53 protein-coding genes and 9 pseudogenes (1 of these 62 cut by a window edge) are annotated in these 54898 nt (G+C 70.3%); 30 read left to right on the top strand and 32 right to left on the bottom strand.

Annotated elements, in window-relative coordinates:
- The coding region (locus AC067U_RS35580) for a helix-turn-helix domain-containing protein (protein ID WP_478833988.1) at window positions 1-662 on the bottom strand (662 nt) is incomplete at its 3' end.
- A gap of 58 nt (window positions 663-720) precedes the next feature.
- On the bottom strand, window positions 721-1554 hold the full coding sequence (locus AC067U_RS35575; RefSeq protein ID WP_478833987.1) for a YcxB family protein: 834 nt from the start codon (window positions 1552-1554) through the stop codon (window positions 721-723).
- Window positions 1555-1678: 124 nt separating this feature from the next.
- Here AC067U_RS35575 and AC067U_RS35570 point away from each other — a divergent pair, with 124 nt between their 5' ends.
- Complete coding sequence (locus AC067U_RS35570) at window positions 1679-2206, top strand: sulfatase-like hydrolase/transferase (RefSeq protein WP_478833986.1); 528 nt, start codon at window positions 1679-1681, stop codon at window positions 2204-2206.
- 1482 nt (window positions 2207-3688) lie between these two features.
- Window positions 3689-5452 (top strand): FG-GAP repeat domain-containing protein, encoded by a 1764-nt coding sequence (locus AC067U_RS35565; protein WP_478833985.1) that lies wholly within the window; start codon window positions 3689-3691, stop codon window positions 5450-5452.
- A gap of 276 nt (window positions 5453-5728) precedes the next feature.
- Here the strand turns inward: AC067U_RS35565 and AC067U_RS35560 are convergent, their stop codons facing one another.
- Window positions 5729-6133, bottom strand: coding sequence for a type II toxin-antitoxin system PemK/MazF family toxin (locus tag AC067U_RS35560; protein ID WP_478833984.1), 405 nt, complete (start codon window positions 6131-6133; stop codon window positions 5729-5731).
- 98 nt (window positions 6134-6231) lie between these two features.
- Window positions 6232-6915, bottom strand: coding sequence for a maleylpyruvate isomerase N-terminal domain-containing protein (locus tag AC067U_RS35555; RefSeq protein WP_478833983.1), 684 nt, complete (start codon window positions 6913-6915; stop codon window positions 6232-6234).
- Window positions 6916-7534: 619 nt separating this feature from the next.
- Between AC067U_RS35555 and AC067U_RS35550 the strand changes: the two genes are divergently transcribed.
- Window positions 7535-8380, top strand: a complete 846-nt coding sequence (locus AC067U_RS35550) for an SDR family oxidoreductase (RefSeq protein ID WP_478833982.1) — start codon at window positions 7535-7537, stop codon at window positions 8378-8380.
- 397 nt (window positions 8381-8777) lie between these two features.
- Here AC067U_RS35550 and AC067U_RS35545 read toward each other — a convergent pair.
- Both AC067U_RS35545 and AC067U_RS35540 read right to left on the bottom strand, forming a co-directional pair.
- Window positions 8778-9123 (bottom strand): annotated as a pseudogene (locus tag AC067U_RS35545) (type 1 glutamine amidotransferase family protein); the annotation flags it as partial.
- Window positions 9124-9452: 329 nt separating this feature from the next.
- The gene (locus AC067U_RS35540) at window positions 9453-9719 is read right to left on the bottom strand and encodes a protealysin inhibitor emfourin (protein ID WP_478833981.1); all 267 of its coding nucleotides are present in this window, start codon (window positions 9717-9719) and stop codon (window positions 9453-9455) included.
- A 1208-nt stretch (window positions 9720-10927) separates the two neighbouring features.
- On the opposite strand from AC067U_RS35540, the gene AC067U_RS35535 reads away from it, so the two are divergent.
- Window positions 10928-11413: a lamin tail domain-containing protein gene (locus AC067U_RS35535; protein WP_478833980.1), complete on the top strand. Its 486-nt coding sequence runs from the start codon at window positions 10928-10930 to the stop codon at window positions 11411-11413.
- 495 nt (window positions 11414-11908) lie between these two features.
- Here AC067U_RS35535 and AC067U_RS35530 read toward each other — a convergent pair whose 3' ends face one another.
- The gene (locus AC067U_RS35530) at window positions 11909-12271 is read right to left on the bottom strand and encodes a DUF6193 family natural product biosynthesis protein (protein WP_478833979.1); all 363 of its coding nucleotides are present in this window, start codon (window positions 12269-12271) and stop codon (window positions 11909-11911) included.
- Window positions 12272-12482: 211 nt separating this feature from the next.
- Entirely contained in the window at window positions 12483-12626 is a 144-nt protein-coding gene (locus tag AC067U_RS35525) for a hypothetical protein (RefSeq protein WP_478833978.1), read from the bottom strand.
- Window positions 12627-12818: 192 nt separating this feature from the next.
- Here AC067U_RS35525 and AC067U_RS35520 point away from each other — a divergent pair, with 192 nt between their 5' ends.
- Window positions 12819-13379 (top strand): hypothetical protein, encoded by a 561-nt coding sequence (locus AC067U_RS35520; RefSeq protein ID WP_478833977.1) that lies wholly within the window; start codon window positions 12819-12821, stop codon window positions 13377-13379.
- A gap of 201 nt (window positions 13380-13580) precedes the next feature.
- On the opposite strand, the gene AC067U_RS35515 is transcribed toward AC067U_RS35520, so the two are convergent.
- From AC067U_RS35515 to AC067U_RS35500, 4 genes are all read right to left on the bottom strand, one after another.
- Complete coding sequence (locus AC067U_RS35515; protein WP_478833976.1) at window positions 13581-16073, bottom strand: DUF6185 family protein; 2493 nt, start codon at window positions 16071-16073, stop codon at window positions 13581-13583.
- A gap of 303 nt (window positions 16074-16376) precedes the next feature.
- Window positions 16377-17513, bottom strand: coding sequence for a signal peptidase I (lepB, locus tag AC067U_RS35510; RefSeq protein ID WP_478833975.1), 1137 nt, complete (start codon window positions 17511-17513; stop codon window positions 16377-16379).
- Between the two features lie 520 nt (window positions 17514-18033).
- Window positions 18034-18504: a hypothetical protein gene (locus AC067U_RS35505; RefSeq protein ID WP_478833974.1), complete on the bottom strand. Its 471-nt coding sequence runs from the start codon at window positions 18502-18504 to the stop codon at window positions 18034-18036.
- Between the two features lie 76 nt (window positions 18505-18580).
- A complete protein-coding gene (locus AC067U_RS35500; protein WP_478833973.1) occupies window positions 18581-19336 on the bottom strand; it encodes an AraC family transcriptional regulator in 756 nt (251 codons plus the stop codon).
- A gap of 54 nt (window positions 19337-19390) precedes the next feature.
- On the opposite strand from AC067U_RS35500, the gene AC067U_RS35495 reads away from it, so the two are divergent.
- From AC067U_RS35495 to AC067U_RS35485, 3 genes are all read left to right on the top strand, one after another.
- The gene (locus AC067U_RS35495; protein ID WP_478833972.1) at window positions 19391-20584 is read left to right on the top strand and encodes an MFS transporter; all 1194 of its coding nucleotides are present in this window, start codon (window positions 19391-19393) and stop codon (window positions 20582-20584) included.
- Between the two features lie 330 nt (window positions 20585-20914).
- Complete coding sequence (locus AC067U_RS35490; RefSeq protein ID WP_478833971.1) at window positions 20915-21886, top strand: quinone oxidoreductase family protein; 972 nt, start codon at window positions 20915-20917, stop codon at window positions 21884-21886.
- 548 nt (window positions 21887-22434) lie between these two features.
- A complete protein-coding gene (locus AC067U_RS35485; RefSeq protein ID WP_478833970.1) occupies window positions 22435-23352 on the top strand; it encodes a recombinase family protein in 918 nt (305 codons plus the stop codon).
- A gap of 12 nt (window positions 23353-23364) precedes the next feature.
- Here AC067U_RS35485 and AC067U_RS35480 read toward each other — a convergent pair whose 3' ends face one another.
- From AC067U_RS35480 to AC067U_RS35465, 4 genes and pseudogenes are all read right to left on the bottom strand, one after another.
- Window positions 23365-23691 carry a transposase gene (locus tag AC067U_RS35480; protein ID WP_478833969.1) on the bottom strand — a complete coding sequence of 109 codons (327 nt, stop codon included), beginning with the start codon at window positions 23689-23691 and terminating at the stop codon, window positions 23365-23367.
- Window positions 23692-23738: 47 nt separating this feature from the next.
- Window positions 23739-23960: pseudogene (locus AC067U_RS35475) on the bottom strand (IS630 family transposase); the annotation flags it as partial.
- 91 nt (window positions 23961-24051) lie between these two features.
- Window positions 24052-24417 (bottom strand): S24/S26 family peptidase, encoded by a 366-nt coding sequence (locus tag AC067U_RS35470; protein WP_478833968.1) that lies wholly within the window; start codon window positions 24415-24417, stop codon window positions 24052-24054.
- A gap of 523 nt (window positions 24418-24940) precedes the next feature.
- Window positions 24941-25381 (bottom strand): hypothetical protein, encoded by a 441-nt coding sequence (locus tag AC067U_RS35465; protein WP_478833967.1) that lies wholly within the window; start codon window positions 25379-25381, stop codon window positions 24941-24943.
- A gap of 590 nt (window positions 25382-25971) precedes the next feature.
- Here AC067U_RS35465 and AC067U_RS35460 point away from each other — a divergent pair.
- A complete protein-coding gene (locus AC067U_RS35460) occupies window positions 25972-26340 on the top strand; it encodes a hypothetical protein (protein ID WP_478833966.1) in 369 nt (122 codons plus the stop codon).
- 97 nt (window positions 26341-26437) lie between these two features.
- Here the strand turns inward: AC067U_RS35460 and AC067U_RS35455 are convergent, their stop codons facing one another.
- Window positions 26438-26860 carry a hypothetical protein gene (locus tag AC067U_RS35455; protein ID WP_478833965.1) on the bottom strand — a complete coding sequence of 141 codons (423 nt, stop codon included), beginning with the start codon at window positions 26858-26860 and terminating at the stop codon, window positions 26438-26440.
- A 419-nt stretch (window positions 26861-27279) separates the two neighbouring features.
- Between AC067U_RS35455 and AC067U_RS35450 the strand changes: the two genes are divergently transcribed.
- The 3 genes from AC067U_RS35450 (at window position 27280) to AC067U_RS35440 (ending at window position 29356) form a co-directional block, all read left to right on the top strand.
- On the top strand, window positions 27280-27456 hold the full coding sequence (locus tag AC067U_RS35450) for a hypothetical protein (RefSeq protein ID WP_478833964.1): 177 nt from the start codon (window positions 27280-27282) through the stop codon (window positions 27454-27456).
- Window positions 27457-27656: 200 nt separating this feature from the next.
- Window positions 27657-28127 (top strand): hypothetical protein, encoded by a 471-nt coding sequence (locus AC067U_RS35445; RefSeq protein WP_478833963.1) that lies wholly within the window; start codon window positions 27657-27659, stop codon window positions 28125-28127.
- 914 nt (window positions 28128-29041) lie between these two features.
- Window positions 29042-29356, top strand: coding sequence for a hypothetical protein (locus AC067U_RS35440; RefSeq protein WP_478833962.1), 315 nt, complete (start codon window positions 29042-29044; stop codon window positions 29354-29356).
- Between the two features lie 570 nt (window positions 29357-29926).
- Here the strand turns inward: AC067U_RS35440 and AC067U_RS35435 are convergent.
- The 3 genes from AC067U_RS35435 to AC067U_RS35425 form a co-directional block, all read right to left on the bottom strand.
- Complete coding sequence (locus tag AC067U_RS35435) at window positions 29927-30841, bottom strand: hypothetical protein (RefSeq protein ID WP_478833961.1); 915 nt, start codon at window positions 30839-30841, stop codon at window positions 29927-29929.
- A gap of 301 nt (window positions 30842-31142) precedes the next feature.
- On the bottom strand, window positions 31143-31748 hold the full coding sequence (locus AC067U_RS35430; RefSeq protein ID WP_478833960.1) for a dihydrofolate reductase family protein: 606 nt from the start codon (window positions 31746-31748) through the stop codon (window positions 31143-31145).
- A gap of 576 nt (window positions 31749-32324) precedes the next feature.
- Window positions 32325-32486, bottom strand: coding sequence for a hydrophobic protein (locus AC067U_RS35425; RefSeq protein ID WP_478833959.1), 162 nt, complete (start codon window positions 32484-32486; stop codon window positions 32325-32327).
- A 221-nt stretch (window positions 32487-32707) separates the two neighbouring features.
- Here AC067U_RS35425 and AC067U_RS35420 point away from each other — a divergent pair, with 221 nt between their 5' ends.
- Window positions 32708-33115: a VOC family protein gene (locus AC067U_RS35420; RefSeq protein WP_478833958.1), complete on the top strand. Its 408-nt coding sequence runs from the start codon at window positions 32708-32710 to the stop codon at window positions 33113-33115.
- Window positions 33116-33257: 142 nt separating this feature from the next.
- Window positions 33258-33452 carry a hypothetical protein gene (locus tag AC067U_RS35415; protein WP_478833957.1) on the top strand — a complete coding sequence of 65 codons (195 nt, stop codon included), beginning with the start codon at window positions 33258-33260 and terminating at the stop codon, window positions 33450-33452.
- Window positions 33453-33604: 152 nt separating this feature from the next.
- Here AC067U_RS35415 and AC067U_RS35410 read toward each other — a convergent pair whose 3' ends face one another.
- Together AC067U_RS35410 and AC067U_RS35405 are read right to left on the bottom strand one after the other, a co-directional pair.
- A complete protein-coding gene (locus AC067U_RS35410; RefSeq protein ID WP_478833956.1) occupies window positions 33605-34006 on the bottom strand; it encodes a PPOX class F420-dependent oxidoreductase in 402 nt (133 codons plus the stop codon).
- 891 nt (window positions 34007-34897) lie between these two features.
- The gene (locus AC067U_RS35405) at window positions 34898-35254 is read right to left on the bottom strand and encodes a DUF2231 domain-containing protein (RefSeq protein ID WP_478833955.1); all 357 of its coding nucleotides are present in this window, start codon (window positions 35252-35254) and stop codon (window positions 34898-34900) included.
- Window positions 35255-36003: 749 nt separating this feature from the next.
- On the opposite strand from AC067U_RS35405, the gene AC067U_RS35400 reads away from it, so the two are divergent.
- The 4 genes and pseudogenes from AC067U_RS35400 to AC067U_RS35385 all read left to right on the top strand — a co-directional run.
- Complete coding sequence (locus AC067U_RS35400; protein ID WP_478833954.1) at window positions 36004-36450, top strand: phage tail protein; 447 nt, start codon at window positions 36004-36006, stop codon at window positions 36448-36450.
- 434 nt (window positions 36451-36884) lie between these two features.
- The gene (locus AC067U_RS35395) at window positions 36885-37229 is read left to right on the top strand and encodes a hypothetical protein (protein ID WP_478833953.1); all 345 of its coding nucleotides are present in this window, start codon (window positions 36885-36887) and stop codon (window positions 37227-37229) included.
- Between the two features lie 426 nt (window positions 37230-37655).
- Window positions 37656-37841 (top strand): annotated as a pseudogene (locus AC067U_RS35390) (hypothetical protein); the annotation flags it as partial.
- Between the two features lie 4 nt (window positions 37842-37845).
- Window positions 37846-38335: pseudogene (locus tag AC067U_RS35385) on the top strand (alcohol dehydrogenase catalytic domain-containing protein); the annotation flags it as partial.
- Between the two features lie 180 nt (window positions 38336-38515).
- On the opposite strand, the gene AC067U_RS35380 reads toward AC067U_RS35385, so the two are convergent.
- Entirely contained in the window at window positions 38516-39022 is a 507-nt protein-coding gene (locus tag AC067U_RS35380; RefSeq protein WP_478833952.1) for a hypothetical protein, read from the bottom strand.
- Window positions 39023-39426: 404 nt separating this feature from the next.
- On the opposite strand from AC067U_RS35380, the gene AC067U_RS35375 reads away from it, so the two are divergent.
- On the top strand, window positions 39427-39993 hold the full coding sequence (locus AC067U_RS35375) for a cysteine hydrolase family protein (RefSeq protein WP_478833951.1): 567 nt from the start codon (window positions 39427-39429) through the stop codon (window positions 39991-39993).
- Here the strand turns inward: AC067U_RS35375 and AC067U_RS35370 are convergent.
- Window positions 39972-40816: pseudogene (locus AC067U_RS35370) on the bottom strand (HAMP domain-containing protein); the annotation flags it as partial. The gene AC067U_RS35375 and the pseudogene AC067U_RS35370 sit on opposite strands and share 22 nt — an antisense overlap.
- Before the next feature lie 371 nt (window positions 40817-41187).
- Entirely contained in the window at window positions 41188-41442 is a 255-nt protein-coding gene (locus AC067U_RS35365; protein WP_478833950.1) for a hypothetical protein, read from the bottom strand.
- 477 nt (window positions 41443-41919) lie between these two features.
- On the opposite strand from AC067U_RS35365, the gene AC067U_RS35360 reads away from it, so the two are divergent.
- Window positions 41920-42300: a hypothetical protein gene (locus AC067U_RS35360; RefSeq protein ID WP_478833949.1), complete on the top strand. Its 381-nt coding sequence runs from the start codon at window positions 41920-41922 to the stop codon at window positions 42298-42300.
- 167 nt (window positions 42301-42467) lie between these two features.
- Here the strand turns inward: AC067U_RS35360 and AC067U_RS35355 are convergent, their stop codons facing one another.
- The 3 genes from AC067U_RS35355 to AC067U_RS35345 are packed head-to-tail and all read right to left on the bottom strand — an operon-like array spanning window position 42468 to window position 44175.
- Complete coding sequence (locus AC067U_RS35355) at window positions 42468-42833, bottom strand: Asp23/Gls24 family envelope stress response protein (protein ID WP_478833948.1); 366 nt, start codon at window positions 42831-42833, stop codon at window positions 42468-42470.
- A complete protein-coding gene (locus AC067U_RS35350; RefSeq protein ID WP_478833947.1) occupies window positions 42830-43510 on the bottom strand; it encodes a hypothetical protein in 681 nt (226 codons plus the stop codon). Before AC067U_RS35350 ends, AC067U_RS35355 begins: the two co-directional genes overlap by 4 nt.
- Entirely contained in the window at window positions 43501-44175 is a 675-nt protein-coding gene (locus AC067U_RS35345) for an RNA polymerase sigma factor (protein WP_478833946.1), read from the bottom strand. Before AC067U_RS35345 ends, AC067U_RS35350 begins: the two co-directional genes overlap by 10 nt.
- A gap of 126 nt (window positions 44176-44301) precedes the next feature.
- On the opposite strand from AC067U_RS35345, the gene AC067U_RS35340 reads away from it, so the two are divergent.
- From AC067U_RS35340 to AC067U_RS35315, 6 genes are all read left to right on the top strand, one after another.
- Window positions 44302-44778: an Asp23/Gls24 family envelope stress response protein gene (locus AC067U_RS35340; RefSeq protein WP_478833945.1), complete on the top strand. Its 477-nt coding sequence runs from the start codon at window positions 44302-44304 to the stop codon at window positions 44776-44778.
- A 63-nt stretch (window positions 44779-44841) separates the two neighbouring features.
- Window positions 44842-45021, top strand: a complete 180-nt coding sequence (locus tag AC067U_RS35335) for a hypothetical protein (RefSeq protein ID WP_478833944.1) — start codon at window positions 44842-44844, stop codon at window positions 45019-45021.
- Between the two features lie 83 nt (window positions 45022-45104).
- Window positions 45105-45422: an Asp23/Gls24 family envelope stress response protein gene (locus tag AC067U_RS35330; RefSeq protein ID WP_478833943.1), complete on the top strand. Its 318-nt coding sequence runs from the start codon at window positions 45105-45107 to the stop codon at window positions 45420-45422.
- 35 nt (window positions 45423-45457) lie between these two features.
- Window positions 45458-46117: a DUF6286 domain-containing protein gene (locus AC067U_RS35325; RefSeq protein WP_478833942.1), complete on the top strand. Its 660-nt coding sequence runs from the start codon at window positions 45458-45460 to the stop codon at window positions 46115-46117.
- 49 nt (window positions 46118-46166) lie between these two features.
- Complete coding sequence (locus AC067U_RS35320) at window positions 46167-46772, top strand: Asp23/Gls24 family envelope stress response protein (protein ID WP_478833941.1); 606 nt, start codon at window positions 46167-46169, stop codon at window positions 46770-46772.
- 399 nt (window positions 46773-47171) lie between these two features.
- A complete protein-coding gene (locus tag AC067U_RS35315) occupies window positions 47172-47336 on the top strand; it encodes an early set domain-containing protein (RefSeq protein WP_478833940.1) in 165 nt (54 codons plus the stop codon).
- Between the two features lie 19 nt (window positions 47337-47355).
- On the opposite strand, the gene AC067U_RS35310 is transcribed toward AC067U_RS35315, so the two are convergent.
- The gene (locus AC067U_RS35310; protein WP_478833939.1) at window positions 47356-47679 is read right to left on the bottom strand and encodes a plasmid stabilization protein; all 324 of its coding nucleotides are present in this window, start codon (window positions 47677-47679) and stop codon (window positions 47356-47358) included.
- A 550-nt stretch (window positions 47680-48229) separates the two neighbouring features.
- On the opposite strand from AC067U_RS35310, the pseudogene AC067U_RS35305 reads away from it, so the two are divergent.
- Both AC067U_RS35305 and AC067U_RS35300 read left to right on the top strand, forming a co-directional pair.
- Window positions 48230-48656, top strand: a pseudogene (locus AC067U_RS35305) (SRPBCC family protein).
- Between the two features lie 256 nt (window positions 48657-48912).
- On the top strand, window positions 48913-49914 hold the full coding sequence (locus tag AC067U_RS35300; protein WP_478833992.1) for a YihY/virulence factor BrkB family protein: 1002 nt from the start codon (window positions 48913-48915) through the stop codon (window positions 49912-49914).
- Between the two features lie 507 nt (window positions 49915-50421).
- On the opposite strand, the gene AC067U_RS35295 is transcribed toward AC067U_RS35300, so the two are convergent.
- Window positions 50422-50718, bottom strand: a complete 297-nt coding sequence (locus AC067U_RS35295; protein WP_478833938.1) for a hypothetical protein — start codon at window positions 50716-50718, stop codon at window positions 50422-50424.
- Window positions 50719-51068: 350 nt separating this feature from the next.
- Window positions 51069-51518 (bottom strand): SRPBCC family protein, encoded by a 450-nt coding sequence (locus tag AC067U_RS35290; RefSeq protein WP_478833937.1) that lies wholly within the window; start codon window positions 51516-51518, stop codon window positions 51069-51071.
- 648 nt (window positions 51519-52166) lie between these two features.
- Here AC067U_RS35290 and AC067U_RS35285 point away from each other — a divergent pair.
- Both AC067U_RS35285 and AC067U_RS35280 read left to right on the top strand, forming a co-directional pair.
- Window positions 52167-52327, top strand: a pseudogene (locus AC067U_RS35285) (DUF5914 domain-containing protein); the annotation flags it as partial.
- A gap of 362 nt (window positions 52328-52689) precedes the next feature.
- Window positions 52690-53876: pseudogene (locus AC067U_RS35280) on the top strand (thiamine pyrophosphate-dependent enzyme); the annotation flags it as partial.
- Window positions 53877-54838: 962 nt separating this feature from the next.
- On the opposite strand, the pseudogene AC067U_RS35275 reads toward AC067U_RS35280, so the two are convergent.
- Window positions 54839-54898 (bottom strand): annotated as a pseudogene (locus AC067U_RS35275) (oxygenase MpaB family protein) (its annotated part continues 138 nt past the right edge of the window); the annotation flags it as partial.

The following is a 54898-nucleotide window of genomic DNA, read 5'->3' as shown; positions in this document are numbered from 1 at the left end:
CGCTCGAGGACGTAGTCGAGGAACTGGACGGCGGTCTTCTGGTCGCAGCGCGGGTAGATCCGCAGGATCCGCAGACGGGTGCAGTCGTCGATCGCGGTGAACTGGTAGTACTTGGCCCGGCGACGTGTCTTGGGGGCTTCGCCGGTGACCGGGGCCGGGGTCTTGCGCGCCGTGGCCGGGGCACCGACGGGCTCGATGAACTTGACGTCGATCTGAACCCGGTTGCCGGGCAACTGCTTCTCGTAGCGTGTGTGGCGCCGGTCGTGGCGCTTGTAGCGCTGAGAGGCAGGCAGCCGGTTCAGGTCCAGTCGTTTGAGGATGCGGTATACGGCCGAACAGGCGATGTCGATGTCGTGGTACCGCTTGAGGTACATCTTGATCTTCATCAGGCCGAAGTGGTAGTTCCGCCGCAGGTAGACGATCTTGTTGACGACGTCTGCCTCGGTGGCGTTCGGGCTGTGGTGCGGCGCGCTGGAGCGGTCGCGCAGCCCTTCGATGCCTTCGTCCTGGTAGCGCCGCTGCCACTTGTAGAAGCAGTTTCGGCTGATGCCGTAGTACCGGCAGGTCAGCGAGACATTCCCGGTGACCTCCTCGGCGTGCCGCAGGACCGCCAGGCGTCGCTGGGCCTGTCGGTCCTGCTGCTGTTGCTGTGAAGGGGGCATGGCAGATCTCCGTCACGATCGGAGACCCATGTGTAACCAACGTCCGGCAGTTTTATAACTAGGCACCGTCGCCGGCCCGGCTGTGGGCGAGGGCGCCGAACCGGTCGCTCTCGCCCGGCGCGGTGAACAGGCGCTTGGGCAGCACCAGGAGGCAGGTCCGGCGGCCCCGGCGACCCACCAGCACGTGCAGCCGGGGCGTCTCGTGATACCAGCGGACGTCGTCCCACGCGAGCCGCATCGACTCCTCGCCTCGGAACGCCGTGATGCCCTCCTGGTCCGCCACGGCCCGCTTCTCCTCGGCCGCCCGGCCGGTGCGGAAGCCGCGGGCGACCGCCCACCGCGGCAGGACCAGCAGCACGACGAGGCCGTACACCACCGCGATGCCGAGGGAAACGGGGCGCACGGTCAGGCCGTCCGGGGACAGTGACGTGCTCGCCGCGGCGAGCCAGACCGTGCCGAGAGCGGCCACTGCCCGCCCCCGCCGGAACAGGCCGGCGGCCTTGGCGGCCTCGACGTACTCCTCCCAGGTCACGTGGCCGGTGACGCTGAAGGATGCCTTGTGTATGTCGCTCACGAGGGCGGAGCCTATCCCTCCGCCTCCGGGGCGCTGTCCGGGACCGGAGTGCGGCGGGGAGAAGGGCCGGGACTCAAGCCGAGGACTTCTCCGCCAGGCCGCTGCCCCGGTGCGGCGTCGGGCGCGAACCGGATGTCTCCACCAGTTGGTCAGGTCCACGAGGAGATCGCAGTGCGGGTCGTCGAAGGACAGCTGTTGGTACTGCTCCTCCTCGATCAGGGCCGGGAAGGAGGCGATCAGCGCGGTGGGCGTTCCGGTGAAGCGGATCTCGACGCCGATGGTCCCGGGGTGGTCGGGCCGATGCACGTAGAGGCGCAACAGGCCGTGCCCCAGCAGGCGGACGCATGGGAAGGCACGGCTCCGCCCTGCGTCGGAGACTGGTCACCAGTCGCCCGCCTCCCGCCGTGACGTGGGCATGCGCTCTGCCCGGGGTGGGATGGCCGTGACCGATACGTTCCGCGGAGTGATCAACCTCGACATCCGGGACTCGGTGCCCGACTGGGCCCCGTACGAGCAGTCCAAGGCACCGGAGGGCTCGCCCAACGTTGTGTACGTCGTGCTGGACGGCGTCGGCTTTGGTGCCATGAGCTGCTACGGCGGGCCGATCGAGACGCCGAACACCGACCGGATTGCCGCCGGCGGGCTGCGCTACGCCCAGTGGCACACCACCGCGCTGTGCTCGCCGACCGGCTCGGCGCTGCTCACCGGTGGCAACCACACCACGAACGGCATGGCCTGCATCAGCGAGGCCTCCGTCGGTTTCCCCAATGCCAACGGTCATGTTCCGCAGCAGTGCGCCACCCTTGCACAGATCCTCGTCGAGCGGGGCTACAGCACGGGCATCGTCGGCAAGTGGCACCTGTGCCCGGAGGGCGAAATGAACCTCGCCTCCACCAAGCGCAACTGGCCCTCCTGGCCCGGCAGAAGGAGCTGGGTCTGGTTCCTGCCGACACGGAGCTGCCCCCGCTGAACCCGATCGGCACGCCCGAGACCCGTACCGCCCCGGGGGTGCTTCGGCGTTGTCACGAGTGTGGATCACGACACCTCCCGCCGGGACCGTCGAATGACCATTCGCCAAGTCCGGGACGTCCGCACTTACCGGCAGCTCATCCGCTGACCCGCACACGCGGACTCCACCTCAGGCCGCCGGTCTCGGCGCGGCAGCGACCCGGTCTTTGGCCGCCGGCCCGGTACGCCACTGGATCCAGAGAAGTGCCCCCGCTCCGCTGCCGGCCAGGACGAAGGTGGGCCGTTGGCCCGAGGGTGTGCCGGCCCTGCTGGTGGCTCCGGGCGGCCGGGCCTGCCGGGCGGGCCCGTCATTGCGACGAGCTGCTCCCAGGTTCACGCTCGCACCGGCACTCGGCAGTGGCTCGCGTTGCGCAGCCGAACGGGGACGGGCACGGCTGGCAGCAACAACGGGCCGATCTCGGTTCCGGTGTGGCGACTCGGGCCGTCCGTGCTGGTCAGCAGACCCACTGACCTGGCCGCGGGCCGCGTCCAGGGCCCGCGAGCGCCGGAACGGCTCAGGTCGTGAACGGGGCGGCCAGCGCGGCGAGGAGGGGGTGCGGGAGGTCCGGGCCGTCGGGCGGTCCCGGAGCACCTCGCAGGGGCCGACACCGCGTGCTGCGAGAGCCGGCCGCCGAGGTGGTGGTGGCGGGCAGTAGATCAGCGGCGGGCCCGGGAGCAGTTACCGGCCCCGCTGCAGCGGATGGAGCCGCCCGCCGGGCAGCCCGTATCTGGCCGTCAGTCGTCGGCGTGCCTCCCGGTGTTGGCGAGCATGGCGGCCAGGAGACGGATCGCATTGACCCGGACCCTCAGGCGTCCCGTTCGCGGCCGTGTTCGGCTGCCACGGAAGGCCCGCGTCCACGTTGAGGCACCCGGACCACGGTCAAGAGCCTTCAGGCAGAGCCCGCGAGCCGCGTCGCCGTGTCCGGACCGTTGTGGGAGGTGGTCAACGCCGTCCGGCACACCCTCGGCCCCTGCACTCTCGATGCGGCCTGGGCCGCCGACGGGACCGACATCGACGCCACGGACGCCAGCCCCCGCCCGCCGCGCCAGCGCCGGCCACCCGTACCCCCGCCCGCCCGCGGCACCGCCGGCGGGGAGGTACGGCTGGCCGCAGATCAACCGGCTGGCCGACGCGGTGGAGGTCCGGCCGGTCCCCGAGGGCGGCAAGACCGTCCACGTATACCTGACCGCCGGTCCCCTGAGCAGGCGACGCGCCGGCACGTCGTGCCCACTCGCCCGGTGCAGCAAACCCAACTGATGTGCCGGGAACGGGAACCGGAGTGATCGTGCCGACGTGAATGTCCGTGACTGGGCTTAGCGTGCACGGACAGAAGCAGGGGGCCGTTCACGCACCGACGCGTGATCCCGGACACACGCATGACGTGTGCCCGGTCAGGGCCCCACGGCTCGATCCTCAGGGGGGATCTTGACTACATCGCACCGCATGTCACCGCAGCGCAGACGGCTGCGCGCTCTGGCCGCCGGGAGCGTTCTCGCCCTGGCCGCCGGCGCCCTTGCCGCCGCGCCGAGCCTGGCCGCGCCGAGCCTGGCCGCGCCGGGCTCGGCCGTGCCGGGCTTGGCCGCGCCGGGCTCGGCCGTGCCGGCGCCGGCAGCGTCCGCCGTGACCGGAACGGCCCGCGGCCACGAGCTCCCGACCGTCGTCATGCCGGCCCGGGTCCCGGGCCGGGTGGCCGCTGCCGCCAAGCCGCGGCACGACGTCGACGGCGACGGCGTCAGCGACATGATCGTCATGGAGTACGACCAGGTCACGGCCGTCTACCTGTCGTCGATCAAGGCCTGGAGCGAATACACGATCTACAAGACCGACCCCGACCCCGAGGCCTCGTTCAAGGACCTGCTGCCGGTGGGCGACGTCGGCGGCACAACCAAGCCCGAACTCCTCTCGCTCACCTTCGACGGCGTGCTCACGCTCTACGAGGCGGGCGTGAAGAGCACCTCGGCGCCCCTGTGGTCGGGCCGCGGCTGGCAGATCTACAACCGCCTCATCGCCACCGGCGATCTGACCGGCGACCGCCGCCCCGATCTGCTGGCCCGGGACCCCGCCGGTGACCTGTGGCTGTACACCGGGACCGGGACGGTCAGCAAGCCCTTCAACTCCCGGGTCAAGGTCGCCTCCGGCTGGGGGATCTACGACCAGGTCGTGGGCGCCAACGACGTCGACGGTGATGGCATCGGCGACGTCCTCACCCGCACCCTGAGCGGCGAACTGTGGTTCCACAAGGGAGCCGGCAGCGCTACCGCCCCGCTCAAGCCCCGCGTCAAGGTCGGCACCGGCTGGAACACGTACAACGTGATCACCGGTTCGGACGACGGCGACGGTGACGGCAAGAGCGACCTGCTCGCGCGCAACCACGACGGCGTGGAGTACTGGTTCAAGTCGATCGGCGGCGGCAAGTTCGCCGCACCCGCCTACTTCGGCAGCGGCTATGAACTCAACAAGTTCATCGTCGGTGCGGGCACCACGTCGCTGTTCGGCAAGGGCCAGAACGTGATGACCCAGTCCGACAACGTCCTGGTCAAGTACCACGCCCTGGCCAACAGCACCTACTACTCACCGCCGTACCAGGCGGGCAAGGAGGTACCCGGCTCCCGCAACACGTACGCCACGGGCCTCAACAGCCACAACCACGCCAGCTACGTGCAGAACATCGGCACCGACCTCTACGTCCGCGGCGTGAAGGTCAGCACGTCGTGGAACTACACCATGACGGCCGGCCCCGGTGACCTCACCGGCGACGGCAAGGGCGACCTGGTCAGCCGCGACTCCGCAGGCGTCCTGTGGTTGCACCCCGGCGACGGGCTGCCGTACACGAAGTTCGGTACCCGCATCAAGGTCGGCACCGGCTGGAACGGCTACAACACCCTCGTCGGCGCAGGCGACTACTCCGGCGACGGGCGGCCCGACCTGCTCGCCCGGGACGCCGCCGGCGGCCTCTTCCTCTTCAAGGGCACCGGCACGGCCAGCGCGCCGTTCGCTGCCCGGGAGCAGGTCGGCAGCGGCTTCAACCAGTACGACACGCTGTTCGTCCCGGGTGACATCAACGGCGACAGCAAGGGCGACCTGATGGCCCGGCTCCCGGGAGGTGACGTGTACACGTACACCTCGACGGGCAAGACCGGCACCGCGACCTTCGCCCCCCGGGTGAAGTTCGGCACCGGGTGGAACATCTACAAGAACATGCTCTGACCCCTGCGGCCCCGGGCCGCCGAGAGCGACGGCGCGGGCCCGCCCGCCGGCCCCGGCCGGCGACCGGGCCCGCGCCCGCAGGCTGAGGCCACCGGCGCGGCAGTGATGCACATCGTCGAGACCCACCAGGGACTTACTGAACTGGAGCGCGGTGTCATGGGAGCCACGCCGGACGGGTATGGACGAGATCGACATGCTGGAGATCTGGGGCCTGACAGGACCGTCGCTTCGACGAGGCGCCGACGACGCCATCGCGGGCGTCCGTTCCCGCTCCGCCTACCCGAGGCCGCTGAGACGGAGAGCGTCCCTTATCCGGCCGAGCTTCGCGGTCGTCTCGGGGGTACGCTCCTGTGTCTGTTCGGCGAGTTGGATGGCATCCTCGATCTCGCTGAGCTTCGCGGCGGGCAGGACACCCACCGGCTCGATCAGGTCGCCGCGGGACACGGTGGTCAGCCACGTACAGGGGATGAATCCCGGGCGCGGGAACGCGATCCGCAGCACACCTTCGAAGGGCAGTCCTTCCATGCCACCCACAGCCACTTCGACGCCCAGACTACTGATGTCGACGCCCGCCGGGGCGACGATCTGCATCACCCGGATCCCGGACGCGGTGTCTCCCGACAGAAGTACGGCCAGCCGCCGCTCGTCGAACTCGACCCACCAGACTTCACCACGTCGCACAAGTCCTCCTGATACAAGACGGCGGGTGGACGCACACACCCTGCGCTCGGGTACCGGGCGATTCCCGCTTTGTTGAGGTTGCGGGCGAGCGCCGAGGGTCAGCCCAGGGAGAGCCAGCGGATGCCGAGTTGTTCGACCTCTATGGCCTCCGCTTCGTTCAGCGGCTCCCGCCCGGTGGCCTTGCGCAGGAAGCGTGTCCGGCTCCACCCCAGTTCGTCGGTGGCCACGGCGTGTTCCGTGCCGAGGAGCAACTCCGTCACGACGTCGCCGGCGGCCGAGGTCAGCCAGGGCTTGCCACCAAGTGCGTCGGCGAGGTCGAGACCGTGGACGGCGACCTCCACCACGCGGGTGAGGAGGAACTCCGACAGGAGCATGGCGTCGCCATGACGTGTTCGTACGGTCCGGCCATCCTGCTGGACTCGGCACAGCCTGTCGACCCGCTGCCAGGTGGCGGCGAAGTCCTTGGCGAAGGCGGCGCCATCGGCCGACCGGGCCGCACGGTCCTGGGCCAGTGCGATCCGGCTGTCGTTGGTCCGGGGGGAGAAGCGCTCGTCCGGGCGGTAGTACTCCGCTGCCGAGATCTCCGGCTCATGGGGTGCCGGCGCGTCCAGCATGTCCGGTAGCCAGTCGATCACGACGCATACGTGCCCCAACAGGTCGAGCACGGTCCAGGGGGAACAGCGTGTCGGAAGGTCCCACTCGGCCTGGGAAAGCCCTGACACGGCATCGGTCAGGGCCCCGGCTTCCTGACGGAAGGCTTCGAGCACTCGGTCTTGATTCACGCTGGTGATGTTACTGATCACCATCGGACAGGCTCCTGTCGGTCATGCGATCGTGGCTCGATGCACGTGGTTCTTCACGGCGGGGACCGGTGAGCTGGCATCGGTCGTTCCGCCGGGGCCAGCGCTTCCGTCCTGGAGGGCGGCGCCGTCCCCGTCAGGGGATCCGCGGTGGAGAGTTCGACGACATCGTGTCAGCGGGTGGGGCAGTTCGAGCGGCGGGTGATGCGGTGCGACAACCTCTACCCGCTGCGCTTCCGCGTAGGCTGAGGCGACCGCGACGAGTGGTCGATCGCGATCCGGCCGCGAGCGTGGTGCGCGAGCTCGGCGAGGCGGCCATGGGCCGGGGCTCCGGGGTGCTGCTTCAAAGTCCATCCCCCCAAGGCTCCCGCCCAGGAGAAGCGCGCCGTTTCTGGCGCCGCATCACCAGGTTCTCAGGGGTGTTCGCGAAGTCATGGGAGCCATGGCCGCAGGCAGGCGATGGGCTCCCATGGCCCGGTAGTCGCGGGCGTGCGACGTCCACGCGGCGTCAAAGGCGGGCCGCACCTGAATCGGACCGACCGGGGTAGTGGGATGCTCGTCCTCTTGTCCGGCGGAACCTCATTCCCTACGCTGCGGGACCATGACTCGCCAGGCGCGCCCCGCGCTCGCTTCGGCCCATGCCATCATCACCGGCGGATCCAGCGGGATAGGCCTTGCCACGGCGCGCCTGCTGGTGAGCCGTGGATCGGCGGTGTCCCTTGTCGCGCGAGGCCGCGACCGACTGGAGGCTGCGGCGGCCGAACTGCGGTCCGTTGGTGGCACGGTGGCTTTCCGTACGGCCGACGTCAGTGACAAGGAGGCTGTGGAGGCCGCGTTCGCGGACCTGGAACACGAGCAGGGAAGGCCGTGTGACGTGCTGGTCACTTCGGCGGGCGTGGCCCGCCCCGGGCACTTCCTCGACCTGCCGGACGACGTGTTCCACGAGATGATGACGGTCGACTACTTCGGAACTCTGCACTGCCTACGGGCAGTTCTGCCGGGCATGAAGCAACGCCGTCACGGAAGCGTCGTTGCGGTCTGCTCAGCAGCCGGGCTGATGGGCGTCTTCGGATACAGCGCCTACGGACCGGCGAAGTTCGCGGTCCGCGGTCTCATGGAATCCCTGCGAGCGGAGATGGCTCCGTACGGAGTGCACGCGGCAATCGTGTTCCCGCCCGACGTGAACACACCTCAGCTCGTGGAGGAGAACCGCTGGAAGCCGGAGGAGACGAAGGAGATCGCGGGCACCATTCGGCCGCTATCCCCCGAGAGAGTGGCAGCGGCGATCGTGGCGGGCGTGGAACGCCGTCGCTTCGTCATCTGTCCGGACGTCGGAACACGGGTACTGGCCCGCTTCGGGGGCGTGCTTGCCCCCGTACTCAACGCCGAGTTCGACCGACGGGTGAGAAGGGTCAGGCGCCAGGGGGGCCGGACCCGCAGCGACTGAACCGCGTGCGGGTGATCCGGGCGCGCCGCCCCGCCGTGCGCGGCTCCACCTTCTCCCCTTGGTCACCCAACGTGTTTATCCGGAGCCGATTCGGTAACAACATGTAGTGACAGGCAGTCAATACCCGACGAAAGGCAGGAAGATGAATCTCGCTACCGTGCTCATCCTCGTCGCGGTCTTCGTACTCGTCGGCCTTCTGGCCGCGGCCCCCAGCGCCCCCGTGCGACGCAACCCCTCCCCGGGCCGTCGGCGGAGAACGGGCCACCGCCGGTCGGCCGGTCCCCGGCCGACCGGGCTCCCCCGTCAGCGGGGAATCACACACCAGGCGCGCTGAGGGCCGGCGCGGACGGCGGTCGCGCGCTCGCGGACGCGGATGAGCAGCGCGACGGGACGCCCCCGGTCCCTGACCTCCCGGATCGAAGACGGCGTCGTAGTCGTCCGGCTCCACGTCCTCGAGAGCGATCGGGTGCCGCAGCTCGCTGATGCCCTGAAGAGCTGCGGCTACCTTCTCGGCACCTTCCTGACCCTGTTGAACTCGGGCGCCAGGCTGGCCTTGTCCACGGTCGGGACGACACCGTCCGGGGTCGCGACGGTGATCCGGTGCCCCGCCGCGGTGAGCGAGTCGTAGGTGAGTGTGTCGTACGGGCGACCGCTTCCTCGGCCCAGAAGCCGGTGGGTTGGCGGGTACCGTCCGCCAGCGTCCAGTAGGTCGCGCCGGTGACGACGAAGTGGATGTTCGACAGGGTGAGGGCTCTCCGCTCTCTCCGCAGGCGGGCCGCACTGGGACCTCGAGGGTGGGACTCGACTACGGACGCCCCCACCACCGGCAGCAGTCGCGAAAACGCACCCCCGCGCCTTCCTCATCCCACGGCGAGGCCCGACAGCGCACTCACCATCATGAACCGGCGCCGGCGCCGGCGGCGCGGGCCGCCGGCCCGGCCGCGCGAATCGACCCGGGCACGGCCGACAGTCCTGGTGCCGCCGCCCGGCAGCCTGGCCTCGGGTCACCGCCCGGGCACGGGAGCGCCACGGCGACCGAGGCGTTCCGTGCCGGGGCTCGCCGACTGGTCCGTCAAGCACCTTCCTCCAGCACGGCGCTGATCAACTGCCGCTGGTTATCGGTGAGGTGCGGCTCGTGCAGGTCGATGACCTTGCCGTCGACCTGCACGACGTAGTGGTAGCCATCGGCCGACGGTCGCTGCTCGGTTGTGCGGTCCTCGCCGAGCGCCTGTTCGGCCAGCAGCTCCAAGTCCGCCCGATCGGGTCGGCATTCCGTGTCGACGGCCGCCTGGCGCTCGCGACCCGCGAACCCACCCGTACGTGCCACGGTGATCAGCATGCTGGAACCTCCTTGTCGGTGCCTGCCACTGGCCCACCACCGGTCGTGCGACTCGGCGGCAGCGGCGGCTGTGTAGGTCATCTACGCGTTTGCCCCGCCATCCCCGGCCCGGACACCCCGCCCGGCTCTCCCGTGCCAAGTCGGCCGAAAACGTGCCCACGCGAGGGCGCAGGGGTCGGCTTCGCCCCACCGTCCAGCGCGTCTGGGTGCCCGTGCGGTACGGGCCCTGGGCCGCACCTGCGGTCCGTTCCGCAAGTGGTGGCGCTCTGCCGGCGCGTGGAGGAGGCTGATCCCAGTGGCCTGGCCGCCAAGATCCACCTTGCGGTCGACCAGGCAAGCCTTAAGCCGATGTCGCTTGTATTCAAGGCCGGGCACGAGCGGGAGCCGCTCACCCCGTCCGCCCGTCATCTTCAAGGGGGTTGGGTTGCCACAGACCCGACACCCCTTTCGCTCTTCACCCCCGAGGTCCGAAGAGATCCATGGTCGACACCGTCACCTCACTGGCCACCCGTCATCACGAAGTGCTGGTGGAGCTCCTGACCAAGGGACCCGCCGTCGCGGGTACCAGGGCCTCCACGACGTCATCGCGCGTGCCACGGCGCTCGGCCCTGACGTGCGTGGCTCGCGGCTGCGGGCCACGCGGACCTCGGTGGTCTGACATGCGCCCAGGGGCAGACGGAAGTGGCTTGCCTTCGCCGGCACCGCCCAGGCGGACACCGTGCCCAGCGGCAGACTGCCGCCCCTCCGTCCGCCGCTGTGGCGGACTACTGCAACTGGGACCCCGACCGGTCCGCCGGCAACGTGAGCATGCGCACCACCAAGGAGACCCGACTGAGGTATGGGCCGGCTGCGTCCTGCGGCTTCACCGGGTGGACCGACGGGGAGGTGGCCAAGAAACTGTGTGCCGTGTGCAAGGCCCGTAACAGCTCGGGCAACCTCTGGGACTACGTCGCTCCGGAGGAGTCTTCCTGGCGGCCGGCTGGATCTACTCGGGCAACTCAACGTTGGGTCGGGAACGATTCCCAACTGCTGAACAGGTTCGGGCAGCGGTGCATGAACCTCCCTGACCGGCCCGGTGCTCCTCGCGGTGCGGGCAGAACGCCGCCACCCTTGGCGGCCCCGTCTCACCCTTCGTGCGACACGCTTTGTCGTCAGGGCATTCCGTGTATCTTCACCTGGTTCAACATCCAACCAGGGGAGGACCCTACGTGAAGAAGACCTTTGCCGTCGTGGCCGGCGCTGCGGCCGTGGCTGCCCTCTCGGCTGTCCCGGCGCAGGCGGCCGAGTACTCCTCGGCGCTGAAGATCAGCGGTATCCAGTACGACGCCCCTGGCCGTGACTCCAACAGCTGCACCACCGGGAACACCGCCGCAGAGTACGTCGTCATCAAGAACTACTCACGCGGCACCGTCAATCTCAAGGGGCACACCGTCAAGGACGCCGTTGGTAACGCCTACACGTTCAAGATCAACCACTACCTGGAGCCCGGGGACTTCGTGCGCCTGCGCGGGGGCCGCGGTACCGAGTCCGACGCCGGGAACGTCGCCTACCGGGGCAGCTGCAACTTCATGTGGAACAACGACAAGGACACCGTGAAGCTGTACAAGCCCGGTGGCGCCTACGGCGACACCCACGCCTACAGCAAGGCTGCCAACGACCGTGACGGCAACGGCTACATAACCTTCCACGGCTGAGCGGCAGAAAGGAAGCCCCGCTGCCGGCTCCGAGCCGGCAGCGGGGACTGCGTCAGAGGGCGTTGATCGCGCCGCTGCCCAGGCGGGGTGGTGCCCGAAGGCCGGCGGCAGACAGGCGGACCCCACCCCTGGTCAGGTAGCGGGCTCGCCCCGGCCGCTGTACCCGCCCGCTCCGCGCCCCCGGATCATCTGCCGCCGCCTCGGTAGCCGCGGACCACCAACGGCCGAGGCATCGACCAGTTCGAAGTCCAGCTGGACCTCCCGCCCTGCCCGTCGGGCTCGCCTGGTACCCCCGCCACGACGCCGACCCGGCACACGTCTGGCTGCGCGCCTGCGCCCGCGAGCTGCTGCCCGCCTGAGCTCACCTCCGCTCGTGCGAGGTGATGCGCGCATCCGTGCCGGGCTTTGGAGGGCCCCCCGACCCCATTCGGTCAAGCCCTCCGCTCTGGTTCGCCGCCCCAGATGGGATGCTCCGTCCCTTCGTTTCGCTGTGTCTCAGGGAGAGTCCGACCCAGGCCAGGGTCCCTCCACGGCGGCCCCGCAGTCGCTCGGAAGGTGTGCGACGACGAGCGCGGCAGCCTCCTGGGGTGTGGCAACCTCGCCGAGGAGTGCGGCAGAGTCGCCCGCATACACCAAATAGGCCCCTGTTCCGCCGGCTATGCGGGGAAGGTCGTTGCTCCACGGGAAGTGCGTGTTCCGGTGGAAGGTCAGGCAGCCGTGGCTCGGGAAGGGGAACAGCCTGCGCAGACGCGGCTCCGAGAACGCGGCTTCGATCACCGCAGGATCCCCGCGGCGGGCCTCGGGGTGACGCTCCACCAACATGCGCCAGGTCTTCTCGACCACGGTTTCCGTACTCATGTCATCGATCATCGGCGGTGGCACCTGCCGGAGCAATCCTCGTCCGTGCCGGGGGAGGGGTCGGTGTGCCGTGGCCTGCAGCACTGCCGTCGTTTGGCTCCGTGTTGGCGTGCGGATCCGCCTCGGTGCCTCGGGTGGTCGGCACGGGGGCCGCACTGTCGGCGCGGGCTTGATGGCGACGGCCCGGGACGGTCTCCTGGCGTCGACGCCTTCACTCCTCGGCCGAGATGAGAGCGAGTTCCGATTCGAATCCGGACATCAGCGCGGCGAGTGCGAAGTCGAACCGCGCCTGGGCTGCGTCCTCGCCCAACTCGCGGGCGGCGCCGACCAGCAACGGGTACGCGTCCAGGTCCAACGAGGCCAGACTGTCGGCCCCGCCGACATTGCCCGCCTGCGCGGCGGCCTGCCCGACGACGAAGCCGGTCAGTGAGTAGAGGACGTCCAGCGTTCTGGGCAGAGGGAAGCCCGCCTAGGCCGTTTCTTAGGGATCACCTCGCGGTCCAGACGTGGATGGCCGCGAGGTGGAGAGAAACGGCCTAGCGCCGGGGTGCTCGTCCAGGGGGTCGCGCCCAAGGCGACGCAGCCGCCGACCGTCTTCGGAGCGGTGCGCGTGGGCGGCAAGGTCACGGCAGTCGTGGGCACCTGGACGCCCGCCCCGACCTCGTACGCCTACCAGTGGCGGATCGACGGAGCGCCCATTGCGGGAGCCACCGGGGCGAGCTACGTCCTGCCCGCGTCGGCCCCGGGCAAGAACCTCACGGTGACCGTGACGGCCCACCGCACCGGGCACCAGAGCGGGACGTCCACGTCGGGCTCGTACAAGGTCACCAAGGGCCTCGCGCCCAAGGCGACGAGGGCCCCGGACGTCACGGGAACGGCCAGGGTCGGGAACGTTCTGACGGCGAACCCGGGCACGGGGACGCCCGCCCCGACCTCGTACGCCTACCAGTGGTACGCGAACGGGCAGGCCATCGCCGGGGCGACCGGGACGACGCTCAAGCCGGCTGCGGCCCAGCGCGGGAAGCGGATCACCGTCAAGGTGACCGCGCACCGCACCGGCCACGACTCCGGCACCGCCACGAGCACCGCGACCGGGACGGTCGCCTGACCCTTCCCGCGCAACAGCGCAAAGCCCCGGAGCGGCGGTGACCACACCACCGCTCCGGGGCTTCTTCGTCTGATGCGCCAGGCACAGGCTCCGGCCCTGCAGCGACGAGAGCTCTCGGAGAGTCTCGAAGATCGTGATCGGCCGCAGCTCGCCCCGCGCGTCACGGCTGTCAGAGGGCCTGCACCGAACAGCAGGACACCACTACCGGTTCGGTGCCGCCGGGCCGACCTCCCCTAGCGTCTTCCACAGCGTGGCGAGTGCGAGCAGCTGTGCCAGGAAGAACGCCACCGAGGCGAATCGCATCCGGTAGACGTAGGCGACGAGACTGGCGTTGGTCGGCCAGTAGCGCCGCTCGCCCTGAAAGGTCTGCAGGTCCATCACGAGCCCCGTGCAGGTCATGACCGAGCCGAACGCGGCGATCTCGCCGATCACGCTCGGTGTGGTCTCTCCCAGGGCCTGCGCGATGAGGAAGTCCGCGGCTGCCGGGACGGTGAAGGCCAGTGCGACGAAGATCGCCTTCGTCGGCCCGTGACGGCCCGGCAGGTCACGCCACAGCGCCCCGAGGAAGAAGCCTCCGACGATCCAGGCGACTTGCCAGAAGAAGATCGAGGCCATGATCCAGAGGAATCCCGCCGCATCCTGCGTGGTCACCGTCCAGGAGTAGCCCTTGACCGCCTCGATCCAGTACAGCAGGCCGGTCACGGGCAGCCCGATGAGACTCGCGTTGACCGCCCCTCTGCGAGCGTTGCCCCACCACGTGGACATGGGGCCACAGGCGAAGGGCAGGTCGGCCGGCCTGACTCCTTCCGGCAGTGCCTGGTCCAGCCGGTCGATCTCGGCTTCGATCGACTCCTGCTCCGCGGAACGCTCCGACGGCTTCACGGCGTTGAGATGGTGCAGCCGCGCCTGGAGCTCCCGGAACCGGCGGGCGAGACGCAGTACGTCGGCCCTGTCGGTGTGTGAGATCACCTTCCCCAGCGGTGCATCGTCGGCGAAGGGCTTCTCCAGTACGGAGACAGAAGAGCCCAGGGCGAGCACTCCCCAGGTCGTGCACAGGCACAGCAGCAGGGTGAGGGCATAGGCGGAAAAGCCGTAGTAGGACGTATCGGGCGCGAGGGTGACGGCGAAAAGCACCAGGAGGACGAACTTCTCCGCCGAGCTCGGTGTGAACGACGCCTTCTCGTACTGTTCGACCCGACAGACCCGCAACACCCCCAGCAGGGCCAGCGAGGCCATGAAGGAGACGATGTACAGCAGTGGATCCACGACTGTCACGGGGAAGGACCACCACCACGAGTCGAGCGTCAGTGCCCAGAAGATCTCAAAATCAGGCCCCCGCGGGTCGGCGAGCCAGCTGACCCGGTCCCAGTGGCGTTCAAAGGCGAGATATCCCCAGAGGACGGTCATCATCGCCGCCGCAGCGGCGGCGCAGACCATGACCCACGACGGGATCCGTGCCTCTTTCATCAGCAGGATCCGTTGGGACGCAGCGATCACACCGAGCCAGCATACGGCGATCAGTGCAGTGCAGGCCGTGGCTGCGGTCCAGCCCGGAGGGGCCAGGGGGTAGTCGGCAGTGGGCAGCACCGTGAGCTCAAGGACCTCTGCCAGCACATAGCAGCCAGTCACGCCAAGGACGAGCACGTACACACAGACACGAAGGCGCTTCGGAAGAGCGCCGAGCCGGCACAGCGCAAGCCCGAGGAACGCCAGGATGAACACCGCCGCTGTCGGCCAGTAGTCGGCCTCCCAGTGCATCAGCTGCTGCAGAACCCCGAAAAGGGTGTCACCGAGGTAGGTGAGCAAGCCCAGGAACACCAGAAGTAGCGCCCACCACCGCAGAAACTGCAGCGCCTTCGACTGCTCCGGCATCGGTTTACCGACCAGGCTGCGCCTCAGCCGTCGCCCCGCGACCAGCAACAGCCCGCCCGTGGCGACGTAGAAGAACGCAGCCGATGCGCCGTAGCCGCCCCATGCCTCCCATGCCCGCCAATCGGCCTCGACCGACGTCGTGATGAAGTTCCAGTGCTGTGCCGGAGGCGGGCGGAAAGTGACCGTGGGAAACTTCTTCGGCTGTTTGTGCTGCCAGCTCAGCTTCGTGCCGCCTTCGCCGAAGGCCGGCGGGGGATCGGCCGTCACGGCTCCCGGCCCGCCCAAGCTGACGTGCACCTTGTCCCAGCTCGCGCCCTTGAGGGCCGGGGAGGGCTGCAGCGCGATGCGCCAGTCGCCCTTCCCGACTGTCAGCCTCCAGGGACCGACAGCGACGACAGACAGGGTCTGGACCCACGTGGCTGCCTCGTAGTGCACCTTGACCCACTGGCGGTCGGCCTTCACGGTCACCGGCTTGAACCGCCACTCGTCATCCCGGAAGTCGTTTCCCTCTCCCAAGGGCTTCCCCACCAGACACGCCAGCGCGGTGCGGTAGGCCGGCGAGTGGACGTCCAGGAGCAGTGCGGGGGCATGTTTCCACACGGTGGGCAGGCTCATGTCCAAGGTGCTCGTGAACAAGCTGTAGTCGTTGCCGCGGTGTTCGAACTCAGCCCGTGCCGTGACCTTGGCGTCCTTGAGTTGGTCGGCTCGGCAACCGGTCGAGGTGCTTTCGGCAGCGCCGGCCTGCCCCGCCAGGGGGAGTATGAGGCAGAGGGCCAGCAGCACATTCAGAAGGCGCGGTGCGGACCAGCTGGGACGGATCACCGCCCCAGGATCCTCCCGGCGAGACGCGCACGACGCCGTGCGACACGTCAACACACCAGCGGAACCACTCCAGCGGCCGAGGGCCGGTGGTCACTTCCCCAGGCGTGTGAATCGACGGCCCGCCACCGCCTCCGCTGCTGTCCCCGGAGCTGCCGCCGGCAATGGTCGTGGTGTCGATCGCCGAGTCGGCGGCACTGCCACCGCCAGTGACAGTGACCGTATTGACGATGCTGCAAGGAGAGTTGGCGGCGACGTTCACGGTCACGCTGGCAGTGAACACCGAGTGTCCGCCTTCAACATCAACTAGCCGCAGTACGTGCCGGCGCCTTCGACTTTGGTCTGGGTTGGGCCGGGCCACGCGTCGGCGGGCGCTTTCCCAGGCTCGGTGTACCTCGGGTGGGATGCGGCCGAGGCGGGGCACGTCGTAGGCGTTGTTCCGCGCCCAGGCTCGGGGTGCCGCAGTGTGGGCGAGGGCTGCGGAGTGCCGGCCGTGTCGTTCAACCGCCTTCGCGACCGACGGCGCCACCGTGTGAGGGGGAGAGCTCCGACGAGTGCCACGGCGACGGGTACGGCGCCCTGGGGCACGGTCGGCTTGGCAGCGAGAACATCGAGGTCCGCCTGGTGAAAAGTGGCGGGCACCGGCAGTGTGGCCCAGCGGGTGACCGGCCAGGCCACGGTGAAGGCACGGCCGATCACGTTGTCCACTGGAACAAGGCCGTCGCCGGGTTTCTGCAGCTGGTGGTAACGAGAGTCCAAGGAGTCGTTGCGGTGGTCCCCCATCACCCAAAGCCGGTCCTTGGGAACCTTGACCGTCCCGACCGGGTAGTCGTCGCACGATGTCGAACCGGGGTAGATGTACGGCTCGTCCAGCGGCACTCCGTTGACCTTCACCGGACTGCCGGCGTTGCACTCCACGGTGTCGCCACCAACCGCGATCACGCGCTTGATCAGAGTCTTGTCCGATGACGGCCGCAGGCCCACGAAGCTCAGTACGTTCTGCGCGCCGCGCAGAACCGCGTTGCTCTCATTCGGGGCCGGTTCCGGGAGCCAACCGCCGGGATCACGGAAGACCACGACTTCCCCGCGCTGCGGCTTGTTACCGAACCACGGAGTCAGCTTGTCCACCAGGACTCGGTCGCCTTCCTGCAGGGTGTTCTGCATCGAGGCCGAGGGTATGGAGAACGCCTGCACCAAGAACGTCTTGATCCCCAAGGCGAGCAGCAGGGCGATGGTTGCCAGGAGCAGCAGCTCGGCCCACCAAGGGCGCTTCGCGCGCGGAGCACCTGTCGGCTCACTCCGCGCAGTGCCATCGCCGGAGTTCGTGTCCCGGGACGATCGTCCCGGGAACCGGAAGATGGCACCCGCACCTCCCATGGGCCGGCCGAACTTGCCGGCCACTCCGCCGAGTCCCCGGCGCACAGTCGCCTCCTTCGAGCTCATCTGCTGATTTCCTTTGCGCGTCTGGACCACTGGACCGACCGGCACGTGGCCACTGGACGTCAGTGGCCCAGTTGGCCAACTGTAGGAAAGTGATCATTCGCCAGGTGTAAAGGTCAGTGTGGCGTCCCTGGACGAGCATCCGAGAGGGTGGGAAGGGACCGCCACCGACGACGCGGTCCGGCTGCCCGCCACGCTCCTCCGGCCCATTGCGGCAGCCGACGTGGTCGAGGTGCCGGCCGATGTCGCCACCGCTCCTCCGCTCGGCGGCACGCTCGATGTCGCGGGCCCCGAGGTCTTCTCCGTGGACGAGCTCGGGTGCCTCACCGTGTCCGCCCGGCAGGACCGGCGCGTTTACGCCGACGCGGCCGTGCCGGCCGGGTTCCCGCTCGTCGACACCGGGACCACCGCCAAGGGGGCGGTCTTGTACACGCACCAGCCCGCCCCGGGCCGGCCGCGTTCGGCTCGTACGGTCCGGGCAGACCCTTTTCCACGAGCCGCTTGGCGCCGGGCGGGAGGTCCCTCAGGGCTGCGTGAGCCTGGGGATGTCCTCGTCGGTGAGGAAGTGGACATGGCGTAGTTCGGCGGGTGCCAGCGGGCCGAGGCGCAGCAGAGACTCGTCGAGCCGGACGCTCTGCCAGAACTCCGCTTCGGTGGCCGCGGTCCCCAGGACCGTCCACGGCGCGCCGTACTTCGTCTGCGCCATCCACACCGCGAGGGGGCGGTGGCCGGGCCCGAAGAGGTCGTCACCAACCGGGTCCTCCTGCATCTCGGCGACCACGCTCGACGTGTGCGGGTGAGCGCACACGGGCTGCAGGTGCCGCTGCTGCCACTGGTCGCGGAGGTGTTCGGCCGCCGCGTCGGCGACGCGGTCGACGGCGTCCAGGGCCCCCTGGTCGGCATTGGACGCGGCCGGCCGCACCACGCGCACGAGCAACTCGCGTCCGCACGGCTGGTAGCGGAACACTCTGAAGATCGTGATCGGGGCGCCCATAGACCGTATTGTGCCCTCTGTCGTTCCTCCGGCAGCCGGGAGCGTTGTACACCCGTAGGCGCGACCTGGTCCTGTGTCAGGTGGCGGGGCGGGCGCCGGGAGTGTGGCCGAAGGTACGGCGGAAGACGTCGATGAAGGTGCTGGCGGAAGACCAGCCGCAGCGGTGGGCGACCGCGGTGACGGGGATGTCGTCCGCCAGGAGGATCAGCGCGTGGTGGAGCCTGATCTGAGTGCGCCACTGTAGGTAGGTGAGGCCGAGGTCGTCGCGGAGGCGGCGGGAGAGGGTGCGGGCGCTGGCGCCGATCTGGCGTCCGAGGTCGTCGAGTGAGCGGTTGTCGGCCGCGTCGGCGCGCAGGATGTCGTGCAGTTCGCGGAGCAGAGGGTCGGTGGGGACCGGCAGGTGTAGCGGCTGTTCGGGGGAGAGGGCGAGCTGGTCGAGCATGACCGCGCGCAGGCGCAGGCGCAGGCGCAGGTGGGGTGGGCTGTCGTTGTCGGGGTCGCGGGTGTACGCGACGATGAGTTCGCGCAAAAGGGGGCTGACGGCGAGGACGGCGGGTTTGTCCAGGCCGAGGGGGTTGTCGGTGGCGGGCAGGCCAACGAGGTGGAGGTCGAGTTCGCCGTGTGCCTGATGCTGGTGGACGGTGCCGGCGGGGATCCAGAGCGCGCGGGTGGCGGGGGCAACCCAGGAACCGGCGTCGGTGGTCACCGCGATGGTGCCCCGGCCGGCGTAGACGATCTGGTGATCGTCATGGCGGTGCGCATCGATCTCGCCGCCGGAGGCCAGGCGCTGGGTCCGGGTCGGCGCAACGGATTCGTGGCGGACTTTCTGCATCACCTGTCAATCTACCGAAAGCGCGACACCGTGTGCTTCTCCCAGCATGGGAGGGTGCGAAGGAATACATCGATCTCCCTGCTGGCCGTGGGACACGCCTGCGTCGACATCTACCAGGGCGCCGTCGCAGCGCTGATCCCGTTCTTCGTGGCCGAACGGGACTACACCTACGCGGTCGCCTCCGGCATCGTGCTGGCCGCGTCCCTGCTGTCGTCAGTGGCCCAGCCGGTGTTCGGGGCGCTCACCGACCGGCGGGCGATGCCGTGGCTGCTGCCGGTCAGCACTCTGCTGGGCGGGGTGGGCATCGCGCTCAGCGGCCTGAGCGGCTCCTACGAGCTCACCCTGTTCTTCGTCGCCGTCTCCGGGATCGGGGTGGCCGCCTACCACCCGGAGTCGGCCCGCGTGGCCCGGCTGGCCAGCGAAGGCAGTCACAGCGCGATGGGCTGGTTCTCCCTGGGCGGCAACATCGGCTTCGCACTTGCCCCGCTCATGGTGTCGGCCGTGATCGGACACGGCTCCCTGCGCTGGACGCCCGTCCTGGTCCTGCCCGCGCTCGCCGGCGCCGCGCTGTGTGTGCCCGTGCTCCGGATGCTCGCCCGGCCCGAGGCCAGCGCGTCCAAGACGGAGGCACCGCGGGGCGCCGATGATGTGGCCTCGTTCGTGAAGCTGTCCCTGGCGGTCGTCTTCCGCTCCATCGTCTTCACCGGCCTGAGCACCTTCATCTCCCTCTACGCCCAGCAGCGCATGCAGGGCAGCACCAGCGCGGGCACCATCGCCCTGTTCCTGCTGTTCCTGGGCGGCGCAGTCGGCTCGGTCCTGGGAGGGTCCCTGGCCAACCGCTACGACCGCGTCCATGTCTCCCGCTGGTCCTACCTGCTCTCCGTCGCCGCCGTGACCGGAGTGATCTACGCACCCGGCCCGGCCATGTTCCTCTTCGTGGCCCTCACCTCCGTCGGCCTGTACGTCCCCTTCTCCCTCCAGGTCACCCTGGGCCAGGATTACCTGCCCTCCCGTATCGGTACTGCCAGCGGCGTCACCCTCGGCCTCACCGTCAGCATCGGCGGCCTCATCAGCCCCCTACTGGGACACCTGGCCGACTCCACCTCCCTGAAGACAGCCCTCACCCCCCTGATCGTCGTGCCTGCCCTGAGCTGGCTCCTCTTCCGCACCCTGCCCGAACCCACCGCCCCCAAGCCTCAAGCCGACGCACCCGCGCCCGCACCCGCATCCGCGCGGCAGGACGCATAGAGCTGCACGGATCAGTGTGCATGAACAAGGGCCACCGACGGAATTGACTGACCTGCAGGAACGTGGCTTCCGCCAGGCGTCGATCCCGCGCAGCTGTGTCCGCGATCCCGGGTGATGACCGCTAACGGGAGCCAGCTGCGGTGCGAGCGCAGGCAGAGCCGTGATGCCCGGCCGACCGTCGACCGCGTTTCGTCACCTGGGCAGGCCAATTCCGTCGGTGGCACCCTTCTCCCACGTGGGCACGAGACGGCTACGACACCTCACCGCGAGCGGGAATCGGATCGCCACGACCGGAGTTGGTGAGGGAAGTTAGCCGTTTCAGGAGGGGTCATGCGAGCGATTCAGGTTTCCGAAGTGGGCGGTCCCGAGGTGCTGCGACTGGTCAACATTGATCAACCGATGCCGGGCCCGGGCCAGGCGGTCGTGGAGGTCGCCGCGTCCGGCGTCAACTTCCTCGACGTATACCACCGCCAGGGCCGGTACACCCTCCCGCTGCCCTTCACCCCGGGCACTGAGGGCGCGGGCACGGTCCTCGAGGTTGGACCCGGCGTCACCCACGTCGCTGTGGGAGACCGGGTCGGCTGGGTGGAGATTCCCGGCACCTATGCCGAGCAGGCCGTCGTGGACTCCTCCCGGCTCGTGCCCCTGCCCGAGGGCGTCGACTTCGAGGCCGCCGCCGCCGTGCTGCTGCAGGGCATGACGGCGCACTACCTCGTCAAGGACGCCTACCCGGTCCAGCCAGGCGACACGGTGCTCGTGCACGCTGCTGCCGGCGGCATGGGGCTTGTGCTGACCCAGCTCATCACCCATCTCGGCGGCAGAGTGATCGGCACAACCTCGACACCGGAGAAGGCCCAGCTGGCGCGGCGCGCCGGGGCCGCCGAGGTGATCCTCTACTCTGCAGTGGACGATCTCGCGGCCGAGGTGAAGCGGCTCCATGGCGGCCAGGGCCTGCCTGTCGTCTTCGACGGCGTCGGCAAGGACACCTTCGATGCGAGCCTCGCCAGCCTGCGAACCCGCGGCCACCTGGTGCTCTTCGGCGCCGCGAGTGGTGCAGTGCCGCCCTTCGACCCCATCCGGCTCGCCCAGGGCGGTTCGCTGACCCTGATCCGGCCAAGCCTCGGGCACTTCATCGCCGATCGGTCCGAGCTGCTCCGGCGCGCCGCCGACGTGCTTGAATTGGTGCGCACCAAGGCGCTTGAGACCACCGTGACGGCCCGCTACCCGCTCGCCGAGGTCGCCCAAGCTCACCGCGATCTGGAGGCTCGGCGTACCACCGGCAAGCTACTCGTCATCCCCTAGGGCAACCGACGGAATTGACTGACCTGCAGGAACGTGGCTTCCGCCAGGCGTCGATCCCGCGCAGCTGTGTCCGCGATCCCGGGTGATGACCGCTAACGGGAGCCAGCTGCGGTGCGAGCGCGGGCAGAGTCGAGATGCCCGGCCGACCGTCGACCGCGTCTCGTCACCTGGGCAAGCCCATTCCGTCGGTGGCACAACAAGGCCCGCACAGCGAACGAGGGCGTGCCCGCACTCCAGATCGCTTCCCTCATCGGCTGGTTCGGTGAGCTTGTCCGAGATCAACCCAGACACGACCCGCAGCCTCCCACCGCCCGACCCGCCCGACCCGCCCGGACAGTCCGCTGTCAAGCACAGTGGACCCGGGCGGCCGGATCAAGCCGGCCCAGCCTGTCGGCAAACGATCGTTTGACGACACGGAGGCGTCGTGTCCAATGAACCCGTGCAATCCGGGGGCTCGAGGCGGTGCGAATCCAATCAGATCCGATGGTGATTGCTGACAGGGTTTGACGACAGATAGGTCCGATCCTCCGTACGGAAGCGGCCCTTCGGTGGCGAACCTGGTCTACGAGCGGGTCTCGACCGACCAGCAGTCCACCGCCCGGCAGAACCTCGTCCTGGCCGAGGCCGGGATCGAGGACCCGGTCGTCTTCGAGGAAGACCCGGGCACCTCCAGCCGCCGCCACCCCCTCCAGCGCCCGAAGTTCGGCGAACTGCTCACCTACGCGCGGCCGGGCGACACCGTGCACATCTCCGAGATGTTCCGCCTCGTACGCGGCACCGGCCACATCCTCGACGTGCTCGACGTCCTCCACCGCGACCAAGTGGCGCTGCGCATCCACGACGGCGCGTTCTCCGCGATGGACCTCACCGCCCGCCACCCCCGCACCGGCGAGCTGCTGTCCACCGTGAAGTTCATGGTGCAGACCCTCGCCACCGCCGGCGAACTCCAACGCGACCTCCAGCGCGAGCTGACCTACGACGGACTGCGCGCCGCCGAGGCCAAGGGCAGCAAAGGCGGACGCCGCCCCGCCGTCCCGGCCGGCAAGACCGCCGACGTGCGCACCGCGTACCTGGAAGGCCGCTCCATCGCCGCCCTCGCCCGCGACCACCGGGTCAGCCGCGGCGCGATCCGCACGGCCGTCGCCGACCTTCTGCCCGACCACACCGCCACCGAGGAGGACGCCCCCGCCCCGGAGTCGCCGGTCACCCTCGACATGCCGGGCAAGGTCGCCGACTTCCTCCGCACCGCCGAACCGGAGCCCGCCGAGCGGGCCGCGCTCGACCAAGGGGCGACCGTACGGCGCGGCCAGGGCTTCACCCTGCGCGTCAGCGCCGTCCCCGCCGTGCACCGACAGCTCCTCGCCCGCCGCCAGCCGCTCGACGGCAGCCAGGGTCTCCCCGCAGTCCCGGCCCAGCGCAAGGCCCGCCGCGAGTACGGGAACCGGATCAGCACGCTCACGCCCTGACCAAGATCGTTCTCACCGATAACCGCTGTACCGATGTTCCCCGAGGCCGGAGTCGACCGCGACGACCCAGTCCAGGTCGCCTTCGGCGTCGGCCTGGGCGAGCAGGGCGGCGAAGACGCGGTCCCATGTGCCGTCGATCGCCCACGTCCGCAGCCTGCTGTAGGCGCCCTTCCACGAGCCGAAGTGCTCGGGCAGGCCCATCCACGGCGTGCCCGTGCGGTACTTGAACGCGATCGCGTCGATCACCTGCCGGTGATCACGCCACCACCCACCCCGCCGAGGGGTCCGGTCCGGCAGCAACGGCTCGATGCGTGCCCACTGGGCGTCAGTGACCGACACACATCAACCAACGATCAGATGATCCGAGAAAACGGCCTAGTGCCGCATCAGGCGACGTTGGCCCGGTCGACGACGGCACGTAGGCGCCGGTCGTCGGCACGGCGGATCCGACGGATGATGTATCGGCGGATCATGCTGCCCTGTTCCTTGCGGTCGGCGTGGTCGGTGCCGTTGAGGGTGAAGTAGCGCACGGCGGTCAACTGGGCTTCGATCCGGTTCAGCCGGGAGGAGTTGGTCGGCGTGTAGGCGATCTCCGCGTTGTTCGCCGCACGCCGACCCTCGTTCGCCATCGATCTCGCGGACGCGCACTCGTTCTGCCACCCGCATGCTTGGCGGCCCGATGCCGCCGTAGCGTCAGGTTCAGGAGGAGTCGCTTGAATCGGCCCTGAGCGTCTTGCCCATGACTGCCGACCGGGCGACGCCGTCGACTGCCACACAGATACCGAAGACACGATCGTGGCTGGTCCAGCCATTGACGCGGCCACGGTTGTTGCTGATCTGCACCCGCTTCCTGGCGCGGTCCACGGACGACACCAAGTGCAAGTAGACCGTCCCGGCGACACGGGCGAGGACGATGTCCCCGACCTCCAACTTGGAAGGATCGAGCGGAGCAACGACCACCTGCTGCCGACTGCGTATCAGCGGAACCATCGAGGACCCGCTGGGCCTGAACGCCACGGTGGCCCCGCCAGCAACCCTGCCTGCCACTGCATCCAATGCACCCATCCGACGATCGTGGCAGATTCCCCTCCATCAACCCACCGGTTTGCTTCTCCATGCTTCACAAGCAAGGCGAACGTTGCCTGATGCGGCACCAGTTTCCGGGCGGACCGTCGCGAGGCTTCGACCCGGGGGTCGGTTCAAGAGGGCGACAGGCTGTCGCGGATCACGGGTCACTCCCGCTGTCCCTCTGCAGCGGGAATCCGCAGGGCGTCCGCCCTGCAACTGGGGCGGCCGGATCGTCGGTATCGACGGCAAGACCTTCGAGTGGGCCATGCTGATGGAGGACGCCTCCGACGAGGCGTCCCACGACTCGGAGACCGGTTTCTCCGAAATGGCCGCCGAGCACCGGTACGCCAAGGGGCGGCTTTTCATCTCGGCAACGCTGATCAGCAAGCCGTACGACGAGAAGGACAAGGGCCGTCTGATCGTCTGCTTCAAGGCGGACTCACCGGCCCCGGGCCGACGGTCGCAGACAGGCGAGAGCGGGTGTCACCCGTGTACGGGCGACACCCGCTCGTCGTGCGTCCTACATGGAGGAGTCGTCGAACGGGTTGACCATCACGCCCGATGCCTCGCAGCTCGCAATCACGCCGCTGCTGGCGCCGATCTTGCAGACCTCGAAGTAGGCGTTGTCGATCCAGCCTGCCTCCAGGTACGTGGTCCACGAGGCAGTCGTCTGGCCGCTGGGCACGGTCCGCATCTTCCAGACCTTGTGGCCGGCTTCGCCGTTGGTGATGAGTCGGATGCCGACGACGTAGCCGTCGGTAACGTAGTCCTTGGCGGTGATCTGGATCGGGTCGAGACGGTAGGGGTTGATCCGCCAGCCGATGGCCATGCGCCCGTAGTACGAGTTGGCCGAGACGGTCTGCTCGGTGCCGGACGCCGCGGCCGCGGGGCTGGCGAGGAGCGGAGTGATGACGGTGGCCAGAGCCGCGGCGGTGACGACGAGACTGCTCTTGAGGCGCAAGGGTCCCCCAGGAAAAAAATGTGTTGGCTGGAAATGCCCACTCTAGCTCGAATCTGACGATGCCTGATCATGCCTCAACTTTGCTCACCCAGAGGGCTCTTCGGACCTCAGTGAGCTGCGCGCCAGTATCTGGCACGCAGTGCCGTACCGTCAGGACGAGCGGATCGAAGGCGTCGAGCGGGCTCTGGCCGAGGCCCGCGCACCCAGGCGCGGCCCACACGAGATCCCCACAGGTGTACTGGGGACTGTTGTGGGCGTTCGACCGGATCTGCGGGCCGCATGCGTCACCGGACGCGTCCGTCCCGGCCTGGCACAGGGCACCGTGGACGACCACGCCCTTCACGGTGACGGTGGCTTGTGCAGCTCGGCGGTGGTGTGTTGAAGGCCGGCCAGTGCGACGGGTGTGGCGCTGTCGCAGATGTGGGTGACCTTGAGTCGGCTGTTTTGAGGGCCACTCGTGCCGTGTTCCTACGCTGGCGGGACCAGAACGCGAACGCCTCGGCCTGCTGCGCGTCGTCGGCGACGTCCTGGTCCTCCACGGCCTCCGCTGGCCGGACGAGATCCGCCAGGCCGACGTCCCGGCCCCCACCGTGGGCGTCACCGAGGACGAGGTCCAGGCCGCCGTCGCCCTCACCGAAGCGATGGCCACCGACACCCTGGAAGGCATCCGCGACAACTACCGCGACGCCGTGGAAGAACTCCTTGCGGCCAAGGCCCACGGGGAGAGCACACGACCCCCCGAGGCACCCGCGCCAGTGATTGACCCCATGGCCGCCCTGGAAGCATCCGTGCAGAAAGCACGGGAGGCCCGGGGCGAGACCGAGGCCACCGTTCACGGGCTCCCCGCCAAGAAGAAGGCCGGAAAGAGGGCGGCCCAGAAGACACCAGGGCGGCTGAAGGCCGCACACCGCGCCGCCGCGCTTGATCACGCTTGTCCTGTTCGGCTCAGCGGAGCTTGATCACTGTGGTCCGGCCGCGGAGGCTGGCGGGCGCTGGGCAGCGCCCGCCAGCCCCTCTGGAGGGTTGGGTGGCGGTGAGGGGCCTGTTCAAGGCCTTCTACGCGGGGGCGTAGTCCAGGGTGTAGAGGGCATCGTCCAGGTTGAAGGTCAAGGTTCCCTTGTCGCCTTCGATCGTGTCGCTGCCGAGGTGATCGTCGGCGTCCGGGAAGTCCTTCTCATGCAGGGAGACCGTGTCGCCGGTCTTGGCGAGCCGGTTGACCGGCCGAGCAGTCGGGGCGTTGTGATCACAGTCGATGGTGTCGGCCGAGTTCCAGGCCGTCTGACCGTTGATCTGGAGGTAGACCTCGTCTCCGCCGTCCTGGTCTTCAGTTTCGTAGCAAGTGAGCGTGTGCAGGTTCACGGTCACGAGCATGGTGTCGGGGTCGGCTGCGGCGGTTGCGGGGCCGGTGAGCGTGGCGATGAGCGCGATGGTGCCGCCGAGAGCCCAGGCGGCCCTGCCGATGGAATGGATCATCTTCATGATCAGCTAACGACCTGCCCAGGCATCGGTGACTGGACGCCGGAGCCGCGAGTCAATCTTCGGTGAGAACGCTCAGGCTTCGGTGAGACCGGACAACGCTGCCCGGCCGGAGCCGTACGAGCCACCGCCCCCAAAATAGAACATGTGAACGAAATCTTGCGGGGCAGATCGCCCGGCACCGGGCGGTCGTCGGCCGGCTGGAGTGGCAGCTCGGCCAGCCCCGCGAGGCCCTGGCCCGCTGGAACGGCAAGAGACCGCCGCTGCGGCCCGCAGGCCGCAGCCACGGGTGCCCGACTGGAAGCTCGAGGTGCACCGCACGGGCTACGGCCCTCGCCCCTTCCGCGTCCACGCAGGCCACTGCCCCGACGGCCACGGTAAGGAGATCACCAGGCACCGAGTACGCCGCTGCGTCCCGGATCGTGAACCGCTTCGTGATGGGCTCGCCCGACCGCCTCCCAGGCCTGCAGCTCGCCGACCTGGTGGTCGGCGCCGCCACCGCCCTGGTAGCCGGTCAGAAGGGCGGGCCGGCGCTGCGCGAGCTGCTCTTCGACTGGCCATCCTGCGGGAGAGCGGCGAGCTGGCCGGTGCCGGGCTGAAGGTCTGGCCCCGCTCGTTGGAGGGCCTGTACGCCTGGATCCAGTACGGCCGGCGACCGACGGACGACCTGTCGAACAGCACCGCTGGCTTGCCAAGGAGCATTCGGACCTCCGCATGCGGCCGCCCCACCCGTTCGTCGGGGACGATGGACTGACGGACAGTCATTGATCTCCGGCTGCTGCCGGGGCAGGATGCAGGGATGACCGACCAGCGCTGCGACCACGGACTGATAGTCGGCCAGTGCGGGCACTGCAAGCCGGTGCCGCACGGGCTTACCGCCAACGTCTGGACCACTCGCGGCGGCTCCGTCTTCCACCGGACGGTCGCCTGCGAAGCCCTCGCCGACGGCCAGGCCCGTGCCGCCCGCTTCGGCCGGGACGTTCACCAGCCCACCCGTACGGCACTCGCCGACGCCATGGCCCAGGGCCGCGGCGCCTGCATCCCCTGCTTCCCCGCCTACCGGCCGTCCCGCACCGCCAAGCCCTGCCTGGTCCGTGAGAACGGCCGGTGGCTGCCCGGCCTGCTCACCGAGTGGCGGCGCGGCGGGGAGGGCCGGTGGAGCGGCGTGGTCTCGTACGCCGCCGACGGCGACCAGGTCACCGTCCTCAAGGACCAGGACGACTTGCGCCCCGCCCTTGAACCGCCCCCACCTGCCGCGCGCCGCCACTAACTTCCGCGGCCCGAGCATGCTCGCCCTGCTCCTTACCGGCGAAGATGCCCGCCGAAGGGCCTCCACAGGAGACTGACAGCTTCCCGCTGGCCCGCACCACAGACGACGGCATCGTCACGCCGGGAACCCTGACCCGGCTGCGCTCCGCGGACACCGGAACCAGGCCGAAGCACTCCGCGCCGGGGTGAATGCCCGTGTCTCCTGATCCCGCCTTCGAAACCGCTGAGGTCGACCCCGAGATGGCCTGCCGCTGCCCCGTCTGCGAGACCGTGTTCACCGTCGCCACCCGCATCAGCCGGCAGGTGTTCTGTTCACCCACCTGCAAACAGAGTAACCGCCAGCGCAGGCCCATCCAGCAGACCTGCCCTGCCTGCCACACCGAGTTCACTACCACGGCGAGTCACCGGCGGATCTACTGCTCGGACGAATGCCGGACCTCTTCCCGAACCGGCGAGGACGCTCTCGAGGAACGTCCGTGCCCCGTCTGCGACGGCATGTTCGAGTCACCCAGGACCATCCGCCAGATCTACTGTTCCTCGGCATGCCGCAGGCAAGCCGAACGCCAACGCGACCAGGCCCGGGACGCAGACCGCGCGCGCAGGCTCGGAGAAGCACCACGTCCCACACCGCCGGCGGCCGACCAGCCCGCGACCGCCAGAGCACCACGAGGCGGCCTGCGGCAGGCGCCTGAGCGGGATCCGCTGGAACCGACCGCCATCCGCAATTGTCTCCACTGCCCCCAACCAGTCACCATCGTCGCCCTGCTGGCGACGCCGGAGGCCGCCCGGCCCACAGTCCCCAGCGGGCTCCCCGACGTCGTGCCCCTTCGCCGGACTCCCTGACCAGCACTGCGATCCGGCAGCCTGCCGAATTCAGGCTGCCGGACGCGTTCGGTGATGGCAGAGTCTGAAGACATGCCCTTCCTGAACTGCGACGCCGTCCGATGGGTCAGCCACGAGCCCTTCCCCGGCTTGGTCGAGGTCCGCATCACCGACGCTGACGACCGCCATTGGAGCATCATTGACAAGGCGGCTGTCTTCGACGACTCCAACGTCCTCACGCCGGCCTCGAACTACCCCGTCAGGATCAAGGTCCTCTGCGACATCCTCCAAGACACTGACAGCCCCGTTGCTGAGACCTTGACCGTCTCCCTCGCTCCATGGGGGCTGGAGTCAGTCGACGGCCAGGTCGAGTTCCATGTTCGTGCTGATGAATTGACCACCAGCTGAGGCACCAGATCACCGGGCCCCGCCGACCTGACGGTCGGCGGGCCCACACTTGCTCTCCGATCCCCACCATCCCCACACCATTCCCTCATCAACGAACATTCGAGCCCTCCGGGGGCTGCGCCGGGGCGGCAGTGGACACATGCGGGTATGACCTCGGCCAGGAGTTGGCGGACTTGCTCCGCAGCCGCGGGGACGCAGCGCTTGCCGGCGTTCAGCAGTCGCCGGTGTGGAGTCGGATCGGGAGCCGGTCGGTACCGATCCCGCGCTCGACCAGCCATGCCGGGGGCTCGGGTGCCGGCTGCTGCCGGGCGGTGGCGGCCTCGCGTTCCTAGGCGGCGGCCAGGGCCTTCTCCGTGCGGCTGAGTTCGCCGCGCAGGTAGGTGACCAGGGTCCAGCCGGGGGAGGTCGGGCGGCAGGACGGACACGTTCAGCCCCGTACTGTGCCTGCCGTGCGGCCCTGCATGACGGCCACAACGGCCAGGCAGCGCCGACCCCGTATCGGCATGTGGGGGTGTGGTTTCTCCGCACCAGCAGGCCGAAGGAAGGTCTCCGTGGAGGCTTGTGCACGCATCACCGCTCTTGCATGTCCGGGGGCTGGTCGGCTGGGTATCCGCAGCCCTCCGGGGTGCAGGTTGGTTCGTGGTCTCGGCTCCAGAGGTAGATGTCCCGTTCGGTGAGACGGGCGGTGAGGGCGAGGCGGCGTTGCACGAGGCGAGGCAGGGGCGAGGGCAGAGCGGTGAACGTTTCGGGCAGCACGGCAAGCATGCCGTTCACCCGTTCCCCGTCGCTCATGCGCACGAGGACGCTGCATTGCCACCAGCGGCGCCCCGCGTCCGGATCAGGCCAGTAGTAGGAAGCCGGATCGGGGAACAGGTAGTGGGTGGCTTCGGCATCGAGATGCGCGTACAGCCACGGGCTGGCCTGCCCCAGGCCCAGGCGCTGCTGTCCCGCCTCCTCGTAGAGGGCAAAAAGCCCGTCGCGGTCAAGGGCCTTGAGGGATCGTGCCTCGCGCGGCAGCGGCCGAAGGCCCGGCGGGGTCTTCACCGGCCAGCTCGCCAGCAGGCTCAGGTGCTGCCGCAGGCTGAAGGGCGGTACGCCCTTCCGAGGGGTGGGCAGGGCAGGTGGGGGCGTCCACCGGTATCCGGCTTTGCCGATGTGGCGCAGGATCCATGCCCGCCGCTCATCGTTGGCCACGCTCCAGCGGTAGCTCATCGGTCGATCACGCATCGCCTGCGACCGCCGATCCGGGGGAGCACCTCGGAAGGGCCGACGAGAGGGAGTGTCAGCAACGGCCCGCATGTCACGGCAGAAGTCTGCCAGGTCGTGGATGCGCTCGATGGCTTCGGCAGGCGAATGCTCCTCCGGCGACCTCCTGGCACGCCGGGTCAGGAGGCGTATCTCAAGGAGGGCTTCATCCGCCAGGAGTGCGGCCAACTCCCTGTCGTCGATGATCCGCACACCGGCACGGGCGAAAGGTTTCGGCATCTGCGGATTCTGGCACGGACACTCGTCGTGGAGGCCGAGAGGGTGTCACCCAGGCCCGCCCAGTTGGCCCCATCGGCCATGTAGAGCGCTCAGCTCGCGCGGCTCTGCCCAGGGAAGCGTCCATGTCCGCAAGGTGGATCTTTGCGGAGACTGGCCTGGTAGGGCGTACGTGGGCTGACCTGCGACCGTCCGAGGCAGCTGGGCCGGGCTTCCTGACCTTGGCCGTTCGCCCCTTACCAAGGCTTGCTCCGCGCCCGCCGGCGCCGGCCTGGCAGCCGTCCAGCCGGCGGACGGGGCGACGTCACGCAGGGAGGCCGAGCGGCGGGTGCTCGAGCACGCGGGGCTTGTACTCGACCAGCTGGATGCGGCCGTCGAAGGTGCGGTGCTGGATCATCTCGAGGGCAACGTCCGGATAGCCGTCGTAGATGCGTTCTTGGCCCGTGGCCCCGGTGATCACCGGGAACATCACGACCCGGAAGCGGTCGACGAGTCCGGCTCGTAGCAGGGAGCGGCACAGGCTGAGGCTGCCGATCGTGCTGAGGAGCCCCGAGCCGCTCGACTTCATGGCGCGCACCGCCTCGACAGCGTCGTCGCGGACGAGCGTGGAGTTGGCCCACGTCAGTGGCTCCTTGAGCGAGGAGGAGAACACCACCTTGGGCGCTTGCGTGAGCTCGTCGACGGACGCCTCTTCTTCGGGCCTGAACTCGGCTTGGCCAGGCGGGACCTCGCCTGCGGCGAAGCCGGACATCAGGCGGTAGGTGTTCGCTCCCATCAGGTAGGTGGCCTCGGGCTGCTCGCCGAGCCATGCGAGGTACTCCGGGCCCTCGAGGCCCCAGAACCCGGGCCATCCCTCTCCCGATGCGTAGCCGTCGAGGGAGGTGATGAAGTCGACGAGAAGCTCCGACATGGCGGTGTCCTTTCCTGGGGTGTCACAAGCTTGGACCGACCGGGAGCAACAAACTCATCGGCCACGCTGTGGAGTAACGACGAAAGGGCCCGGGCCAACCGTCACGCTCAGCTGGGCCGAGTACAACGCTCAGGGGCCGACTGAAACGCTCAGTCACAAACATGGTGTGACTGAGCGGGATGGTTGGCCCGTCTGGCCAACCATCCCGCTCAGTTCCGCCTGGCAAGATTCCGTCCATGAATGATCATCCGAGGGAACCTGGCGCGATTGGTGCCGAGGTGAAACGACGGACACCTCCGCGTCCAGTTGACGTGGTGGGGCTCGTTCCCGGGCTCGCCGGCGCGGGACACGGTTCGTCTGCACCCGAGGCGGGGCACGCCATCGAGCGCACAGAGTTCGGTGGGTGGGCCGCTGCTATGGCCGGCTGATGAGGCTTGGCCGACCTGTACGCGCGGGCATCAGAATCTCGGCATGGGCATGCCCAGTAGTCCCACGTCCCGCTGGTCCCGATCGTGTCCGAGGGGACAGCCGTGTGACGGACGGCCGTGCGGCGTACGGGCCGTACCCTCCGCCGGGCTACCAGCGGTACCAGCGGCCGCTGCCGCCGGCAGGCCGCACGACGAAGCCAAGCAGCCAGAGGACGAGCACAGCAAGGGCCACCCACCACAACACCTTCACGGCGAAGCCGGCGCCGAAAAGGATCAGGGCGAGGAACAGCACGAGCAGCAGGGCCACCATCTCAGTCCACTCCGTTGTCCGTAGTCGGTCGGATCGTCGGCCGGGAGTCGGCGGGATGTCCGGCGTCGTCGGCTGCGAGTCCGTCGTTCATGGTGGTCGCTTGCCCCCGATCGGCGATCCGACGCGCACCGACGCCCCCCAGGGTCCTGAAGCGCGACGTGTCCCACCGTCTGCCGCACATCCATCCGGGTGCGGCGGCAGACGGTGGGTACACGAGCGTCATGACCGTGCAGAAGACACCCGTACTCGCCCTGGACTGCGCCGAGCCCGAGACGCTCGCCCGGTTCTACGCCGACCTGCTCGACGGGGAGGTGCGGCCCGGCCCGACGCCGGACGACGTGGAGGTGGTCGGGCCCTCGGGCACCCGGCTTACCTTCCGCCGCGACCCGGGGTTTGCCCCGCCGAGCTGGCCCCGGCCGGAGGGTTCCCTCCAGGCCCACCTGCGCTTCCACGTGGCGGCCGCCGACTTGGACGAGGCCGAGCGAGAGGCCGTCTCCCTGGGCGCCCGCCCGCTCGGCACCGACACCGAGGACGGGCCGCGCCCGGTGCGCCGTCTCGGCGACCCGGCGGGCCACTCGTTCGTCCTGGCCGCGAACGAACCCTCCGACGGAGCCGTTCCGTACCTCTGAACCGGACCCGCGTCGAGGCAGCGAGGCATACCGGCAGGCAAGGCAACCAGGAGACCGGACGGACGACAGGCAGCGCCGGACTTCCCTGGCTGAACGGCTGGGCACCGGGTAGACGTGTCAACCAAGGAAAGGAGCCGGAGCCATGAGCGGCAAGGAGAAGAAGCGGCAGGAGCCGGGTATCGGCCGGGAGGAGCAGGTCAGCGAGGACGCCGGCCCGGACCCGGTGCACCCGGAGGCGAGCAGGCCCGTTGCCGGCAAGACGCCGGACGAGCTCAGGGAGCGGGAAGAGCGGAGGATGCACAAGGGCAGGGACGAGCGGGGGACGTCCGGACGGTGAACGAGCGGGGAGCGTCTCGACGGTGACGACCGCCCGGTGATGGCCCTGGCGGTGCCCGGCCCGTCCCCACGCAGGCGCGTCAGCAGGTCCTCACCGCTCGCCCGGACCAGGGCTTCCCCATATGTTCGGCTGCACGCGGAATGTCCGCACTGTCAGGGGGCGGGCCTGCTCACGTGTTCAGGCTGGATCACATAGAGCACGCGGACCTGGTCGTGGCCGCCGAACCAGGGGTACGGGCCGCCGAGGTACTTCCGGGCGAGAGCCTCGATATGGGTGACGGCCCCCTCGGTGGTCACGCGCACCACCCGGCCGCGGATCTGGACGTACGCCGCCGGCTCCGCGGGGTCGGCGACGGCGACGGCCACCCTCGGGTCGCGCGCGATGTTCCGGGTCTTCTGATGCGACTCGACGCTGTTGATCAGAACGTGCTCGCCGTCGGTGTCGACCCATGTCTGGGTGAGCTGGGGCGATCCGTCGGGCATCGTCGTCGCGATGTAACAGGTACTGGGGCGACGCAGCAGCGCCACCACATCCTCGCCGAGAGACACGGGCACGGAGAATCTCCAAGAGGGCGGTTCCCAGTGGTGGTCCGCCCACGGTAGCGAGGGGCGGCCCCCGGTCATCTCACCTGCTTCCCGAAACGGGACCTGTCAGCCACGTGGCCGCATCCGGGGGCGGGAGGTGACAGCCCTGGGGCGCGGACCACCGTGTGTGGGGCGGCTTGGCCGGGTGGCCGGGTGGCCGGGTGGCCGCGGAGGCCCGCCCCGAGGACGCTGCCCGGGAGCGGGCCGCCACCGAGCCGACTGGGCAGCCGGCCCCGGCCCCGGCCCGGCCCCGGCCCCGGCCCCGGCCGTACCGGGGCTGGACCCTTTCGCCTCGGGTGCCGACGCCGGCTCGGACTCGGTCGGCGCGACCCCGCAGAGTCTGCCGCGTCCCGCCCCATCCGGCCCGGCACCGGCACGCCCAGCCCCACCAGACCCAGGAACGCGACCGACCTCCGAAGCACGGCGGGGTCGGCCCACCGGCCCCGCGGGGTTCGACCGGAGCGATCGGACCGACCGACTTACCGGCGCAAAGGTGCCACGGGTGCCACGGGTGCCACGGGTGCCACAGGGCACCACCAGCACCGGGACCTCGCCGACCATCCGGCGCACCGCCTCGCCCGTGGCGAATTCCTCGATGGGCCCGAGCGTGTGCCAGCCGGGCGCCACCACATGGGCAACGGGCTCCGCTTTGTTCGAGCCGGCGGCCTGCCGGAAGGCGAGGTGGCTGCCGAGAGCGGCCCCGGTGCCGACCGCCGTCAGTCCCGCGAAGCCGAGCAGGCGCCCCAGCCCGTTGTGGCCGCGCGAGCGGGCGGCCCGTGACGCGCCGTACAGGCCCACCGTGGCGGCGACCGACACGGCGTGCAGCAGGCCGTTGCGCATCTGCTGTTCGTGCTGCTCGGCTCAGTCGACCCAGCCCGTCCACGCCGCCGGGGCGGCGGTGACGACGCCGACCGCCACAAGCAGGCGCGCGGCGCGATCCGAGCCGGGCACGAGGCCGAGGACGCCTGCGGAGATCCATGCGCCGACCGGAATCCGGACCAGGGCCGGGTGCAGCGGGTGGCCCAGGGGGCGACCGTGCAGTACGCCGCGCAGCCGCACCAGCGGCAGGGCCTGGACGGCATGTTTCAGCGGGCCGGTGACCGCGTCGAGCTCCTCGGCGCCGGCGTCGAGCGCCTTCAGGACCCGGACGCCGATACCGTCTTCGTGGTGGACATCCGGCCGGGCGGCAGCGCTGATACGGGCGATGAGGGTTCCCATGGGGATCACGCTGTCCGCTTTCCTGTACCGGTGCGGTCCGGGCTGGGCCGGACGGCGTAGCCGCGCCGACAGGTGGATCTGCGGCCGGTGGGCCCGACCGCTGGACAGCCGGACCGCGGTCGGGCCGCTCCCGTGCACGCCGGGATGCCGGTCGGCCACCGACCAGCCGCAGCCGACGACCATCGCCCCACAGCCATGGCCGTGGCAGGCGGCGGCCGCGGCGGGCCTCACGGTGCGGGGCACAGGCTGACGCTCCGGAGGCGACCTGAGGCCGGGAGTGAACAACCCCCATGCCCTGAGGCCGTGCCGTGGTCCTCCCGTACGCGTTCCCGTGAGGACCGGCGGCGGTCACCCTCTGGCGCCTCCCGCATCAGCGGCTCGAATTCCCGCCGTACGCAAGCGTCGTGTCAAAGCCGTCCGCGCGCAGGGCGTCCACTACCTCGGTCACCCTGATGGCCGTTCTCCCCAGCACCGATGTCCTCATGGCTGTCCCCCTCCCGCAGACGAACCTTCGCACCCGACCCCAGGACCTCGACCGAAGCCGAGATCATCCCAACTTCCGTGACATTCCCGGCGGCGGGCAGGCGGATGACGCCGCCTGCCACCCGGCCGTCGACGACCTCGCGCAGTGAGACCCGCGACTCCCAGCTCGCAGTGAGCCCTTGCGCCATCCGTATCCGAGGAGCGCGGCCGGCCCCTCTGGGGCACTCTCTGGCACAGGTGTGGCTCCGGGACAGGGAGGTGTACTCGTGCCTGTGGGAGACATGGGGCAGGCGGAATCGTTCCGTGTGCAATTTGGTGACGTCGACGAGGCGGTTCATTCGGTGACCGTTCCACAGAGGCTGCTCGACGGTGACGAAATGCGGGTGGTTTCGGCCACGGGTGAGGTGCTGGGCCGCAGGCGGCCTGTGGCTTCGCCCGGGTCCGGGGACGTGACGGTCACCCGCGGCATGCACAGGAGCGAGGCGTTCTCGGATTGGATCGCGGCCAGTCTGGAGGAGCGGGGCGCTGAGGGGTCCCGCCGGGACATCACTCTGGTGGGGTACGACACTGCCGAGCAGCCGGTGGTGCGGTACCGCTTGAAGAACGCCTGGGTTTCTCACCTCGCGGTGCCGGGTGCCGAGGCCGGCGAGGAGGGTCAGGAGGGCTCGGTGGTGACGCTGACCTACGAGGAGATCACGGTCCAGCCGGCATGAGGCTCCACCGTGCAGTGCGAGCTCGCTCAGCCCGCTGCGGTGACGAGAGCTGCGAGCCGGACGAAGAGGCCGGGGCCGCAGCAGGGGCAGCCTTCGGCGGCGAAGGTCCCGGCGATTCCCCTGGCCTCAAGGAGATCCGCGCGCGGGTCGGCGGGACGCAACAGGGACCGTGCGGGGGCTCGGACGTCCCGCCCCGCCGCCCGCGCCAGGGATTCCGGGCGGCCCTGAGAACAGCACGCCAGAGGGGGAGAGCCGCGTGGGGTTGTCGGCCGGCGGACCGGGGTAGGCGCCGCTGTCGGGGACAGGGTTGGGGACGGAGGATCGGGGCCATGACAACGGCGCGACCTTCGGAAGGTACCTCGGGCGGGTGTTCGCACGCTCGGGGCGCGAAGGGGTCCACGTGCCGCCCGCCCGGCCCCGCACGGGTGCGGATCGTGTGGGAGCCTGGTGCGATCGACGAGGCCGCGCGGTTCCTGCGCGACGACCCGGCCGGGCTGCGGCAGCTGGTCTGGTCCGTCGTCCTGCTGGCCGGCCAGCCCCGACCTCTGGGCACCACCGCGTACGGCTCGCCCGCCGTGCGCCGGATTCGTGCCGGCCGCTGCCGCGTGCTGTACGAGATCGCCGACGCCGCCTCCGCGGCGGCACCGTGGTCGTGCGCCACATCGGCCGGGTGGGCTGATGTGGTGTTGGCACCGGCGCAGGCCGCGGTGGCAGCACCGGCCGCGCCGCCGCTACGGCTGTGCCGGGCGGAAAGCGCGAGGGGCCGTGGCGGGACCTGACGAGCAGAAGTCCAGGAACCGGCCGGTACCCCTTCCGGTCTCGATGACTTCGGCACTAGGGCGCAGGGCTCGCGGGCGAGGGCGCCGGCGAGCAGCAGGGTGTCGGCCTGGGGCCGGTGCGCGCCCGGAAGGGCGATGCGGTGCGGCAGCTGTCGTTGGCACGGGCTGTCTCCTGGTCGGACGCGCGGGGTCATGGGCGCTGCCGGGGGTCGGGGCAGAGGGATGGGAACGCGGAGGTCCCACCGCCATGCGCTGCGCCTACCCGCGATCCCGTGCTTCGCACATCCCTCTGCCGGCGCCGACCGACCCCGAGGCGCTCCGGCAGCGTTCATCCAGGAGCAGCGGGTAGGCGCGGCGTGCAGATGCCGTGAGACCTGAGGGTGAGCGCCCCGGGCTCCGTTTTCTCCGGAACGGGGCGACGGCGGCCTGCCTGGCAAGCCGGGGCCGGTGTCTCCGTCCGCGGCCGAGCCCACGCAGCCGGAACAGCCGCTCCCGCCCATGCCCGACCAGACCGGCCCGGAGACCGCGAGCCCGGCCGGGCAGGCCACCGGGGCGGACCAGGCCCGCAGGGCGCAGAGCGGCGCGTACCTGACCACGGCCCAGGGGGCGCGGCCGGGGGCCCGATGTCCGGGAGCTGAAGGTCGGCGACAGGGTCGTCGTACCGTTCAACGTCTCCTGCCGGACCTGCTTCATGTGCGAGCGCGGCCTGCACTCGCAGTGCGAGACGAACCAGGTCCACGAGCACGGCAGCGACGCGAGCCTCTTCGGGTACACCAAGCTCTACGGGCAAGTGCCCGGTGGGCAGGCCGAGTACCCGCGCGTCCCCTTCGCCGACACCCTCCCGATACCTGTCCCCGACGGGCCCCGACGAACGGTTCGTGTACCTGTCGGACGTCCTGCCGACCGCGTGGCAGGCCGTCGTCTACGCCGACATCCCGCCCGGCGGCAGCGTCGCCGTCCTGGGTCTCGGGCCCATCGGCGACATGTGCACGTGCATCGCCGCCCATCGCGGGGCCGGCAAGGTGATCGGCATCGACCTGGTGCCCGAACGGCTCGCGCGCGCCGCAGGCCACGGCGTTCAGGCGTACGGCCTTTCCGAGTGCGGAGCCTGATGGCGCTCGCCGGCTGTCGCGAGATCGGCTCGAGGTGATGCGCAGCCGGGCGTCGCGGGTGGCGCCCAGGAGGACGCCTTCGGGAAGGTCCAGGTAGCGGGCTCGGCCCCAGCGGGCCAGGAGGGGCGGGAGGTGAGCGGCACGCGCCCAGGCCAGGGTGCGGTTCTCGGGGTGCTAGCGGTCCGTGATCACGGCGGCCGTGGCTGCGGTGACACTGTCGCCGGAGTGCACGAGCAGGAAGTTCAGGCGGGTGAGGATGCCGGTCAAGGGGGTGCCGGTGACGGCCATGCCCTTGGTGGCGGAACGCAGCTGCGCCATGGTGCCCACCGGGTCCATGCCGTGGGCTGCGACGTACCCAGTGGGGTACGCCTCCAGCACGCGCAGTCCGATGAGTTCCTTGCCCATACGTCCTGCGATGTCGACGGACTCGGGGGAAGTGGCGTCGACGCGGTAGTCCTCCACCTTGCCGCCGCGCCCGCCTAGATGATCAATTCCCAGGGATGCCTGCGGAGGGTGTGGGGGTGGGCGGCACTGTCCCGAACAGTCGTAGGGCAGTGGCGGGTACCGATGCCCGCGGACGCCGGTGCTCTTGCTCCGGACGTACTCCTTGCCGCAGTCGCAGGCATGGATGCCGCTCTGCGGCACGACCTCGCCGGGCTTCCAGCGGTTCGTCTCGTCCATGCCGGACGCCTACCCGGCTCGCACCGGCACTCGCCCCGTCCGCCGCTCCCGTGCCCGAGTGATCGCGCGCACGGTCGACCCGGGAGGGCGGGATGCGGCCCCCGTCGCAGCCATGAGGGCCAGGGCCGCACCCCGTACCGAGCCCCTACCCGGGGCGGAGGAGACGACACGGTGGCCGCTACCTACGGTCTCTGTGCCCTCTTCCAGTCCCTTGGCCGTCGGCTACGGCGCTGCCGGCGGGGCCCGGGGTCGGGCGGTGTGCTGAACAACCGCCTGCAGGACTCCGCCGGTGCCGGGCCACGACCCGGGAGGCCCGATCGCCACGGCGAGGGCTGTGGAAATCGGCGGGCGTGGTTGACACCTGCCGATGCGGGCAGGTGCCCGGCGTGGCGGAAGGCGGCGACATGGGTCGGACGGCACTCATCGTGATCGACATGCTCAACACCTACGAGCACGAAGACGCCGAGGTACTGGTGCGGTCCGTCCGCGAAGTCCTTCCTGGCGTCGGGGCGTTGCTCGAGCGGGCGAGGGACGCCGGTGCACCGGTCGTGTACGTGAACGACAACTTCGGCCGCTGGCGCTCCCACCACGGCGAGATCCTCGAAGCCGCCCTGGCCGGCCGTTACCCCGACCTGGTGGAGCCGATCGCACCCGACGGGGAATCCCTGTTCGTCGTCAAGGCACGGCACTCGGTCTTCTACGAAACGCCCCTGGCCTATCTGCTGGGCCAGCTGGATGCGCAGCGGGTGGTGCTGTGCGGGCAGGTGACCGAGCAGTGCGTGCTGTACTCGGCCCTGGACGCCCACATCCGTCACCTCGACGTCGTCGTCGCCCTCGACGCCGTCGCCCACATCGACGCCGGACTAGCCGAGGCGGCCCTGCGCATGATGGACCGCAACATGTCGGCCGAGCTCCGACCGAGCGACGAGATCACCTTCAAAGGCGTTCCTTCGGAGATCGAGCGCACCTGACCGGTCAGGTTGGAGGCCATCACGTTGACGTTGTCCGTCAGGTCCTTCCAGGTACCCGAGACACCGCGCACGGTGGCCTGCCCGCGAGGTTGCCGGCCGTACCGACCTCGCGGGCGACGCGCGTCACCTTGTCGGCGAAGGCGGAGAGCTGGTCCACCATCGTGTTGATGGTGTCCTTGAGCTCCAGGATCTCGCCGCGCGCGGTTACCGTGATCTTCTGCGACAGGTCTCCTTCGGCGACGGCCGTCGCCACCTGGGCGATCGCCCTCACCTGGCTGGTCAGGTCGCCGGCCATGGAGTTCACCGAGTTGGTCAGGTCCCGCCAGGTACCGGAGACGCCCTGGACGTCGGCCTGTCCGCCGAGGATGCCCTCGGTGCCGACCTCGCGGGCGACGCGGGTCACCTTGTCGGCGAAGGCGGAGAGCTGGTCCGCCATCGTGTTGATGGTGTCCTTGAGCTCCAGGATCTCCTCGCGGGCATCGACGGTGATCTTCTGGGAGAGGTCGCCCCGGGCGACCGCGGTGGCGACCTGGGCGATGTCCCGGACCTGGCTGGTGAGGTTGCCCGCCATGGCGTTGACGGAGTCGGTGAGGTCCGCCCAGGTGCCGGAGACCCCGGGCACCTGGGCCTGCCCGCCGAGCCGGCCCTCGGTGCCCATCTCGCGGGCTACCCGGGTCACCTCCGAGGTGAACCGGGAGAGTCGGTCCACCATGCCGTTGAACACGGTGGAGATCTCTCCCAGCAGGCCTTCGGTCTCGCCCGGCAGGCGGATGCCGAAGTCACCGTCGCGAACGGCGGTGAGCCCGGCCAGCAGCAGCCGCAGCTCCGCTTCACCCGGCGTGGGCGAACGTCGCCTCCGTAGAACGTCGGGCCCGGGGGTCGGCCCCGCGCACGCGAAGAGGCGGCCAAAGCCGTGTGCGGCGGCTGCCTGGTCCGTATCGCGTGCCGCCGCCACGCCCTCGCCCGCCGCGTTCGCCACGGTGTCCGGGGCGGCCGCACCGCGGACGAGCGCTACGTCCTGCTGCTGGACGCGTCGGGCACGGTCGGGTGACCGCGCACGTGCCACGCGAAATGGCCGGGCAGCGACCACCGAGCCGGACGCCTGCCGACTGCGGGGCTCCCTCGACCCGTTCCTCGACCCGGTCGACGCGCAGCCGCTCCGCTCGGAACCCGGGCCGGTCCCGACGCCGGGCGTCAGCGGAGTGAGCGACGGAGACGGACCGCCGCCCGCGCCCCGAGGCCGAGCAGGCCGACGGCACTGAGCAGCAAGGCCGGACGGTCGCGCGGGCTCTTCGGCTGTGTGCCCGTCCTTGCTGCCGGGATCCAGCGGTCCTTGGTCAGGTCGTGCACCAGGACGCCCAACGCGAAGGCGAGGAGGAGCAGATGCGGCCAGACGGGCCCGGGCGGAGCGCCGGCGTCGGCGAGCGTGGAGTACGGGACGGCTGTCATGGTGCGCGCCTGCCCCGGCTCTGCGGAACGACTCCTCCCGTGCCGAACGCGGCGTAGCGAGGTACGCGCAGCGCGTTTCGAGACCCGCGCCCGGGCCAGACGGGCGAGACCTCGCGTGACGCGGCGCGCACACCGGCTCCGGACCTCATCTGCGCTCCACGTAAGGGGACGTGAGTTCGTGTCCGGTGGCCGGCTCGCCCGCCACGCTGCCGCAGCGGTCCCTTCTCCCGCCCCGGGGAGTCCGGCTGTCCGGGCTGGACGGCCGGAACCTCCTGAACGCCGCCTGCCTCGTCCCCGTCGGCGGGCGCCGGGCGTTCCTCGGGCGTCGTCCTGGCCGGTGATCTGACCCTGTGCATCGCCGCTGTCGACCTCGTCCGCATCGAACTCGGACTCCATCGACCTCGACTTGGGCCCGCCCGGAAAACTTTGTTGAGGCAGGGACGTTTGGCGATCGAGAGGATGGTCAGACGCGTTCCCATGACAGCTTCCCGCCATCCCGGCAGCCCCAACTCCTCCTCCACCCCGTCCGGTTCGAACGGGAGCGCACCGCCCGAGCGGGCCGCGGGCCCCGCCCGCACCTGTGCCGAGGCGACCGGCGAGGCCAGGGACCAGACGACCGGCACGCTGACCGCGCTGCCCGGCCAGATCGCGGACAGGACCGCGTCCGCGGCGGAGGCGGTCCGGTCCACGGCCGACCGGGCCGGGGTGCTGTGGACCGCGGTCCGGGCTCGCAAGGCCCTCGCTGCTGCCACCGCCACCGGGGCCGCCGCGCTCGCAGCCGTCTCGTACACGGCCGGCCGTCGCGTCGGCCTCCGCCGCCGCGGCCCCCTGTCCCGCCTGACCGGCGGCCGTGTCTGACTCCCGGCCCCGCCTCCCGACCTCCAGCGGAATTCGCCTTCGGGGGCGGGGATCCCGGGCGGAACCCCCTCCATGCCCGGTTCCGCCCGTGCCGGGTCCTGCCGGGATCCCCGCCCCGCGCACGGAGCCGGCCGGCATCCGGCTGCCGGGACGGGCTGGAAACCGCGTCACAGCGTGCGGGTGACCGTCACCAGGACCGTGACGCCGCTGGTCTCGCCCTGCGGGTCGTCACCCGCGGCGACCGCGGTCCGCACCGCTTCGCGTACGTCACGGGCGACGTCGACCACGCGGTGCCCGGGGTGCAGGATGCAGCGCACCTCCACGTGCCAGCCGCCTTCCGGCGTGTGGTCGCAGCGGATGCCGCCCGTGTCCGGCTGCGGGGTCGTTCCTGCGGCTTGCGGCAGCCGGCTCGTGCGGGAGGCTGCGTGGGCCAGCCGGTCGGCGAGCGACGGCTGGAGTGCGGCAACGCCGGGAACAGCGAGCGCCGCCCCGGCCGCGGCCGCCAGGATGTCCTTGCGCTCGGCTCCGATCATCGTGAGCTCGGCTCGGTAAGCCGGCCGGGAGGGACTTCGGCGGGCTCAAGCACGGCGTTGATCTCCAGGTCGACGGCTGTGACCGCCAGGCCGAGTACGTGCCAGGCTGCATGGAAGACGGCCCGGCGTACTTCCTCTGAGCGCTCCGGCAACGGCCGGTCGAGCGCTGCCGCGATCGTGAGCGCGACGACGTGGACGGCAGGGCCCCGATCGGCAGGAACGAAACGGCAACTGGCGGCGCGGATGCCGGGCACGCTGTCAGCGGCCCGGCGCAGTACTTTCGCCGCGGCGCTCTCCGCGATGCGCAGGTCGTGCCCGGAGTCGTCCAGCAGCAGCATGGCTCCGAGTCGCACCTCGGCCCGGACGGCGTCGACGATCCGCCTGACGAGAATTCGGCTGTCTGGCTGTGCTCCGGCGCGCAGGGCACGCGTAGCCCGCTCGAGGGTTTCCAGCCCCTCGACGGCTTCACGGCAGTAGGGGCAGCGGGCGGTGTGCGGGTCCGCCGGTCTGACCGGGCCGCGGGCCTGTTCCCAGGCGCGGCCGAGCGGGTGTCCGCACGGCAGGAGCTCGGTGTCGGTGAGCATCTCCGCCTCCGAGCGCAGGAAGGGACCGGCCTCCTTGTCCCCTGCGGCCTCACGACCATCGCCCGAGAGGGGATGAGGATCGTCTAGCGCCATGGGCGCATCGCCTCCATCAGAGCGCGGCGTGCGCGGAAGAGTCTGCCGCGCACCATCTGTTCGCTGCCGCCCACCACGTGGGCGATCTCGTCGTAGTGCAGGCCGTGGAGTTCCCGCAGGACCCAGCACACGCGCAGCTCGGGCCGGAGTTGCAGCAGCGCTCGCGCCAGAGCCGCTGCGGCCGCGTCCGACTCGGCCACGCGGGGAGGGGAGCTCTGCGCATCCACGGCAGCCGGATCGGGGACGCTGTCCAGGGAGAGGGACCGGGGCCGGTGACGCATGGCGTTGAGGCAACGGTTCGTCACGATGCGGTACATCCAGGTGCCGAACGAGGCGCCGTGACGGAATTCCGGCAGCCGTCGCCAGGCGCTGAGGAAGGCGTCCTGAACCGCGTCCTCGGCGTCCGCCCGGTTGCCGAGGAGTTGCCCGGCCAGCGCGAGCAGGCGACCGCTGTGGCGGCGGACCAGGACGGCGAAGGCATCGTCGTCGCCTTCCGAAGCCCGGACGGCCAGGACGTCGTCTGCCAGGTCGTCCTGCGTTCCACCGCTCGCCCCGGCGTCAGCGAGGGGCTGCCGGAGCGGGAGGGACGGGTCGTGCGGGGGTGGGGGTCTGGGCCGGTTGCGCATCCGCCGCTCGCTTTCTGTCGAAACCGGTCGTCGCGGCATGCGTACGCACCCTTCGATGATAGGTGCAGGCGGTCGGCGCGATCGGGGTGACGAATCGCCTCCTGGCGTGTCTAAAGTTTTGGGCACCGAATCGGGGCCCGGGACGGACGTTCTGGGGAGGTCCTCATGTCGGACACCATCAAGCCCTCCGCCGAGGGCAGTGAGCCGCGCCCCGAGGGTACGGCTTCCACGCGCGGGGGCGCCGGTACGGCGCCCGAGACCCGGGGGCGGACGACCATCTCCGACAGCGTGGTCGAGAAGATCGCGGGGATGGCCACCCGCGAGGTGCCGGGCATCCACAGCCTCGGTTCCGGCATGGCCCGCACCCTCGGGGCGGTGACGGACAAGGTCCCCGGCGGCCGCCCCAGTGTGTCCCGCGGAGTGAAGGTGGAGGTCGGCGAGCGCCAGGCCGCCATCGATCTCGACGTGGTCGTCGAATACGGCGTTTCCATCGTGGACCTCGCTGCCGCCGCCCGGACCAGCGTCATCACGGCCGTCGAACGCATGACCGGGCTGGAGGTCGTCGAGGTGAACATCACCGTCGACGACGTCCACCTTCCGGATGAGGAGGACGAGGAGGCCGGTGAGGGCCGCGTGCGGTGAACACCGGCCCGCCCCGGCACCGCCCGGGTGGGCATCGAACGACGTGAAGAACAGGTGAGTGAGATGAGCGCAGCAACCGCAGGCCTGCTCGCCGGCATGGCCCTGGGCTTCGCCGCATTCTTCGGCGGGTTCTGGGCGTTCCTGCTCGTGATGTTCCTGGGCCTGGTGGGCCTGGCGGCGGGCCGCATGCTGCAGGGTGACCTGAAGATGTCCGACTTCGTAGGTCCCCGGGAGCGGCGGTGACCTCGCCATCCGTCGCCGGGCCCCCGCCGGGAGCGGCAGCCACGCCCCCACCGGTCATACCGGCGGCGGATCGCGGAGCCACGGTGATCCCCGAAAAGGTGGTGGCACGCATCGCGGTCCGCGCCGCACAGGAAGCGCTGACCGAACACGCCGCCACCCCGCCCGTGCACACGGCACTGGCCCGTCCGCGCGCCGCGGCGAAGGTGGGGGGCGGCGCGGCGCGGCTGGGTCTGACAGTGGAGCTGCCCTACCCGACGGACCTCGCCAGTACGTCCCGCGCGGTGCGGGACCACGTCAGCGAACGAGTTGCCCAATTGACCGGAATGCGCATTACCGAGGTGACCCTCGTCATTGAGCACCTGGTCCTCTCCGGCGGGCTGGAACACCCACGTGTGCGGTGAGCCCGACGGCCGTCCCACCCGGAAGGAGAGCCGGCATGAACCGGGACCATGACCCCCCGGCCGGAACGGAGCGGCCCACCGGAACCGGCGAGGTCACCTCGCACACGGTGGGACAGTTGGCGCGGCCGTCTGCCGGCCTGCACACCCCGGGCACGCACCCCACCCGCCGCCCGTGGTCGGCGCGACGGATCCCCGCCGCGCTGACGGCGCTGGCCGTAGCGGCCGCGGCCGGGATCCTGCTGTTCGACATCGCGGGGGTCCGCGCCGGCCGGCCCGCGGCCGCTTGGCGCACCCGTCTCGCCGACGAATTGGCGACCCGCCCGCTGGACGACCTCTGGATACGCATCGGGGCCGGCGTCATCGCCCTCGTCGGGCTCTGGCTGATCATCCTGGCGGTCACCCCGGGCCTGCGGCACCACATGCCCCTCAGGACGCCCGACGCGCACGTGCGGGCGGTGCTGGAGCGCGAGTCAGCGGCCTTCCTGCTGCGGGACGCCGCCATGCGCGTCCCCGGCGTCAGCGGCGTCAGGATCCGGATGGGCAGGCGCCGCGTCGGCACCCGCGCCGACGTGCGGTTCCGTGACCCGGCCCTGGTCAGGGCTGATCTCTCGGCCGCTCTACGGGAAGAACTCGAGCGGCTCGCCCTCGCCCACCCGCCCTCGCTCGCCGTACGGGTGCGAGCACGCGGGAAGTGACGCGTCCACCGGCCGTCATCGTCGGGCATGAGACAGGAAGCGTGTTCCCATGAAGAGGAAACCCGCAGTCAACCGGGTCCTGCTGGCCCTGACCGGGGTGGTCCTGCTCGCCACGGGCCTCCTGGTTCTGACCGGCAGTTTCGACCTGTACCGACGCCGGCACCTTGCCCCACCCGAGGGCTGGCCCCTGACCACTCCCCGCGACGTCCTCCTCGACGAGGGCGACCGCACGCGCTGGACGGGGGAGGGGTGGTGGTGGCCCGCGGTCATCGCCGCCCTCGCGATCATCGTGGTGCTCGCCCTGTGGTGGCTGCTGGCGCAACTGCACCGCACACACCCCGGCCGCATACCCCTGGAGGGGCCACCGGACGTGGACGGCGTGGACCTGCGCGAAGGCGCCCTCAGTGATGCCCTGACCACTGACGCAGGGCAACAGCCGGGCGTCCGAGGAGCCCGCGCACGGATGGCCGGCTCCACCAGACACCCGGAAGCCCACCTCCGCCTCACCCTCGACCCCGAGGGTGCGCCCGGCCCCGTCCTCCGAGGACTGTGCGAGGGTCCCCTGCGACGCGCCCGCCAGTCCACCGGCAGGACCCGGCTCCCGGCCCGGGTCAGGCTGCGGGTGACCCCGCACAGGGCCCACCGCGCCGAATAGGGTCGCCGCCCCGGGACGAGACCGCGGGCGGAGGAGAGAGAACCGGTCCTCGTTCGTTCCACCCCCGAGGTCGTGCCCATCGCCGCCCCGACCGGTCCCTGCAGCCGCGCGATCACCTCAGCAAGAGTGCCCGCGTGGTCCACGACGCTGCGGAAGGGGGGCGCGTACAGGCGATCTCCGACGGGCAGCTGCGCGAGCGGCGCACCAGCCGGCGATGCCGGCACACCGAACGCACGGCCCGGTTTCCATCCGCAGCCACTTGCTCCCCCACCCAGCGGTGGGCTGCGGCGGCCGGGCGAGTTACTGCCTGGCCGTGGGTGGCGTGTACCCGCCGGGGGCGTGAGGGTCGTGCGACGGTACATGGGCCCGCTGCCTGCTTTACCGTCGGGAGTCCGTTCGATGCTCGAACGCAAGCAACTCAAGGGCCGTGCCCAGGTCACCTTCGTCCTCCCTGACCACACTTCGGATGGGCCGGTCAGTGTGGTGGGAGATTTCAACCACTGGAATCCTGCCGTCCATCCCCTGCAGTCCCGGGGTGACGGCACCATGATCGGTCCCGGGTGACCGCGACCGCCGGTAGGGGTCAGCGGCCCAGGGCCCTCTTCAGTTCGGCCTTGTCCATGTCGGAGCGGCCCTTGATGTTCCGCTTCTTCGCTTCGTTGTACAGCTGCTCCTTCGTCGGTCCCTCGGAGCCGCTGTGCGAGCGCTGTCCGCCGCGCTTGGAGGAGGACGTGTCCTGCGTGGAGGACCGGCTGGCCGTCTTCGACTCACCCGAGCGGGCGCGTTCCTTGTTCACGGTGCGGGCGGCGATCTCCTTGGCCCGCTTCTCGGATTCGCCGCGGTCTTGCGCGGATTCCTTGATGTGCTCGTACTGCCGTTCCCGCTTGGGGGAGGATCCACGGGGCATGGCGTTCTCCTTCCGCTCCGCCGTCCCGATGACGTATTCCGCGTCCGCCCAGGACGGGTTCGCGTATGGGTTCAGTCCGTTGCTGCAGGGCAGAGGGTGAACTAGCGGCCGGAGGGTCTCGGAGGGTCTGTGTGCTCCTCGCTGGTGACCACGGCACACCTCCTTGCACACCAGACTCCTGCCCTTCGTAAGGTGGCGCATGCATCAGCGCCGTGGCCGGGCCGGTCGGCTTACGCACTGGCACCGCGATGCTCGATGGATGGACCAGGCACGGCTCTTGGTATGGGCTCGGTGATGGTGACTGTTGGCGTCGCCGGGACACTGCGTCGCCCGCGGTGGTTGACCCGGAGCCGACGGGGCAGGGGGTCACCACGACCTGGACCGCGAGGACGCTCCAGGGCCCCAGCGGCGGTAAGGACGACTCCGCGTACACCGGCATCGACCCCCAGGACGGACCCGAACGGCTCCGGAAGGGCTGACCCCGACTGCGGCCTGCGGTCTCGGCGCGGCGTGGCCGGAACGGGCGCCTGGCTTCCCCCGAGGAGGGCCTGTGAGTGAGTACGAGCGTTCCCGGAAGATGCCCGCGCTGCCCGAGCACGCATTCGATCAGGCGTCCAGTCCGGGGCAGCTGGCGGCTTGGCTGCCGCGGGAAGGTGCCTGCTGCCGCCGAGCCTGCCGGGGAACAGGTCGTGACAGTGCACGACTACTACAGCACCGGCGCGGATGTGACCGGCCGGGTGCGGATCCGGCCCGAGCAGATGCGGTTGGAGTGGGGCAGCAGCGATGCCGCCGGCTACACCGGCTGGCTGCAGGTCGCCGGCCTCGACGACGGGAGCAGCGAGGTGACAGCCCATCTGTCCTTCCGCGGTGCCCGCCGCGATCCCGGCGAGGAGGCGGCGAAGGGCGCCTTGGACGCGAGCCTGGAACGGCTGGAGGAGCAGGTCCGGCTGCGTATCGATGCCGGAGGCGCCGGCTGACGCTGCCCGGAAACCCACATGCGCTACCGCTCCACCGGGCGGCCCGGCCCTCCGGCCCCCGGCGCCATGGCGTCTTCTTGGAGCGAGGGGTCCGCCCTGTCGTGGTGAGGGCGCGGCACTCGGTCTTCTTCGAAGGACCGTCCGACGGCTGACGCACCCGCGACGTCACTGGGCTCCGCATGAGTGGCGCAGACGTGGACAGCCGCAGGACATGAAGCACATTCCGAAGCCGGACACCGGCGGTGAACCCGAGCGCATGGCCAACGGTCCGCACGCCGCGGCGGGACCTGACGAGCAGACCGAGGAACGAGCACCGGACCAGCTGTCCGAACTGCCCAAAAGGTCTTGGAAAGAAGTGCTCCGCGGAACCCTGAAGGAGTTCGAGGACGACGAGCTGGCCGACCGCGCCGCAGCACTGACCTACTACGGCGTCCTGGCGCTCTTCCCAGCCCTGCTGGTGCTGGTGTCCATGCTGGGCATCACCGGCGAGTCGACCGCCCAGCGTGTCCTGGAAAACCTGCGGAGCCTGGCACCGGGCGCCGCCCGGGACGTGATCACCACGGCGGTCCGCCAACTGCAGGGCAATGCCGGTGTCGGGTCACTGGTGGCGGTCGTCGCACTGATCGTCGCGGTGTGGTCGGCCTCCGGCTACATCGCCGCGTTCATCCGTGCCTCCAACGCCGTCTACGACATCCCTGAGGGCCGTCCCGTATGGAAGGTGCTGCCGCTGCGTCTCGCACTCACCGTCACGCTGATGGTCCTCGCCGGCGCCGGCGGTCTCATCGTGGTCTTGAGCGGCAGCCTGGCACAGCGGGTCGGTGCCGCATGGGGGATCGGGGACACTGCGCTGACGGCCTGGTCGATCGCGAAATGGCCCGCCCTGGTGCTCCTCGTCACGATCATGATCGCACTCCTGTACTGGGCCGCTCCGAACGTCAGGAACCGCGGATTCAGATGGGTGACGCCGGGCAGCCTCCTGGCCCTGCTGATCTGGATGATCGCCTCGGCCGGCTTCGCCTTCTACGTCGCGAACTTCGGCTCCTACAACAAAACGTACGGCACGCTCGCCGGGGTGATCGTCTTCCTGGTCTGGCTGTGGATCACCAACCTCGCGCTCCTCCTGGGTCTGGAGTTCGACGCGGAGCTCAGTCGTCAGCGGGCGATCGCCGGAGGCCTGTCGGCAGACGCAGAGCCCTACGTACAGCCGCGTGACACACAGGCATGGAGCGCGGCGGACGAGCGCCGAATGGAGCTGTGAGCTCGGAGAGTTCACAGCGGAGCGCACCACCCCTTCGGTGGTTCGCCGAAGGACACCGGAGGGGAGGCATCACGTCCAAGACCGCTGCCGGCGGTGGGAAGAAGACCGCGGCGAAGAAGCGGGCCACCAGCATCGGCAGGCCGGGGTCCGGGTCGCTTCTGCAGCTTACCGAGGCTGAGCTGTACGAGCGTCCGCGAAGGCCGGCATCAAGGAGCGCTCGGCCATGACCCACGACCAGCTTGCCGACGCTCTGGGCCAGGTAGATCTTGCGGGTCGCCCCGGGACCGGCCGAGGGCCGGGCTGCGGAGCCCCCTTCTCGGGCTCCGGCCGCATGCTGGTGTGCACGGACGCTGCTGGAGTCGACCGACACCAGCCGGGCGACGTCACCCCTGGGCGACCGCCTGCCACGAGTGCATCCCGGAGGCGGCATGGCTGGTCCGGGAGCAGCCCCCCGCCCGCTGCACCGATAGGGGCTCACCGCCTGAGCCCGTATCCGGCTGATTGCCGTCAGCTGTCGGTGCGCTTCCCGGTGCGGGCGAGCATGGCGGCCAGGACCCGGACCGCACGTTCGGCGTCGGTGAGTTGGTCGGTCGTGGGCAGCGTGGCGCCGAAGTCGATGCCCGCGGCGGCGTCCAGGGCGCGCCAGTGGAGGATGGGTGAGAGTTCGCTGCTGCACTGGGCGAGGGAACCAGGCCAGGTGGCCGTGGGTGCGTGCGATGGTGAGGGCGAGGTCGGCGAGGGCTTCGCGGAGCCCTGCGAGCCTGTTGATCCGAGGCAACGCCTCCTGCACGTGCGCCGGGCCAATGGCCGCGTCGACGGCTGTCCCGGTCTGCAGGGCCAGCGTCACATCTGAAGCGGTACAGGCAGGCTCGATGTGCCCGGTTCCCGGTGCCCCGGACGACCTTGCCCATCGTGCCCGGGTGCTCCAGCGCGCGGTGGGCCTGCAGTGGTGAACCGGCACCGCAGGCCCAACCCGGTCGAGGCGCGCGACAGAGACGAGTATCCGGAGTTCGACCGGCGCGACGGTCGCCTGGCCCCTCGGAGTGTGGCAGCGCCCTCATCAGGCTGGCGTACTGAGCCAGTCCATCCGGTGGGGTCAGCCGGGCCGACGTCCCCCGGCCCTTGTGGTGACAGGCCGGGGGAGGGCGGCTGGGTCAGACGGTGCCGCGCCAGGCGCCGGTTTCGGTGCCGCGGTCTTCGATGAAGTGCTTGAAGCGCTTGAGGTCGCCCTTGACCTGGCGGTCGACGAAGCCGAGCTTGTCGCCGATGTTCTCGGCCATGCCTTCGGGATTGAAGTCCATCATGAGGGTGACTTCGGTGTGGGCGGGGTCGATGGGCCGGAAGGTGACGACGCCGGACTGTTCGGTCTGGCCGCCGACGGTGACCCAGGCGACCTTGGTGTCGGGGATCTGTTCGGTGATCTCGGCGTCGAACTCGCGCTCGATCCCGCCCATCTTGGTGACCCAGTGGGTGAGGGTGTCGGTGCGCTGGTCGATGCGTTCGACGCCGTCCATGAACTGGGGGAACGACTCGAACTGGGTCCACTGGTTGTAGGCGGTGGTGACGGGGACGTCGACTTCGATGGATTCCTTCACCTGCGACATGACACGTCCAGACTTGTTCGGGAACGGACTTGCGTCACCGGCCCTCCCCACGGGGTGGGCGGCGGCGGGGAAACGGGAGAATGCCTTCCTCCTGCACCGCGCATGCCCGGCATCAAACGGTGCACACCACCCGGCCGGGCATCGATTCCCCGCAACCGGACCTCCTGCCGCGCGGGCCGGGCGGCCATGCAGTACGGCACTTCCCGGCCCAGGCCGGCCGGCCACCTGATCAGGCAAGCCACGGACAGGAGGTCGGAGGTGCCCCGAGGTGTGCTCCGAGGCCGGCGAGGTGGGGGCCGGTGAGCACGGGGGCGACTCCAACGACCGGCACCGACTCCGTCACTGGCCGCACCCGCCGCGGGCCGCCCAACGCAGGACGGCTCCGCGGCCGCGTTCGGTACGGTCCACAGCGGATGTCCGCGCCGCCCCCAGCCTCCCAGCAGAGCGTTCGCGGCCAGGAAACTGCTGGTGGCCGCCCGCTGCATCGGGACCACCGGCAGCCCCGTCCTCACGGCGTCCCCCGCCACGACCAGACCCCGGCGTGGGCGTGCGCACCTACGCCCTCGCTCACGACGACGTGATGGACCGTGCACCGACCCGCCGCGGCCACGGCCGACGCGACGGCGAAGCCGATGTGCAGGGCGGGACGTCCTCGCGACCTCCGCACGCCCGGGCTTCGCCGCGGCCCGCCGGGCGACCCCCTGTTGCGCCCCCTCATGCGGGCCGCCGCGGGCCGATTGTGGCGCGACGACCTGGCCTACGCGGCACGCCGTTGGGCCCTTCGCTCCTCGGGGTGCTTTCCCGGGTGACCCGCCCACCGCCCCGGCAGGGCCGACGTCTGTTCGGACCGGGCCGGCCGAGCGGGACGGCCGGCACCGAAGGAAGGCACCCGGGTGGGCTTCAGCGGGTGTCGCGGTGACGGCCGCGGTCGTGTGGCTGACCGGTTGCGAGGAGGACGAAAGCCAGTCCCAGGGGCAGTAGCAAGAGCAGCATCACAGTCATGGCATGTCTCGTGCCCACTCTGACGGCGTCGACACGAGCGAACCGTCCCGCCCGGCCGGAGCACCCGATCCGCCTGCGGCTCCGCCCGAACTCCCCACAGCCCGCCTCGAGGTGTCCGGTCCGGAGTGATCTCGGCCCGGTGAGCGGTCATCCCTCCCGCATGCGCGGAGACCGTCCTGGCCGTCTGCGGTCAGGTCCCGCTCGCCGAAATCGGCACCGCGCTCGCAGAAGCCCCCGGCTCGTCAACGCCGGCTCCAGGACCACCCTGCTGGTCGGCCGAGGCGCCCGGGAGGCCCGGGAGGAGGCGCTGCGGCGTGCGGAACTGCGCAACGCGCCCATGGTGCTCACCCTGAAGGCCAAGGAGGGTTTCGAGCGCGACAATCCGTACCAGGTCAGTCAGATCGGGCTGATCGGCAACCCCGCCGCGTCCCACGCCCTCGACCAGTGCGACACGCTGGTCATGCCGGGCACCGACTTCCCCTGCCGCGACTGGTACCCCGACGGCTGCAAGGTCGTCCAGATCGACACCAGGGGCGAACACCTGGGCCGGCGAGTCCCGGTGGACGCCGGGCTGGTGGGCGACGTCGGAGCGACCCTGCGCGCCCTCCTCCCATGGCTGGAGGCATCACCCGACCGCTCCCACCTGGACGGCTCCCGCTCGCGCTTCGCATCGTGACCGAGGAGCAGCACAAGCTCGCCGACCCCCGCCACGACCGTCGCTGGACGGGCCCACCGCGCACCCTGGTGGACAACCGGAACCACGACGTCCGCCCCGAGGCCCTGGCCGCGTCCGTGGACCGGCACGCCGCCGACGATGCAGTCTTCACCTCAGACACGGGCATGGCCACCGTCTGGCTCTCCCGGTTCGTCACCATGCGCGGGACGCGGCGGCTGCTCGGCTCGTACGACCTCGGTTCGATGGCGAACGCCAGGCCTCAGGCGCTGGGCGCGCAGCTGTGGGCACCCGACCGTCAGGTGGGCGCGTTCTGCGGCGAGGGAGGCCTGAGCATGCTGCTCGGCGATCTGATGACCATCAAGACGTACGGACTGCCGGTCAAACTGATCGTCTTCGACCACCGCCGCCTGGGCATGGTCGAGCTCGAACAGGAGCAGGCGGGCCTGCCCGAGTTCGGCACGGAACTCGACAACCCGGACTTCGCGGCCGTCGCCACCGCCCTGGGCTCGACCGGGATCCGCGTCACCGACCCGGCCGCCCTGGACGACGCCGTGCGGCAGGCACTCGACACGCCCGGCCCGGTCCTCCTCAACGTGCTCACCAATCCCCGGGAGATCGCCGTACCGGGCAAGCCCACGGTGAGCCAGGCCTGGGGCTTCGCCATAGCCAAGGTCAAGGAAACCCCTCACGAGCGACCGGGGCTGACGGCCCGCCCGCCCACCGGCGGGCGCTCACGGCGGCTGCTCCGGCCCCACCGGCGGCTCGGGGGACTCAGAGCCCATCTCCGGCTCCAGACCCTGCGCGGGCGTGGTGGGCGGCCGCCCGACGTCCGCCCGCCAGACCTCGAAGGTCAGGCCGGTCGCCGTCGGCACGGCCAGACCGAGCAGCGAGCCTCCCACCACAAGAGCGTGTCGGAGTGTCCGGCGAGCTCGGCGTCGTCGGCGGGGCGGTAGACCAGGCAGCCGCCCGGCGTTGGGAAGACGTCCGGGACCGGCTGCGCTGCGGCGGCGGCCACAAGGACCGTCCCGGCCGCCGCGAGGGCGGCCATGGTGCCGGCGTACCAGCGGTTCGAAGTGGGTCCGGACCGGCTGGCGGGGACGATGCGCATCCCGGACGGTGGCGGTCCTGCCGTCGGCACCATCGTTTCGGTGTCGGATGCGGCGCACGCTCGACCCCAGACGGGCTCGACACCGCAGAGCCGCATCATGGGGCGCCGACTACTGCCCGAACCCCCGGTCGTGGTAGATCCCGTACACAGGCTGGGGCACCTCGGGCACGCCGAGCGCCGCTGTCACATGGTGGATGAACAGCCCGGGCCACCGCGCGAACGTCCTCGACGAGGGCCCGATGCCCGGGCCGTCATCGAACCGGCCTGCAGCAGTCCGCGCTGCCAAAGAGGCATTGCATGCCGTCGGCCGCACGGTATCTCTGTGACCGGACCTGGACTGGCGGGCCGGCCGATGGCCGGTGAGGCCCAGGCTGGAGCTGTCCAGGGCGACCGAAGCCCAACGCGAATCTCTGAGGGGATCAGGTACGGCCGGCGGCGACAACCACCTGGAAGCCCGGTCATGCGGATTCGGACGCCCGACTGATGCGTGCTTGCCTGGTGTCATCCGGTCGGCGGCCTCACGAACCGCCACTGCAGGGACTGCAGCAGGAGGGCGTTCAGCCCGCCGACGAACGTCGAGGCGTCGCCGTGTAC

The sequence above is a fragment of the Streptomyces sp. NPDC043853 genome (genome assembly GCF_056436025.1).
This window is presented reverse-complemented; position numbering and strand designations above follow the sequence as displayed.

Excerpts from the sequence above, each read along its gene's own strand:
- AC067U_RS35565 (WP_478833985.1), top strand. The coding sequence starts at position 3,689 with ATGTCACCGCAGCGCAGACGGCTGCGCGCTCTGGCCGCCGGGAGCGTT.
- AC067U_RS35550 (WP_478833982.1), top strand. The coding sequence starts at position 7,535 with ATGACTCGCCAGGCGCGCCCCGCGCTCGCTTCGGCCCATGCCATCATC.
- AC067U_RS35540 (WP_478833981.1), bottom strand. The coding sequence starts at position 9,719 with ATGCTGATCACCGTGGCACGTACGGGTGGGTTCGCGGGTCGCGAGCGC.
- AC067U_RS35530 (WP_478833979.1), bottom strand. The coding sequence starts at position 12,271 with ATGAGTACGGAAACCGTGGTCGAGAAGACCTGGCGCATGTTGGTGGAG.
- lepB (WP_478833975.1), bottom strand. The coding sequence starts at position 17,513 with ATGAGCTCGAAGGAGGCGACTGTGCGCCGGGGACTCGGCGGAGTGGCC.
- AC067U_RS35505 (WP_478833974.1), bottom strand. The coding sequence starts at position 18,504 with ATGGGCGCCCCGATCACGATCTTCAGAGTGTTCCGCTACCAGCCGTGC.
- AC067U_RS35500 (WP_478833973.1), bottom strand. The coding sequence starts at position 19,336 with ATGCAGAAAGTCCGCCACGAATCCGTTGCGCCGACCCGGACCCAGCGC.
- AC067U_RS35490 (WP_478833971.1), top strand. The coding sequence starts at position 20,915 with ATGCGAGCGATTCAGGTTTCCGAAGTGGGCGGTCCCGAGGTGCTGCGA.
- AC067U_RS35470 (WP_478833968.1), bottom strand. The coding sequence starts at position 24,417 with ATGGGTGCATTGGATGCAGTGGCAGGCAGGGTTGCTGGCGGGGCCACC.
- AC067U_RS35455 (WP_478833965.1), bottom strand. The coding sequence starts at position 26,860 with ATGAAGATGATCCATTCCATCGGCAGGGCCGCCTGGGCTCTCGGCGGC.
- AC067U_RS35445 (WP_478833963.1), top strand. The coding sequence starts at position 27,657 with ATGACCGACCAGCGCTGCGACCACGGACTGATAGTCGGCCAGTGCGGG.
- AC067U_RS35440 (WP_478833962.1), top strand. The coding sequence starts at position 29,042 with ATGCCCTTCCTGAACTGCGACGCCGTCCGATGGGTCAGCCACGAGCCC.
- AC067U_RS35435 (WP_478833961.1), bottom strand. The coding sequence starts at position 30,841 with ATGCCGAAACCTTTCGCCCGTGCCGGTGTGCGGATCATCGACGACAGG.
- AC067U_RS35430 (WP_478833960.1), bottom strand. The coding sequence starts at position 31,748 with ATGTCGGAGCTTCTCGTCGACTTCATCACCTCCCTCGACGGCTACGCA.
- AC067U_RS35425 (WP_478833959.1), bottom strand. The coding sequence starts at position 32,486 with ATGGTGGCCCTGCTGCTCGTGCTGTTCCTCGCCCTGATCCTTTTCGGC.
- AC067U_RS35420 (WP_478833958.1), top strand. The coding sequence starts at position 32,708 with ATGACCGTGCAGAAGACACCCGTACTCGCCCTGGACTGCGCCGAGCCC.
- AC067U_RS35415 (WP_478833957.1), top strand. The coding sequence starts at position 33,258 with ATGAGCGGCAAGGAGAAGAAGCGGCAGGAGCCGGGTATCGGCCGGGAG.
- AC067U_RS35405 (WP_478833955.1), bottom strand. The coding sequence starts at position 35,254 with ATGGGAACCCTCATCGCCCGTATCAGCGCTGCCGCCCGGCCGGATGTC.
- AC067U_RS35380 (WP_478833952.1), bottom strand. The coding sequence starts at position 39,022 with ATGGACGAGACGAACCGCTGGAAGCCCGGCGAGGTCGTGCCGCAGAGC.
- AC067U_RS35375 (WP_478833951.1), top strand. The coding sequence starts at position 39,427 with ATGGGTCGGACGGCACTCATCGTGATCGACATGCTCAACACCTACGAG.
- AC067U_RS35365 (WP_478833950.1), bottom strand. The coding sequence starts at position 41,442 with ATGACAGCCGTCCCGTACTCCACGCTCGCCGACGCCGGCGCTCCGCCC.
- AC067U_RS35360 (WP_478833949.1), top strand. The coding sequence starts at position 41,920 with ATGACAGCTTCCCGCCATCCCGGCAGCCCCAACTCCTCCTCCACCCCG.
- AC067U_RS35355 (WP_478833948.1), bottom strand. The coding sequence starts at position 42,833 with ATGATCGGAGCCGAGCGCAAGGACATCCTGGCGGCCGCGGCCGGGGCG.
- AC067U_RS35350 (WP_478833947.1), bottom strand. The coding sequence starts at position 43,510 with ATGGCGCTAGACGATCCTCATCCCCTCTCGGGCGATGGTCGTGAGGCC.
- AC067U_RS35345 (WP_478833946.1), bottom strand. The coding sequence starts at position 44,175 with ATGCCGCGACGACCGGTTTCGACAGAAAGCGAGCGGCGGATGCGCAAC.
- AC067U_RS35340 (WP_478833945.1), top strand. The coding sequence starts at position 44,302 with ATGTCGGACACCATCAAGCCCTCCGCCGAGGGCAGTGAGCCGCGCCCC.
- AC067U_RS35335 (WP_478833944.1), top strand. The coding sequence starts at position 44,842 with ATGAGCGCAGCAACCGCAGGCCTGCTCGCCGGCATGGCCCTGGGCTTC.
- AC067U_RS35325 (WP_478833942.1), top strand. The coding sequence starts at position 45,458 with ATGAACCGGGACCATGACCCCCCGGCCGGAACGGAGCGGCCCACCGGA.
- AC067U_RS35320 (WP_478833941.1), top strand. The coding sequence starts at position 46,167 with ATGAAGAGGAAACCCGCAGTCAACCGGGTCCTGCTGGCCCTGACCGGG.
- AC067U_RS35315 (WP_478833940.1), top strand. The coding sequence starts at position 47,172 with ATGCTCGAACGCAAGCAACTCAAGGGCCGTGCCCAGGTCACCTTCGTC.
- AC067U_RS35310 (WP_478833939.1), bottom strand. The coding sequence starts at position 47,679 with ATGCCCCGTGGATCCTCCCCCAAGCGGGAACGGCAGTACGAGCACATC.
- AC067U_RS35300 (WP_478833992.1), top strand. The coding sequence starts at position 48,913 with ATGGCCAACGGTCCGCACGCCGCGGCGGGACCTGACGAGCAGACCGAG.
- AC067U_RS35290 (WP_478833937.1), bottom strand. The coding sequence starts at position 51,518 with ATGTCGCAGGTGAAGGAATCCATCGAAGTCGACGTCCCCGTCACCACC.